Below are 54,986 nucleotides of genomic sequence, written 5' to 3' on the forward strand. Positions count from 1 at the left end.
CATCGCCACCTTCCCGTGGATTCGCAATCTGGTCGGCTTCTATGAGGCGGGCGATCTGGTGGGCTTCGAGAACTTCCAGAACGTGAAGCGCGTGCTCGAGCGTTTCCTCGCGCGGCCGGCGGTACAGCGCGGGTTGACCATCCCCAAGCGCGACTAAGGCTGCCAGTCCAGCGCGCGGAGGACCTGCTCCGTGCGCTGCTCCAGCGTCCCGTACAGCAGCTGGTATTCGATCCCGCGCCGTTGCAGTTCCGTAACGTACCAAGCCTGCTGCCAGCGGCGGAAATCCTCCTCGCGGCGCGTGCCATCCTGTACGAAGGGGAAGTCGTCGGCGCAGAGGAAAACTCGTGCGTAGGGGCGCTCGGCCAGCCGCTGCAAGGCTTCTTCGACGCAACCGAACATCGACTGGCAGTAGAGCAGCGTGGTCAGCGGCGAGGTATCGCAGAACAGGTAGCGCGCTGCTTTCGCGCACGCCTCCGCTTCCCGCGCCACCTGCGTTTGGGCGATGTGCAGCAGGTCGTCGTAGACCAGTGCCCCGCCCTTTTCTTCCCACAGTTCACGGCCGTACTCAGCCACGAATCCAGTCCCCGTCACCTGCGCCAACCGTTGGCAGAGACTCGACTTGCCGGTGGACTCGCCACCGAGGAACACCACGCGCTCGACGAAGTCCGCGTAGACCGTCGGCGCGAGGAAGCCGCGCAGCGTATGCACATCGCCTCGTAGCGCCGTGCCCGAGACCGGCACCGTGACGCGCAGGCGGTCCACGCTGACATGCCGCACCGGATGGCCGAAGCAGGTGGTCAGGTGGGCCGCGAAGCCATCGCCGTAGTCCTCGCTGGTGAACACCGCCTGCACGGTCTCACCGATCACCTCGCGGCAGAAGTCGGCGACGAACTGCCGGTGCAGGACTTCCGCCGCGTCGTTCGCCGGCAAGTCGGGCAACGCCTTGCCCGCCGCTCGCCAGGCCGCCACCTGCCGGGGCGTGACAACCCAGCAGGGCAACTGCGGGAATCGATCCTGCAGCCACTTTTCCCGTAGCACCGCCGGGCAGCCGGGCATTTCCGGCAGGGAATAGCACAGCAGGTAGAGTCGCTGGCAGTGCTGCTGCGCCTGGCGGATCAGGTGCTCATGCCCCCGGTGCAAGGGCGAGAACTTGCCGACGATCAACCCAGCCTCGACCATCAGGCCGGCGCTCCCGCCGCAACCACGCTGCGACCTTGCTCGCGCAGTTCGGCGCGCCAGCGGTACAGGCCATACCAGGCGTTGAACCAGAACAGCAGGTAGAGCGCCGCGGTCAGGTACAGGCCTCGGGAGGCGTACAGAGGCACCGCGAGGCTGTTCACCAGCAGCCAGATGAACCAGTTCTCCAGGCGCCGGCGCATGAGCAGGAGCTGCGCCAGCACGCTGAAGGCCAGCACCAGCGAGTCGACCCACGGCGCGTAGGCATCGGTGAAATGGTGCAGCAGCCACGCGTATGCGGAGGCCACCACGAACGCCAGCAGCGCCATCGCCAGCAGGTCGCGCGGGGCGGTACGGCTGATCGGCAGTGCCGAGCCGGCAGCGCCACGCAGCCAGGCCCAACAGCCCATCAGGCTGGTAACGATGAAGAAGCCTTGCAGCACTACATCGGCGTACAACTGCACGGTGTAGAACATCCAGCCGAACAGCAGGCAACCGACCACACCCAGCGTCCAGGTGTGGACGCTGTTGCGCGCCGCCAGCAGCACCGCCAGCAGGTTGATCAGGTTGGCGGCTATCTCGAGATTCGACGGCATGGCTTCATCCTTGTGCCAGGGCGGCGGGCATCAGGCCTCGACCTGGCTCCATTGCTTGGACAGGCGCTTGTCCGACACCGGCAGCTTCGTCCCCAGTTGCTGGGCGAACAGCGAGACGCGGTACTCCTCCAGCATCCAGCGGTACATCACCAGTTCCGGGTCGCGCTTGCCTTCCTGGGCGTGCTTGGCCAGGCGCGCCGAGTACTGTTCCCAGTAGCCGGCCATCTCGCCGCTCCACACGCGATCGCGCTGGACCTGCCCGGCGACCTTGTCCAGGCGCTGCTCGACCGCCTTCAGGTAGCGCGGGTATTCCTTCAGCCATTCCAGCGGCGTGTCGCGCACGAAACCGGGGTAGACCAGCTTGGCCAGTTGCCCCTTCACGTCGTTGAGCGGCACCGTCATGGCCAGGTCGACCTTGCCCTTGAAGCGCTTCTGCAGGCCGTGCCAGAGCTTGAGGATTTCCAGAGTCAGGCGAGCGATGCGTTCGGCGTGCTCGGTCCAGGCGCCGCGCTTCCTCTCGGCCAGCGACGCAAGCCCGGCGCCATCGCGCGGCAGGCTGCTTTCACCGTCGAGAATGGCGCTGTCCAGGCTGGCCAGCAGGATGTCCTCCACCAGCGATTCGACACGGCCCAGCTCACGGTAGAGCAGGCCCATGTCGGTCTGCCCCGGCAGCTTGCTGCGCAGGAACTTGGCCGGCTCGGCCAGCTGTTGCAGCAACAGGCGTTGCAGGGCGCGGCGGTGCTGGTAATCGGCCTCGGCCTGGGTCGGGAAGCGGTTTTCCTTGACCACGCCGGCCTCTTCCACCAGCGCCGGGTAGACCGTCATCGACAGCCCGGCGACCTTCTGCTGGACCTTCTCCGCCACCTCGCCAAAGCCCTTGGCCTCCACCGGTTTTTGCGGCTTGTCCGCCTGCGGGATCGCCAGCGCGGCCTGGCTGGCCTCGGCGAAGCGCGCGGTGAGTTCGGCCAGGTCACGGCCTTCGCCAAGGAACTTGCCCCGGGCGTCGACCACCTCGATGTTCATCCGCAGGTGGTTTTCCACCTGGGTCTCGGCTTCCGTCCAGGCCTCCTCCGGCACACGGCTGCCGGTCATGCGCTGCAACTCGCGGCCGAGGGACTCGGACAACGAACCCTCGGCGAAGACCATCTTGCCCAGCGCGGCGCGGACGAAGTCCGGCACCGGCACGAAGTTCTTGCGGATAGCCTTGGGCAGGCTGCGCACCAGCTCGATGCACTTGGCCTCCAGCAGGCCCGGTACCAGCCATTCCAGGCGTTCGGCGGGCAGCTGCGGCAGTAGCGGCGCCGGTACGCGCAGCGTCACGCCGTCACGCACGTGACCTGGCTCGAAATGGTAGGTCAGCGGCAATTGCAGCTCACCCAGTTGCAGGCGATCCGGATAGAGGCCGGCGGTGACCTCGCTGGCATCGCGGGCGAGGACATCTTCCTCGCGCATGATCAGCAGGTCCGGTTTCGCCTTATGCTCGCGCTCGTACCACTTCTCGAAGCTGGCGGACTGGTAGATGTCCGCCGGCAGGCGTTCGTCGTAGTAGGCGAACAGGGTTTCCTCGTCGGCAAGGATGTCGCGCCGGCGTGCCTTGGCTTCCAGCTCATCGAGCTTTTCCAGCAACTGGCGATTGGCCGACAGGCACTTGGCGCGGCTGTTGATCTCGCCGCGCACCAGCGCCTCGCGGATGAACATCTCGCGGGACACCGGCGCATCGATCGGGCCGTAATGCACGGCGCGGCGGCCGATGATGATCAGGCCGTACAGCGTGACCTGCTCGTAGGCCACCACCTGGCCGCGGCGTTTTTCCCAGTGCGGTTCCAGGTAGTTCTTCTTCACCAGGTGCCCGGCCAAGGGTTCCAGCCAGTCCGGCTCGATCTTCGCGACCATGCGGGCGAACAGCTTGGTGGTCTCCACCAGTTCGGCGGCCATGATCCACTGTGGCTTCTTGCGGCCGATCACGCTGGAGGGGTGAATCCAGAAACGCCGCTGGCGCGCGCCGAGGTAATCGCCCTCCTCCGCCTTCTGGCCGATCTGGCTGAGCAGGCCGGAGAGGATCGCCTTGTGCACGGCGGCGTAGTCGATGTCGCGGGCTTTCGGCTCATCGGTCTTGGCGACCGGTTGGCGGCCACGGTTGTCGTGCGGCCTGGCCTGTTCGCGGGCCGGGTCGCTCTTGCGCTGGGCGCCGTCCGACTTCGAGCCGAAGGGCAACTGCAATTCCTTGCAGATCAGCGTCAGCTGGCGGTGCGCATCACGCCACTCGCGCAGGCGCAGGTAATTCAGGAAGTTCTTCCGGCACCAGTTGCGCAGCGGGTTGGAGCCCAGCGCCTGGCGCTGTTCCTCGAAGCCGCGCCAGAGGTTGATCAGCGCGGCGAAGTCCGAGTCCGGGTCCTTCCACTGCGCATGGGCCTGGTCGGCAGCCTGCTGGCGATCCATCGGCCGCTCGCGCGGGTCCTGCACCGACAGCGCGCTGGCCACGGTGAGCACTTCCGGCAGGCTGCCCAGTTGCGCCGCCTCCAGCAGCATGCGGCCCAGGCGCGGATCGATGGGCAGGCGCGCGAGCTGGCGACCCAGCGGTGTCAGCTGGCCCTCGCGGTTCACTGCCGAGAGTTCCTGCAGCAGGGTGAAGCCGTCGTTGATCGCCTTGCCATCCGGCGGCTCGATGAAGGGGAAGGCCTCGATGTCACCCAGGCGCAGATGGAGCATCTGCAGGATCACCGCCGCGAGGTTGGTGCGCAGGATTTCCGGATCGGTGAAGGCCGGGCGGCCGTTGAAATCTTCCTCGCTGTACAGGCGCACGCAGATGCCCGGCTCGACCCGGCCGCAACGGCCCTTGCGCTGGTTGGCGCTGGCTTGCGAGACGGCTTCGATGGGCAGCCGCTGGACCTTGGCGCGGTAGCTGTAGCGGCTGATGCGTGCTGTACCGCTGTCGATCACGTAGCGGATGCCCGGCACCGTCAGCGAGGTCTCGGCGACGTTGGTAGCGAGCACGATCTTGCGCCCCGGCATGGGCGCGAAGATCTTCTGCTGCTCGGCCGGCGTCAGGCGCGCATACAGCGGCAACACTTCGGTGTGGCGCAGGTTGGCCTTGCGCAGCATGTCGGCGGCATCACGGATTTCGCGCTCGCCGGGGAGGAATACCAGCACGTCGCCGGGGCGCTTGCCGATCTCGCGTTCGTGCGCGGCGATCTCGTCCAGCGCACGGAGGATGCCCTGGTCCACGGAGAGGTCGTCGAACAGCGCCTCGCCGTCCTCGTCCACTTCCGCCGCCAGCGGGCGGTACCAGGTGTCCACCGGGTAGGTGCGGCCGGAAACTTCAACGATGGGCGCATCGCCGAAGTGCTTGGAGAAACGCTCCAGGTCGATGGTCGCCGAGGTGATGATCAGTTTGAGGTCGGGCCGGCGCGGCAGCAGCGTCTTGAGGAAGCCGAGCAGGAAGTCGATGTTCAGGCTGCGTTCGTGGGCTTCGTCGACGATGATCGTGTCGTAGCGTTCCAGGTAACGGTCGTGCTGGGTTTCGGCCAGCAGGATGCCGTCGGTCATCAGCTTGATCAGCGTGCTTTCGTCGCTCTGGTCCTCGAACCGCACCTGGTAGCCGACCAGTGAACCCAGCGGCGTACCGATCTCTTCGGCGACTCGGGTGGCCACACTGCGCGCAGCCAGCCGGCGCGGCTGGGTATGGCCGATCAGGCCGTGGGTGCCGCGCCCCAGCTCCAGGCAGATCTTCGGCAGCTGGGTGGTCTTGCCCGAACCGGTCTCGCCGGCGATCACCACCACCTGGCTCTTTTCCAGCGCGGCCTTGATCTCGTCGCGCTTGGCAGCGATCGGCAGGCTGTCGTCGTAGCGGATCTTCGGGATGCTCGCGCGGCGCGCCTCGACCTTGGCGCAGGAGGCCTGGAAGCGCTCTGCCCACTGGGCGAGCTTGGCTTCGTCGGGGTGTTTGCGCAGTTCGTGGAGCTGCCGGCGCAGGCGATGGCGGTCGCGGATCATCGCGTGGTCCATGCGCTGCAGGAGCTGTTCGGGGGTCGGCGTACTGTCTGTGGTCATCGGCTTCGCGGGCATCAGGCGGGAGCGGCGCGAGCAGGTGCGGAGCCGGTCCCTGGAATGGGCTGTCATGGCGACAATCCGGGAATTGTCGCAAAAGACCGGCATGGGCCGCCATGCCGATTGCCTGGCGACCAGGATTGGCGGGGCATTGCGCCCCGCCGGATCAGATGCGGAACTGGCCGACCAGCTGGCGCAGGCGCTCGCCCAGGCCATTCAGTTCGGTCGCGGTGCGCGCGCCCTTGGCCGCGTCGTCGGCCACGCTGTCCACGCCACCGGCGATCTGGTGCACGCTGCGGTTGATCTCTTCGGCCACGGCGGTCTGCTCCTCGGCGGCGCTGGCGATCTGCGCGTTCATCGAGTTGATGGTGCCGATCAGCTGGGCGATGGCGTCCAGCGACTGACCGGCCTGGTTGGCCTGGCCGCGGGTACGCTCGGCCATGTCGCTGGCGCGCTGCATGGCGCTCACCGAACCTTCCGTGGTGCCGCGCAGGCGGTCGATCATCTGCTGGATTTCCCCGGTGCTCTGCTGCGTGCGGCTGGCCAGGGCACGGACTTCGTCGGCGACCACGGCAAAGCCACGTCCGGCCTCACCGGCACGGGCCGCTTCAATGGCGGCGTTGAGCGCCAGCAGGTTGGTCTGTTCGGCGATGGAACGGATCACTTCCAGCACGCCGACGATGCCTTGCACGTCCTGCCGCAACGTGTCGAGGGAGTCGCTGCTGCTGCGTACCTCACCCACCAGATCATTGATCTGCGAGACGCACAGGTCCACCTCGCGCTTGGCCGCCTGGCCTTCGCGGTCGGTCTGTTGCGCGGCATCGGCGGCCTGTTGCGCGCTGCGCGCGACTTCCTGGGCAGCGGCGGTCATCTCGTTGATGGCGGTGGCGACCTGGTCGGTCTCGTGGCGCTGCCCATCCATTGCACGCTCGGAGCGCTGCGCCTGCTGGGCGACGTCGCCCACCAGCCCGGACAACTGGTTCGTGGTGCCGGCCACCTGCTGTACCAACACGTGGATCTTCTCGACGAAGCGATTGAAGGAGCCGGCCAGGTCGCCCAGTTCGTCGTGGCGGCCGAGGTTCAGGCGGTGGGTCAGGTTGCCGTCGCCGGCGGCCATGTCGTCGAGGTTGTCGCGCACCTGCACGATGGGCTGGACGATGGTGCGGCTGAACAGCCCGGCAAGCAGGCCGATCACGACCAGCAGCGCCAGCGCCGCGCCGCCCATGAGCAGCAGCAGATTGTCGATCTTGGCGTCGAAGGCCGCTCCGGCTTCCTTCACTTCTCGCTCGACGTCGTCGAGGTTCAGCGAGGTGCCGAACACCAGGTTCCACTTGGGCAGGAAGTGGGCATAGCCGATCTTCGGCACGATGGCGTTGCCACCGGGCAGGGTGAAGCTGTAGCGCACGTAGTGCTGGCCGCTCTGGCCCGCCGCCACCAGCTCGCGGATGGCATAGATGCCATTGGGATCGCGATAGGTGCTGAAGTCCTCGCCCAGGCGCTCGTCGCTGGTGCCCTGGAAGACACGCACGGAACGGGTGTCGTAGCCCCAGAAGTAGCCGCCCTTGCCGTACTCGAGGCGTTTGAGGATCGCGATACCCTGCTCGCGCGCCTGGGCATCGCCCTGGGTGGCGGCCTGGTAGACCGGGCCGACGGCAGCCAGTGCCACGTCGACGAAGTTCTTCAGCTGGGCTTCGCGGTCCTGGGTGAGGTTCTCGCGGATCTGCGCCTCCTGCTGCGTGGACAGCTGGCTCAGCGCGACGGTGGCGATAGCGCACAACAGGACGGTCAGGATCAGGATCGGGACGATGGCCAGGAGCAGGACCTTGGCGCGCAGACGAAGGACAGTGTTCAAGGCGGATACCTCAGGCAGGGAGGGGGCGCCGCATCCTTGCGCGCATTAAAAAACCCGCCTTGCGGCGGGTTTCTTATCTATCGGCTCAGGCTCTGATTTTCTTGAGCTCTTCGTCGCGCAATTCGCGGCGCAGGATCTTGCCGACGTTGGTGGTCGGCAGGCTGTCGCGGAACTCCACGGATTTGGGACGCTTGTAGCCAGTGAGGTTGTCGTGCATGTGCTGCATGACTTGCTCCTTGGTCAGCGTTACGCCCGGCTTGGACACCACGAAGACCTTGATCGCCTCGCCGGACTTCTCGTCCGGGATGCCGATGGCAGCGCACTGCAGCACGCCCGGCAGGGTGGCGAGCACGTCTTCCAGCTCGTTGGGGTACACGTTGAAGCCCGACACCAGGATCATGTCCTTCTTGCGGTCGACGATACGCATGTAGCCGTCTTCCTGGATGATCGCGATGTCGCCGGTACGCAGCCAGCCATCCTTGTCGAGGATCTCGTCGGTGGCTTCCTGACGCTGCCAGTAGCCCTTCATCACCTGCGGGCCTTTGACGCACAGCTCGCCACGCTCGCCCAGCGGCAGGTCCTGGCCGTCATCGCTGATGACCTTGCACTGGGTCGACGGAACCGGAATGCCGATGGTGCCGATCTGGATGTTCTGGAACGGGTTCACCGACACCACCGGGCTGGTCTCGGTCATGCCGTAGCCTTCGCAGATGGCGCAGCCGGTGACGTCCTTCCAGCGCTCGGCAGCGGCCTGTTGCAGGGCCATGCCGCCGGAGAGGGTCAGCTTCAGCGCGGAGAAGTCCAGCTTGCGGAAGCCTTCGTTGTTGCAAAGGCCGACGAACAGGGTGTTCAGGCCGACGAAGCCAGTGAACTTCCACTGCGACAGTTCCTTGACCATGCTGGCCAGGTCGCGCGGGTTGGTCACCAGGATGTTGTGGTTGCCGGTGAGCATCATCGCCATGCAATGGAAGGTGAAGGCGTAGATGTGGTACAGCGGCAGCGGAGTGATGAGGATTTCGCAACCTTCGTTGAGGTTGGCGCCCATCAGTGCCTTGCACTGCAGCATGTTGGCGACCAGGTTGCGGTGGGTCAGCATCGCGCCCTTCGCCACGCCGGTGGTGCCACCGGTGTACTGCAGCACGGCGACGTCGTCGTTGTGCGGCGAGACTTCCTTCACCGCCTTGCCACGGCCTTTGGCCAGGACATCGGTGAGCTTCTGCGCAGTGGGGATGTTGTAGGCCGGCACCATCTTCTTGATGTTGCGGACCACGAAGTTGACGATGAAGCGCTTGAGCGGCGGCAGCATGTCACCCACTTCGGTGACGATGACGTTGCGGATGCCGGTCTTGGGCAGCACTTCCTCGGCCAGGTGCGCCATGTTCGCCAGGCACACCAGCGCCTTGGCGCCGGAGTCGTTGAACTGGTGCTCCATTTCCCGCGCGGTGTACAGCGGGTTGGTGTTGACCACGACCAGGCCAGCGCGCATGGCGCCGAAGACCACGACCGGGTACTGGAGCACGTTGGGCAGTTGCACGGCGATGCGGTCGCCGGGCTTGAGATCGGTGTTCTGTTGCAGGTAGGCGGCGAAGTCCCCGGAGAGCTTGTACATCTCGCCGTAGGTCAGGGTCTTGCCCAGGTTGCTGAAGGCAGGCTTGTCTGCAAAACGTTGGCAGGATTCTTTGAGTACCGCGAGGATGTTCGGGTACTGGTCAGCGTTGATCTCGGCAGCGATCCCCACTGGGTATTTGTCCTTCCAGAAATTGTCGGTCATGGAAGCCCACTCCTAAGCAACAGCTCATCTTTTACCGCGTTCGCGGTTCTTTGTTGTGTTTATGTCGCTTTCCCCAGGCTCGGGGAGCGAAAAGCGGGCCGAGATTATCAGCTTTGAGAAACAGCGACCAGCACCAAACACAGCCTTGTCAGTAAGAAAAATGACCAGAGACAGGCTTTCCGGTCACCAACCCTCCACTCGTCGGAAAAGCCCGTCCCAGAAGGCTCGCAGCCTTGTTGGATTGTCCGACAAAGTGGATTTCAGAGAAATGAAACCGGCAAAAAGAACGGGAAATGATCGTCAGGCCAGTCCCCGTGACGGGGTAGATCGTCAGAGTTCGATCCGGCGATTTCCGTCCCTCTCCTCGCGGCGCCTTCAATGATCTACCTCAACACTCTCCGGGGCGGGATCTCGCAAAGTGCTCCTGCACTCTCCTGGAGAACCCTCATGTTTCCCGAATACCGCGAAAAGATTACCCGTCTGAAGGCCGAAGACCCGCATTTCGCCAAGCTCTTCCATAGCCACAACGATCTCGACCAGGAGATCAAGAACATGGAAGCCGGCATCACCCCTGCCTCGCACGACACCATCGAGGCGCTGAAGAAGCAGAAGCTGCAGCTCAAGGACGATCTCTACGAAATCCTGCGCAAGAAGGAAGGCTGCTGTGGCGGCTGTGGTGGTTGACCGGCCCTGCCCGACAACCCGCCACCCATAAAAAAGGGGGCTGATCCAGGATCAGCCCCCTTTTTCATTCACGCTGGCCTCAGGCGGTTTCGCGCAGCTCCCGGCGCAGGATCTTGCCCACCGGGGTCATCGGCAGGGCGTCCTTGAGCACGATGTGCTTGGGCACCTTGTAGCCGGTGAAGTTTTCCTTGCAGTAGGCCTTGAGCTCCTCGACGGTCACGCCGCCCTCGCGGGCCACCACGAACAGCTTCACCGCCTCGCCGGACTTCTCGTCCGGCACACCGACGGCCGCGCAGTTGGCGACTTTCGGGTGGGCCATGACCACGTCCTCGATCTCGTTGGGGTAGACGTTGAAGCCGGAGACGATGATCAGGTCCTTCTTGCGGTCGACGATGCGGGTGAAGCCGTCCGGGTCGATCACCGCGATATCGCCGGTGCGCAGCCAACCTTCGGCGTCCAGCACCTCGGCGGTGGCGTCCGGACGCTGCCAGTAGCCTTTCATGACCTGCGGGCCCTTCACGCACAGCTCGCCACGCTCACCCAGACCAACGTCGTTGCCGTCGTCGTCGATGACTTTCAGCGCGGTGCCCGGCACCGGCAGGCCGACAGTGCCCAGACGCGCCGCATCACCGTAGGGGTTGGTGCTGACCACCGGGGACGTTTCGGTCAGGCCATAGCCTTCCACCACGGTGCAGCCGGTCATGGCCTTCCAGCGCTCGGCAGTGGCGGTGACCAGCGCGGTACCGCCGGAGTTGGTGACCTTCAGGTTGGAGAAGTCCAGTTCCTTGAATTCCGGACGGTCCATCAGTGCGACGAACAGGGTGTTGAGGCCCAGCAGCGCGGAGAAGCGCCACTTCTTCAGTTCCTTGATGAAGCCGGGAATGTCGCGCGGGTTGCTGATCAGCACGTTGTGGTTGCCGTTGACCATCATGCACATGCAGTTCGCGGTAAAGGCATAGATGTGGTACAGCGGCAGCGGCGCGATCATCACCTCGTTGCCCACCTGCATCAGCGGCTTGCCGTCCGGGCCATGCTGCTGCAGACAGGCGTGCACCTGCTGCATGTTGGCGACCAGGTTGCCATGGGTCAGCATGGCGCCCTTGGCGACGCCGGTGGTGCCGCCGGTGTACTGCAGCACCGCGATGTCTTCCAGGCCGACCTTGACCGGCTGCAGACCATGGCCACGGCCCTGGCTCAGGGCGGCCTTGAAGGAGACGGCCTGGGGCAGGTTGTACTCCGGCACCATCTTCTTCACGTGCTTGACCACGGTGTTGACCAGCAGACCCTTGAGCGCGGGCTGCAGGTCACCCATCTGCGCCTCGATCAGGTATTCGATGCCGGTATCGGGCAGCACTTCCTGCACCAGCTTGCCGAACAGGTTCACGTAGACCAGCGCGCGTGCACCGGAATCCTTGAACTGGTGGCGCATCTCACGGGCGGTGTAGAGCGGGTTGGTGTTGACCACGATGAGGCCGGCGCGCAGGGCGCCGAACACGGCGATGGGGTATTGCAGGATGTTCGGCATCTGCACGGCAATGCGGTCGCCGGGCTTCAAGTCGGTGTTTTTCTGCAGGTAGGCGCCGAAGGCGGCGGACAAACGGTCCAGCTCGGCGTAGGTCAGGGTCACGCCCATGTTGCTGAAGGCAGGACGGTCGGCGAACTTCTTGCAGGAGCGCTCGAAGACTTCCACTACCGACTTGTAGGCGGTCAGGTCAATGTCGCTGGGCACGCCGGCCGGGCGTTTGTCGTTCCAGAAATCAGGTTGCATTTATTCTTGTCCTCATACCTGAGCGAAACCGAACCGTCATTGCGGTCATTCGACGGAAGCTAGCAGTTCCTTTGGTCATCGCAAAGACTCCAGGTAGCGTCATAGACTGCGTGAATCTTGCGCCACCATCCCGGCATCGCGCGGGATAGAGCCGGCGGCCGCCTAGGACGGGTCATACAGCGCGCCAGACGTACGCAGCGAGCAATCCATACAGAAGATGTCCCGGCGTGGCAGAATCGCCCCGTCTGGCCCGCTCCATGGCCCCATTCCAATAAGAATCGACGAACAAGAAGCAGGATGGACCCCATGCCCTACGCCGCCTACTGGCTCCCCGCCAGCGACGAGACACCGCTCTACACCCGCCACTGGGCGCCGGAAGGCCCGTCCCGCGGTGCCCTGATGCTGTCCCACGGCATGGCCGAACACGCTGGCCGCTATGAGCGCCTGGGCCTGGCGCTGAACGCCGCGGGCTACCACCTCTACGCCATCGACCAGCGCGGCCACGGGCGCACCGCCGAGAACGGCGAACTGGGCCACTACGCCGACCGCGGCGGCTGGGGCAAGGTGATCGGCGACCTGCATACGCTGAACCAGCATGTGCGCGAGGAGCACCCCGACCTGCCGATCATCCTGCTCGGCCACAGCATGGGCAGCTACATCGGCAGCGCCTACCTGATGCAGCACAGCGCCAGCGTAAAGGCGGCGGTGCTGTCAGGCTCCAACTACCAGCCCGTGGCGTTGTACAACAGCGCCCGCCTCATCGCCCGCTTCGAGCGTTGGCGCCAGGGCCCACTGGGGCGCAGCGCGCTGATCGACTTCCTGTCCTTCGGCTCGTTCAACAAGGCCTTCAAACCCAACCGCACTGCCTTCGACTGGCTCAGCCGCGACCCGGTCGAGGTCGACAAGTATGTCGCCGATCCGCTTTGCGGCTTCCGCTGCAGCAACCAGCTGTGGATCGACCTGCTCGGCGGCCTGGCCGACATCACCCCGGCAGGGCACCTGTCGAGCATCCGCGCCGACCTGCCGGTGATGGTCATCGGCGGCGAGCGCGACCCGGTCAGCCAGGGCAAGCGTCTACGCGATCTCGCCCAGGCGATGACCCGGGCCGGGGTTCGTGACGTCCAACTGAAGATTTATCCCGACGCTCGCCATGAGTTGTTCAACGAGAGCAACCGCGACGAGGCCACCCGCAACCTGATCGACTGGCTGGCGGCACACTGCCCCGTCCCGCAGGTCGAGAAAACCGAGGAGCCCCTATGACTTCCGTGCAAAACGTCCCCTACGAAGAACTCGAAGTCGGCCAGAAGGCCAACTTCCAGCGCAGCGTCACCGAGCGCGACATCCAGCTGTTCGCCGAAGTCTCCGGCGACCGCAACCCGGTGCACCTGGACGCCGATTACGCCGCCACCACCCAGTTCAAGGAGCGCATCGCCCACGGCATGCTCACCGGCGCGCTGATCAGCGCGGCGATCGCCACCACCCTGCCCGGCCCTGGCACCATCTACCTCGGCCAGAACCTGAGCTTCACTCGCCCGGTGAAGCTCGGTGACCAACTGACCGTGGAACTGGAAGTGCTGGAGAAGCTGCCGAAGAACCGCGTACGTATCGGCACCGTGGTGCTCAATCAGGACGGCAAGGCCGTGGTCAAAGGCGAGGCCGAAGTCATGGCACCGACTGAGAAACTCGACATCGAACTGCCCGCCCTGCCGCCGATCACCATCGGCTGACACACGTTCCGGGGCCGTACCAGCGGCCCCGGAAACTTGTATACAGTTTCCCGCTCGACTACCCTGCCCCCGTTACTTCATATCCATCCGGGATAACCGAAGGCTTCGTGCCCGAAACCCCTCACCGGGAATCGGAGCCGCCATGGACCTTCGACTGCTGTTGCTATCCCTCTGCACCTTCGCCGCGGGCCTCGCCGAGGCCATCCTCACCGGCATCCTGCCGTCCCTTGCCAACGACCTGCACGTTTCCCTGAGCCTCGCCGGGCAACTCACCAGCCTGTTCTCCCTGAGTTTCGCCATCGCCGCGCCTCTGCTCGGCTGGCTTACCCGTGGCGCCGACTGTCGCCGGCTGCTGGTCATCACGCTGCTGGTATTCGCCGCGTTCAACGCGGGTGCCGCGCTGAGCCCCGGCTACGTTTCCCTGCTGCTGATGCGCATTGGCATGGCCGCCTGCTGCGGGCTGCTGATCATGCAGGCCAGCCTGCTGGCAGTGGAGCTGGCGCCGGCGGCCCAGCGCGGGCGCGCCATCGGTCTGATCTTCATGGGCATCAGCGGCTCGCTGGTGTTCGGCGTACCCGCCGGCGTGCTGGTCAACGACTGGTTCGGCTGGCGCTGGATCTTCGCCGCCATTGCCCTCTACTCGCTGCCGCTGGCCGCCCTGCTGCGGATCGCCCTGCCTCGCCGCACGCTGGACAGTCCCGCCAGCAGCGCGGCTTACAGGCGCCAGCTGCGCAGCCCGGTACTGAACCTCGCGCAACTGGTATCGATCCTCCTGCTGGGCGGGCACTTCACGCTGTTCGCCTACATCACGCCGTGGTTCCAGCAGGTCGCCGGGATCACCGATAGCCGGGGCATCGCCCTGACGCTGCTGCTGATCGGCTTGGCGGCCATCGGTGGCGGATACCTGGGCGGCTGGCTGAGCGATCACCTCGGCCACCGCCGCGCGCTGCTGGTGGTGCCGGTGCTGTTCGCAGTGGCGATGCTGGCAATCCCGCTGAGCCTCGGCCACCCCTGGCTGCTGCTCGGCGCCCTGATGATCTGGAGCACCATCAGCTGGATGATCTCGCCAGCGGTGCAGAGCTATCTGCTGGCCAGCGACCCGGCCAGCGGTAGCGCCGGGGTGGCGCTGAACACTTCGGCGATGCACCTGGGCGTGGCCCTCGGCGCGGCGCTGGGCGGCGCGGTGATCAGCCTGGCGGGCATCGCCTGGACGCCCTGGGTCGGTATCAGCCTGGTAGCGGCGTCGGTGCTGTGCGCGGCACTGTCCTGCTGGTTCGGACGCGAACCGCAGGCGGCGGGAATCAGCGCTCCTTCACGGTAACGCTGGCGGTCATGCCGGCGCTCAGGTGCACGCCCTCGGGCACCTTGTCGAGATGGATGCGTACCGGGATGCGCTGGGCCAGGCGCACCCAGTTGAAGGTCGGTTCGACGTTGGCCAGCAACTGACTGTCAGGGATCGCGTTGCGGTCGGTGATGCCACTGCTGATGCTCTCCACGGTGCCGTCGATGGCAATGTCACCACTCATCAGCACCACCTGGGCCGGCTGACCGACACGGATGCCAGGCAGCTTGGTTTCCTCGAAATAGGCGGTGACGTAGAAGGACTTCTGGTCCACCAGCGCCATCATCGCCTGGCCCGCCTGCACGTAGTTGCCCTGGGCCAGCCGCAGATTGGTGATCTGCCCGTCGCGCGGCGCGCGCATCTCGCTGCGGGTCAGGTTCAGTTGCGCCAGGCGCACCTGGGCCTGGGCTTCGTCGTACTCGCTCTTGGCGATGGATGCGTTGATCTGCGCGGTCTCCTTGTCCTCAGCGCTGATCGCCGCGATGCCCAGCTTGCTACGCCGCGAAGCCTCGCTCACGCGCAACAGGTACTGCTGGTGCCGGGTCTCGGCCAACGCCTTGGCCTGCTCCAGATTCGCCGCGTAGCGCTCGTGATCGATGCGCATGATCAGGTCGCCGGCCTTGACCTGCTGGTTGTCCTGTACGGCAAGGTCGGTGACCCAGCCGGACACGTCCGGGGCAATCACCACCACATCGGCACGCACACGCGCATCGCGGGTCCAGGGCGACAGCATGTAGTAGCGCCACAGCCAGGTGCCGGCCAGGATGGCGGCGATGACCAGGGCGATGGTGATGACTACGCGAAGGGTTCCGCGCATACAGCTTCTCCTCTCAAGGTGTTCCGCTCAGCGCCCAGGTGATCCCGCACAGGATCAGCACGAACAGAGCACAGTCGAACAGGGCTTCGTGCCAGATCTGGCGGCCGAGCGGCGTGGCCTGCAACAGCAGGCGCAACAGCGCGGTCAGCCCCAGGGCCAGCAGCGCATAGATGAACAGCGGGCTGATGTAGACGCCGCCCCAGCCGAACTCATGCAGCCCCATGGGAGTCCTCCAGACGGCACCACTGCCGCCAGGTGTGGCGCAACTGCGCCAACGCGGCACGGGCCAGACGGTTGGGTTCGTTATCGCCCTGCAAGTCGTGGGCGAGAGCCTCCTCCAGCGGCGGGCAGAGGCTTTCCAGGCGTTGCTCGCGGCCCTGCGCCGGCCCCTTCTCCAGTACTCCGGCCAGAGAGCCGAGGAACTGGTCGCGACGCTTGCGCAGTTGTCCCTGCGCTCCGCTGAGGCAGGAGCGCAGATGGATCAGTTCATTGCCCAGGTCCAGCGCCAGCAGGCCGTCCTGCCAGCGCTTCTGCTCTTCCCTGGGCAGCAGGGTGTAATGCCGTGCCAGGCGAATCAGGCGGTCGGCCATACGTCCGCCGAACCAGCTCTCGGCTTCCGCCAGGGGCCGCCGGGTCAGGCGCCCGAGGTCCTCGCAGGTGGCCTGGATCAGGCGGAGGTTGAGCCAGTCCGCCGGCAAGGTGAGCAGGCGGAACACCAGCACGGCGAAGCCCACGCCGATGACGATGCCCTGGGCCGAATTGAGCAGGTTGGCGAGGTCGTACTTCATCACGTTGCTCGGCGCCACCAGGGTAATGAAGTGGATCGAGAAGGATGTCGCCGTCCCCGCCAGCGCAGGCGTGGCCATGCCCAACAGGGCGAAGAACAGCGGCACGCCCAGCGCCAGGCAGAGCAGCGGGAAGCCGTTCCACTGCGGCAGCAGCCATTGGCTCACGACAGCTGCCGCCGGGATCGCGTAGAGGATGCCACGCAGGAAACCCAGGCCAATGGTGACGGCGTTATCGCGGTTGGCGAACAGACTGCAGATCACCGCTGCCAGCAGCATGCCGCCGGTAGCCGCCGGCCAGGCGGTGGCCATCCAGAACGCCGACATGCCCAGCAGCGCCAACGCGCTGCGCAGGCCGTAGAACAGCGCCATGAGCCAATCGCGGTGCCAGGACAGGGTGCCGGTGGCGACATCATCCACGCGCCCGTCCGCCACGGCACGCATGGTCTTTTCCGAATTCAGCGCCTTGAGCAGCAGCAGGGCGCAGCGGGTCAGGCAATAGCGCAGGTCGTTGGAGTAGCTTTCATCCAGGCCCGCCGCCTGCAAACGCTCCTGCAGCGAGCACATGGCGTCCACCTGCGGGTCCTCCAGGGTGGCGCGCAGCTCCTCGAACCAGGGTTGCAGGCGCGCGCGGTCCTCGGCATCCAGCACGCTGCGCTGGCGGGCCACACCGCGCGCAGTGCGCAGCAGGCTGAGCAGGTCGCGGGAGAGAATCCGCAGCGCGCGCGAGCGCATCCGCCCCCGATAGCCCTCGAACCAGGCGTGATCACGTTGCACATCGACTTCGACGATCTTGCCCAGCGCCTGCAGCAGGCCCTTGATCTGCCGCGCATCGGCATCGATCTCACTGCGCGCAGCCTGCATGCCGGTGAGCCAGGTGGCGTGCGCCTGCTTGCCCAGGTTGGCCTCGACCCGGCGCGGCCAGAGAATCGCGCTGACGGCGGAAGCACAGAGGATGCCCAGGCAGATTTCCGTACTGCGCGCGACAGCCTGGTCGAAGACGTCCAGTGGGTGCGTGATCGCCGGCAGCCCGATGATCGCCACGGTGTATCCCGACAGCACGAACGCATAGGACACGTGGTTGCGCAGGCTGGTCGATGCCGCGGTGCAAAGGCCCAGCCAGAGCGAGATGGCCAGCAGGAACAGCCAGGGCGTCTGAGCGAACAGCGCTATGAACACCACCGACATGGCCGTACCGAACAAGGTACCGATCAGGCGGAAAAGGCCCTTGGCCACCACCATGCCCGACAGCGGCTGGGACACGATGAACACCGTCATCAGCGCCCACTGCGGCTGCTCCAGGTCGAAACGGAAGGCGCACCAGAGCGCCAGGCCGCCGGCCAGGAGGGTCTTGATCGCGAATTTCAGCGCCAGCGTATCCGGCGCAAGGAATGCCTGTAGCGTAGGTCGCACGCGGTCTCTCGAAAGGGTCCGGGTCTATCGCTTAAAGATAGTCGGCAAAGCGGATGACGGAATCGTTACCCATCATATTATTAGCAAGCTAACAATGTGTCATCCCGACTTTCGTAGAGGCAAAAAAAACGGGCGACCTAAGTCGCCCGAAGTGCCTTGCGTGCTCTGTATATCTGTAAGGATCAGCTCTTCTTGTGGCTGTCCTTCCAGATGAAAATTCCGACCCCACCGAAGAAAACAACCATCAATCCGACGGTAAGGATGCCTGCGAGAACCACTTCGTCGATGAACATGATGCTGGCCTCCTGTTGCCTACATCGTCTGGGGATGTGTGCAGATTACCGGCGGCCAGGCAGGACCAATTGACCTGGATCAATGGTCGACAAGGCGCTTTCCGGGGAGGGCCGGAGCACTGACGCAGGTCAAGTTCCGGAGGGGATCGGGTGCGGCGGGAAGCCGCGCAGAGCGGGGCCTGGCGGCCCTTGGAGAGGGAAAATCAGCGTTTCTTGGGCTTGCTCTTGCCCTTCTTGCGCGGCTTGCCCAGCGGCAGCGCCTGCTCGAAGGCCTTGCGCACGTCCTGCAGGCGCTTTTCGTGCACGTCGTGGATGCGCTTGTCGCGCTCGGCGGTGAAGTCGATCAGCTTGTCTTCGTTGCTCATGGCAGGGCATGCACCAGGCGGAAAGTCAGATTCAGGCGCGGAGCAACCGGACGGCGCGTCTTGGCAACCTGATGCTGCCAATAATGCTGTGTCGCGCCGGACATGACCAGCAGCGATCCGCCGGACAGATCGATGGAGTGTTCGATTGTGTTTCGCCCCTTGCGCCGCAGATCGAAGCGCCGCGTACCGCCCAGGTTCAGCGAGGCCACCACCGGGTTGCGCCCGAGCTCGGGCTCGTCGTCGCTGTGCCAGCCCATGGAGTCCTGGCCGTCGCGGTAGTAGTTGAGCAGCACGCCGTTGAAGCGCTGGCCGGCTGCTTGCTCCACCGCCGAGCGGATTTCGGCCAGCAGCGGCGTCCAGGGCAGCGGCGCATGGGTCAGGCCGGAGTAGGTATAGAAAGCTTCGGGATCGCCATACCAGTTGACCAGGCGCGGCACGGGGTAGTCGCGGCCATGCAGATGCACCTGCGGTCGTTCCCAAGGCGTCTCGGCGAGCAGTTGTTCCAGCCAGTGGGCCGCGCGCTGCGGCGGGCACCAGTCGGGGATCAGGCGCAGCTCGGCATCGGGGAGAAGGATCGGGGCGTCGTCGAACAGCATGGAAAGCTCGGGTACTCAGCGATGGGGCCAGTCTACTCCCCTGCCAGGTCAGACCTCGACATCGATCCACAGCCCCTTGCGCGGGGCAGCCTGCACGTCCTCGCCCAGTTCCTCGACTTCCTCCAGTTCCTCCAGCGCCTCACCCTCGGGCGTGCCGTCGGCCAGTTGGCGACGTTTGCGCCGGCGCTGGTACTCCTCGCGCAACGCCTCTTCGTCCGGACGGCGCTCCAGCTCCACGCCGGCATTGCCTGCGCTGGGTGCAGGCGGAGTCACCGGGGTGACATCCGGTCGCGGCTTGGGCACGTCCTGCTGTGCAGTGACGGGTGCCAGACTATGGGGAATGGGCGGCAGCATCGATTATTCCTGGGCGCAGGCCCTGTGGAGAAGTGCGCTGACAAGTCCTCTGGTCAGGCTATCGGCCGGAGCACCACAGACTTGAGTGCGCCTCGCTACACTTTCCACGATTCGCGATGAGTGCACGCCTCAAACAGGTCTTGCCGATGATTCGGGCGACCGGAGGCGCCGACGGCCATCGCTGAAAGCTGCGCGTTCCGGTACCATAGCCGGCTTTTTTTGGGAGGTGTCCATGGCGCAGTATCAACCCGGTCAACGCTGGATCAGTGACAGTGAAGCGGAACTTGGGCTGGGGACCATCCTCGCTCTGGACGGCCGCATGCTCACGGTGCTCTATCCGGCTACCGGTGATACCCGCCAGTACGCCGAGCGCAATGCGCCGCTGACCCGCGTGCGCTTCGCCCCGGGCGATCAGATCACCCACTTCGAAGGCTGGAAGATGACCGTCCGCGAAGTGGACGAGATCGACGGCCTGCTGATCTACCACGGCCTCACCGCGCAGAACGAACAGCACACCGTTCCGGAAACCCAGCTGTCGAACTTCATCCAGTTTCGCCTGGCCAGCGACCGCCTGTTTGCCGGGCAGATCGACCCGATGTCCTGGTTCGGCCTGCGCTACCACACCCTGGAACACCGCACCCGCCTGCTGCAGTCCTCGCTCTGGGGCCTGGGCGGCGCCCGCGCACAACCCATCGCGCACCAGCTGCACATCGCCCGCGAAGTCGCCGACCGCATGGCGCCGCGCGTCCTGCTGGCCGACGAAGTGGGCCTGGGCAAGACCATCGAAGCGGGCCTGGTGATCCACCGCCAGCTGCTCTCCGGCCGCGCCAGCCGCGTGCTGATCCTGGTGCCGGAGAACCTGCAGCACCAGTGGCTGGTGGAAATGCGCCGACGCTTCAACCTGGAAGTCGCCCTGTTCGACCGCGAGCGCTTCGTCGAGAGCGATGCCAGCAACCCCTTCGAAGACACCCAGCTGGCCCTGGTGGCGCTGGAGTGGCTGCGCGAGGACGAAAAAGCCCAGGACGCGCTGTTCGCCGCCGAGTGGGACATGCTGGTGGTCGACGAAGCCCACCACCTCGTGTGGCACCCGGAACAGGCCAGCCCCGAATACCAGTTGGTGGAGCAACTGTCCCAGGTCATCCCCGGCGTCCTGCTGCTCACTGCAACCCCGGAACAGCTCGGCCTGGACAGCCACTTCGCCCGTCTGCGTCTGCTCGACCCGGACCGTTTCCACGACCTGGAAGCCTTCCGCACCGAAAGCACCCAGTACCGCCCGGTTGCCGAGGCGGTGCAGGAACTGGTCGACCAGGGCAGCCTCTCCCCCGCCGCGCGCCAGGCCATCCATGGCTTCCTCGGCAGCGAGGGCGACGAACTGCTGGCCAGCGTCGAAGCCGGCAATGAAGAAGCCCGTGCCCGCCTGGTACGGGAGCTGCTCGACCGCCACGGCACCGGCCGCGTGCTGTTCCGCAACACCCGTGCCGCCGTGCAGGGCTTCCCGGAACGCCAGCTGCACCCCTACGTGCTGACCAATCCGATCGAGTACATGGAGCTGCCGCTGGGCGAGCACCCGGACCTCTACCCGGAAGTCAGCTTCCAGGCGCAGTCCGACGACGGCGACGAGAACAACCGCTGGTGGCGCTTCGACCCACGCGTCGAGTGGCTGATCGACACTCTGAAGATGCTCAAGCAGTACAAGGTGCTGGTCATCTGCGCCCACGCCGAGACCGCGATGGACCTGGGCGATGCCCTGCGCCTGAAGTCCGGTATCCCGGCCACCGTGTTCCACGAAGGCATGAGCATTCTTGAGCGCGACCGCGCCGCCGCCTACTTCGCCGATGAAGAGTTCGGCGCCCAGGTGCTGATCTGCTCGGAAATCGGCAGCGAAGGCCGCAACTTCCAGTTCGCCCACCACCTGGTGCTGTTCGACCTGCCGGCCCACCCGGACCAGCTGGAACAGCGCATCGGCCGTCTCGACCGGATCGGCCAGAAGCACACTATCCAGATCCACGTGCCGCACCTGGAAAACAGCCCGCAGGAGCGCCTGTTCCAGTGGTATCACCAGGCCCTGAACGCCTTCCTCAACACCTGCCCTACCGGCAACGCCCTGCAGCACCGCTTCGGCCCGCGTCTGGTGGAGCTGCTGGACGGCGGCGACGACGACGTCTTCGAGGCCCTGCTGGCCGAAGGCACCGCCGCCCGTGAAGCGCTGGAAGCCGAGATGCACAACGGCCGCGATCGACTGCTGGAGCTGAACTCCGGCGGCGCTGGCGAAGGCGAGGCGCTGGTGGCCGAGATCGAGGAACAGGACGACCAGTTCGCCCTGCCGATCTACATGGAGCGTCTGTTCGATACCTACGGCATCGACAGCGAGGACCACTCCGAGAACGCCCTGATCCTGCGCCCGAGCGAAAAGATGCTCGACGCCAGCTTCCCGCTGGGCGACGACGAAGGCGTGACCGTCACCTACGACCGCGCCCAGGCCCTGGCCCGCGAAGACATGCAGTTCCTCACCTGGGAACACCCCATGGTGCAGGGCGGCATGGACCTGGTGCTGTCCGGCTCGCTGGGCAACACCTCGGTGGCGCTGATCAAGAACAAGGCGCTCAAGCCCGGCACGGTGCTGCTGGAACTGCTGTTCGTCAGCGAGGCCGTGGCGCCGCGCAAGCTGCAGCTCGGCCGCTTCCTGCCGCCGGTGGCGCTGCGCTGCCTGATGGACGCCAACGGCAACGACCTGTCTTCGCGCGTGTCCTTCGACACCCTGAACGACCAGTTGGAAAGCGTACCGCGCGCCAGCGCCAACAAGTTCGTGCAGGCACAACGTGACGTGCTGGCCAAGCAGTTCGCCCAGGCCGAGACCAAGATCACCCCGCGCCATGCCGAACGCGTCGAAGCCGCCCGCCAGCAGCTGACCGCAACCCTCGACGAGGAACTGGCGCGCCTGACCGCGCTCAAGGCCGTCAACCCCAGCGTCCGCGACAGCGAGCTGGACGCCCTGCGCAAGCAGCGTGACGACAGCCTGGCGCTGCTGGACAAGGCCTCCCTGCGCCTGGAAGCGATCCGCGTGCTGGTCGCCGGCTGATCCCGCCAGCGCATCATGCAGAAGCCGCCACCGGGTAACCGGTGGCGGCTTTTTTCATGCCTGGTCGGTGCGCCCGCCACCCTCGAAACACCCCGTTACGCCGCTCTAGTCCCGGCACGATCGGCCACACCGACTACCATTGACGCTGCGCAAGGGAATCTCGCCCATGGGGGGATAGAGTTTCCTTACCAAGCCACTCATTGAGGGAACACATCATGTACGAGCGCATTCTGGTAGCGGTGGACGGCAGCCCGGTTTCCGACCGTGCCCTGGTCGAAGCGGCTAAGCTGGCCCAGCTGAGCGGCGGCGAGCTGCGTGTCATCACCATCGTCGACAGCCCGCTGCGCCATCTGCCCGACTACGCGGTGTACTACAACCCGGAGCCGCTGCGCGAAGCCGCGCTGAAGGCCGCCGATGACATCCTCGGCAAGGCGAAGGAGAAGATCGCCGAGTTCCCGGTGAAAACCAGCTTCGAGCGGGTCTGCCAGGAACGCGCCAGCGAAGAGATCGCCGAGCGCATCGAGATCGAGGCCGAGGCCTCCAAGGCCGACATCATCGTCATGGGCACCCACGGCCGCCGTGGCGTGCGCCGCCTGATGCTGGGCAGCGTGGCCGAAGGCCTGCTGCGCGTCAGCAACCGTCCGGTGCTGCTGGTTCGCGAGAAGTAACAGCCCCCGGATAGACAAAAGGCCCTGCGGTGCAAACCGCAGGGCCTTTTTCATGGCCGCCGTTCAGGTCGGCTCTCCACTCATTGCGCAGCGGTCATGTCGCGCTTGCAGGAGTGGAAGATGTCCAGGTCCGACTGGTACAGGCTGGTGTGCACGCCATACAGACCGAGCACCGAGTGGAACAGGTTGTCATGGCTCAGCTCGGCACCATCGGCTTTCCTCTCCAGGCAACCGCGGTCCACGCCCATGCCACCCAGCGCGCCACTGCCGAACCACATCACCATGGGCACGTGGGTCTGCGCCTTCGGGGCGATGGCATAGGGCGCGGCGTGCAGGTAGACGCCATTCTCGCCCAGCGACTCGCCGTGGTCCGAGACATAGACCATCGAGGTGTCGAAGCGCTCCTGGTTCTGCTTGAGCAGCTCAACCACCTTGGACAGGAAGAAGTCGGTGTACAGGATGGTGTTGTCATAGACGTTCACCAACTCCTCGCTGCTGCAACTGCCCAGCTGGTTGGTGTGGCACACCGGGGTGAAGCGCTCCAGCGACTTGGGATAGCGCTCGTAGTACTCCGGACCGTGGCTGCCATCGGCGTGCAGGACGATGATGGCGTTGTCTTTCAGGCCGTCGATATAGGCCTGCAAATTCTGCAGCAGGGCTTCGTCCAGGCAGTTCTTGCCGTCGCAGAACGGGCCGGGCTGATCCTTCGGAATATCGCGGTTGGGCACGCGCAGGCAGGTGCCCTTGCAGTCGCTGTTGTTGTCCAGCCAGAGCACCGAAACGCCGACGCGCTGGAGGATGTCCAGCAGACCCTGGTTGGTCTTGCCCTTCTTGTCGCTGTAGTCCTCGCGAGGAAACTTGGAGAACATGCAGGGCACCGACACCGCCGTCGAAGTACCGCAGGAGCTGACGTTGGTGAAGTTGAGGATGTCGAGCTTCTTCAGTTCCGGGTTGGTATCGCGGGCGTAGCCGTTGAGGGAGAAGTGGTCCGCGCGGGCGGTTTCACCGACCACGAAGATCATCAGCGACTTGCGGCCATCGGCGCTCACCTTGCGCGGCATCACCGCGTCCTCGCCGATGGGCTGCACCACCAGGTTTTCCTTGATGCCCAGGCGCTGCTTGGCGAACTTGCTCACCGCGTAGATGTAGTTGGTCGGGTTGATGAAGTGGGTCAGCTTCTCTTCCTGGCGGAACACCGGGGCGTAGGTGGAATAGAACGCCCCCACGCAGACGGCAACCACCACCAGGCAGCCAAAGATCACCAGGACCTTGCTCAGCAGGCCACGGAAGAACGGGCTATAGCGTACCGGCGTCAGCCAGATGATCGCGGCCGGCAGCACGCCGAGCACCAGCAGGTAGCCCAACATACGTGCGCTGAACAGCGCGGTGGCTTCACCGGGGTTGGTCTCGACGACGTTCTGCACCATCACGGTATCGATCACGACACCGTAGGAGTTCATGAAGTACGCCGCTGCCGCGGATACCAGCGCCACCAGGGTCAGCGCCGGCTTGAGCAGCGGGCGGAAGGACACCAGGGTCAGCAACAGGGTGAAGGCAGCCCAGAGGAAGAGGCCGAAGGAAGCGAAGAACGCCACGCCCCAGAGGCCTTCCATGGGTACCAGGCTGTTCAGCGCCCTCCAGGTGGCGAAGTTGTAGAACAGCACCAGTGCCAGCGAGAACAGCAGGACCAGCCGCGCGGAACTGACCTGGGGGAAGAGGCGGCGCTTGCCCTCGGACATCGAGCGCACTCCTTACATCGATAGTCGGATAGGAAATGGGATGGCCGACCCTGCCGGCCGGCGGCGCAACTCTAGCGGGCAGTTAGTCAAAAAAGTGTCAAGTTGGCTACAAGCTTTCGGCCAGTGGTCGGATCCGGGATCGACTGGGCACCTGGCACTACCGTACGTCGCGCACCTTCCGGCATTGCGCCGAAAATTCAACGCGCTCCTTGCAGCGTCATCCTGGCTTCCTAGACTTGAAGCAAAGTGATATCAATCTGCCTTCTCCTCCCCCGACATCCGGAGCATCCCGCCCATGGACTGGCACCAGGACGCCTTACCCGATGCTGTGCTGCTGGAGTGTTCCCACACCCCCGGATTGGTCCTGCTGGCCATCCTCATCGCCTGCGTCGCCAGCTTCGTCGCGCTGAGCATTGCTGCGCGGATGGTCCGCGCGCCGCAACATGCGCACCGCTGGCAGTGGGTCGGTGGCATCTGCCTGGGCAGCGGCATCTGGTCGATGCACTTCGTTTCGATGCTGGCCTTCCACGCCTCCGTGCCGCTGCATTTCGCCGGCGGCCTGACGTTGCTTTCGCTGCTCATCGCCATCGCGATCTGCGTGGTCGCCATGCGCCTGCTCGCCCACGCCGGGCTGAGCCCGCTGCAATACCTGCTGGCCGCCTGCTGCATCGGCGCCAGCATCGCCGGCATGCACTACACGGGCATGGCCGCTATCGAATCACCGCCGATGCAGCACTACGACCCGCTGCTGGTCACTCTCTCGGTGCTGATGGCCGTCCTGGTGGCCTTCGTCGCACTGGTCCTGGCGCCCGTACTCAATCGCCAGCCGGCGGGCCGCCAATGGATCTACCAGATTCTCGCCAGCCTGCTGCTGGGCGGCGCCATCTCCAGCATGCACTTCACCGGCATGGCCGCACTGACCCTGACGCTGCCCAGCTGGGTAGCACCGGTGGCGGACCTGGGGCGCAACAACGCCATTCAGCTCGGACTGATGGTCGGCCTGCTGGCCCTCGCCGTGGTACTGGCCGGGCTCTGGGCGGCCTGGATCGAGGACAGCCTGGAAAGCAAGGTAAGCGAGCTGAGCCGGGTCAACGCCCTGCTCAACCAGCTGGACAGTGCCAACGCCTCGCTGCAGAAACTGGCGCGCTTCGACGGCCTCACCGGCCTGCACAACCGCAACGCCCTCAACGACGAGTTCGCGGCCCGCCTGCAACGCAACCGGCAGAAGGGCCAGGGCATGGCGGTGATCCTGCTGGACCTGGACCACTTCAAGCGGGTCAACGACTCCCTCGGCCATGCCGCCGGCGACGAATTGCTGTGCATCGTCTCCGAGCGAATCCGCAGTGCGCTGCGCAACACCGACCTGCTGGCGCGCTTTGGCGGCGACGAGTTCTGCATCCTCGCCGACCTGGGCGAGGACCACGAGGCGCGCATCCTCGCCCAGCGCCTGATGCAGCGCATGAAAGAACCGATCAGCATCGCCGGGCGCAGCCTGGTGATGACCATGAGCGTCGGCATCAGCCTGTATCCCAACGACAGCGAACAGCCCGAGGAGTTGCTCAAGCACGCCGACCTGGCCCTTTACCAGTCCAAGGGTAACGGCCGCAACGCCACGCACTTCTTCAGTCCGCACCTGAAGACCAAGGCAACCCAGGAACTGCAGCTGGAAGAGGAACTGCGCAAGGCGCTGTGGGACGATGAGCTGGTGCTCTACTACCAGCCAATCCTGCGCATCGATCACGGCGAAGTGGAGCAGCTCGAAGCCCTGGTACGCTGGAAGCACCCGACCCACGGCCTGCTGGCACCGGATCGATTCATCGGGCTGGCCACGGCCAACGGCCTGATCGGCGCACTGGACGCCTGGGTGATGCGCCGCGCCTGCGAGGACCTGCGCCGCCTGCACGACCTGGGCTACAAGGACTTGCGGGTGGCGGTGAACTGCTGCGCCAGCAACCTGGGCCGCGAGGGGCTGGTCGATGAAGTGCAGCAGACCCTCGCAGACACCGGTCTCGCCGCACGCTACCTGGAGATGGAGGTCACCGAGAACGCCGTGATGTCCAACATCAGCCAGGCCATCCCGCTGCTCAATCGCCTGCGCGACCTGGGCGTGAGCCTGTCCATCGACGACTTCGGCACCGGCTATTCGTCGCTGTCCTACCTGCGCCAGCTACCACTGGATGCCCTCAAGGTGGACCGCTCCTTCATCCGCGACGTGCCGCAGTCACGCCGCGACAGCGAGATCGCCCAGGCCATCATCGCCATGGCGCAGAAGCTGCACCTTAAAGTGATCGCCGAGGGCGTGGAGCACGCGCAGCAACTGGCGTTCCTGCGCGACAACCATTGCGAGCTGGCCCAGGGCTACCTGTTCAGCCGACCCCTGCCCCTGAGCGCGCTGGTGGAGTTCCTCGAGGCTTACCGCGAAGACAGCGACTCGGCGCTGCTTCGCAGCCAGGCCTGATGGATCAGAAGTCGAACTTGCCGGCGCGCCAGCGCGGCAGCCAACGCAGGGAGTCGGCGGTGGTACCCGTGGGGCGATACTCGGCGCCCAGCCAGCCTTCGTAGCCCACGTCGTCGAGCACCTGCAGCGGCACCTCGAACTCCATCTCGCCCGAACCCGGCTCGCCGCGTCCGGGATAGTCGGCGAACTGCACGTGGCCGATCTGGCCCATCAGCGCGTAGATGCAATCGACCAGTTCCAGGCCCATGCGCGCCATGTGGTAGAGGTCCAGTTGCGCGCGCAGATTCTCCCGCGCCACCCGCTCGAGCATGTCCTGCAAGTGCTCGGGTGTGTTGAGCAGGAAGTCCTTCATGTCGTGGCAGTTGATGGCTTCCATCAGCACATCGGTGCCGCTACCGGCAAAGGCATCGCAGGTGGCGCGCAGGCGCTCGGCAAGGGTCTGCAGCGCCACCTCGCGCTCCAGTCCCTCGACCAGTCGGCCAGCCAGCACGTTGATGTGCTGCGGCTGGACGATGCGCGCATAGTCCAGCGCCTTGGCCAGTGCCGCCTCGAATTCGGCAGCACGCTCCGGAACAGCGGCGATGCCCGGACCGCCCTGCATCAGGTCACCGGCCGGCAGGTTGATCAGCACTAGCGGCAGGCCGGCTTCGTCCAGCGCGGCCTTCAGGTCCTGCGCGGGGACGTCGTAGGGGAACTGGATTTCCACGCCCTCGAAGCCGGCCTTGGCGGCGGCGTCGATGCGCTGCAACAGTGGGACTTCGGTGAACAGCAGGGACAGGTTGGCGCAGAGTTTCATGCAGGGAGTTCCTTCGAAAGACGGTATTGCTCGACCAGCGTAGCCGGGTCGCGTTCGAGATTGCCCTGGCTGCCATGCAGGCGCATCAGTTGCGCGGCGAGGCCGCTCATGGGCGTGGCCGAGCCCTCCTCGCGGGAAAGCTTCACGGCGGTGTCCAGATCCTTGAGCAGCGTGCGTACGTGCCACTTCACCGGCTCGAAGCGGCTCTCGGCCATCTGCGGGGCCAGGATCTGCAGGGGTTTGGAGTCAGCGAAACCACCAGCCAGGGCCGGGGCTATCAGACTGGCGTCAACGCCGGATTGCTCCGCCAGCGCCACCACCTCGGCGATCACCAGCGCGTTGCAGGCAACGATCATCTGGTTGCACACCTTGGTCACCTGCCCCGCACCAACATCGCCCATGCGCGTCAGGCGCTGGCCGAGGTGGGCGAGGATCGGCCGCACACGCTCGATGTCCTCGACGCGACCGCCGGCCATGATCGCCAGGGTGCCGGCTTCGGCGCCCGGCGTGCCGCCGGAGACCGGCGCATCGATCCAGCGCATGCCGGTACGCACTTCCAGTTCGGCGGCCATCTCGCGGGTCGCGGCCGGCTCCAGACTGGAGAAATCCACCAGCACCTGGCCGGCGCGGGCGCTTTCGACGATGCCGCCAGCGCCGAACACCACTTCGCGCACGGCGGCGGTATCGGCCAGGCACAGCATAACTACCTCGGCGTCGGCGCAAAGCTGCGCCGGCGTTTCCACAGCCGTGGCGCCCTCGGCGGCCAGCAGGTCACGCTTGCCGGCGGAGCGGTTCCACACGGCCAGCGGATAACCGGCGGCGAGCAGGCGGCGCGTCATGGGTACCCCCATCAATCCGAGACCGGCAAAAGCGAGGGATGGCAAAGGGGACGACATGGGGTGATCTCCAGTTCGACAGCAGGACGGGCACGGGGAGCGGCATTCTAGCAGGCGCAACGTTGGCCCGGCCGGCGTTGCTTTCGATAGCGGGACGGCAGCCAAACAGGCGCGCCGCCACTATACTCCCGGAGTTTTTTCCGCCATTGACCCGGAGAACTCTCCCCATGCTCAAACGCACCCTGGCGCTCGCCGCCGGTTTTGCCCTGTCCCTGTCCGCTGTTTTCGCCCACGCAGACACCCCGAAAGAACTGAAAGTCTCTGCCATTCCCGACGAAGCCCCCACCGAACTGCTGCGCAAGTTCAAGCCACTGGGCGCCTATCTGGAAGAGCAACTGGGCATGCCGGTGAAGTTCATCCCGGTATCCGACTATGCCGGCGTGGTCGAGGCACTGGCTTCGGATCGCCTCGACATGGCCTGGCTGGGCGGCTTCACCTTCGTCCAGGCGCGCCTGAAGACCGGCAACGCCATCCCGCTGGTGCAGCGCGAGCAGGACCAGCAGTTCACCAGCAAATTCATCACCGCCGACCCGAACGTGAAATCGATCCAGGACCTCAAGGGCAAGACCTTCGCCTTTGGCTCGGTATCGTCCACCTCCGGCAGCCTGATGCCGCGCTACTTCATGCAGAAGGACGGGGTGGTGCCCGAGCAGTTCTTCTCCCGCGTGGCCTACTCCGGCGCCCACGACGCCACCGTCGCCTGGGTTCAGGCCGGCAAGGTCGACGCTGGCGTGCTGAATGCCTCTGTCTGGCAGAAGCTGGTGGACAGCGGCAAGGTCGACACCAACAAGGTGAAGGTCTTCGCGACTACGCCGACCTACTACGACTACAACTGGACCGTGCGCGGCAACCTCGATCCGGCCCTGGCCGAGAAGATCAAGAAGGCCTTCCTCGCCCTCGACCCGAGCAAGCCGCGCGACAAGGAAATCCTTGATCTCCAGGCGGCGAGCCGCTTCATCGAGACCCAGCCTGACAACTACAAGGGCATCGAGGAATCGGCGCGCGCCGCCGGCCTGCTGAAGTGACCCTGAAACTGACCGGCGTGGAGCACATCCACGCCAATGGCCAGCGCTCGCTCGCCGGTATCGACCTCAGCGTCGCTGCCGGCGAACGGGTGGCGATCATCGGCCCTTCAGGCGCCGGCAAGACCACCCTGCTACGCATCCTCGCCACCGCACTGAAACCCGCTTCCGGCAGTTTCGACCTGCTCGGCACCCAGCCCTGGGCGCTGAGCAGCTCCGCGCGCCAGCGTCTGCGCTCGCGCATTGCCCTGGTGCACCAAGCCCCACCGCTGCCACCGCGGCAACGGGTGGTCACCGCCGTACTCGCCGGCCGTCTCGGCCAGTGGCCGCTGTGGAAAAGCCTGGCCAGCCTGCTCTACCCCGTCGACAGTGCCGGCGCCCGCAGCGAACTGCAGCGCCTGGACCTGGGCGACAAGCTGTTCGAGCGCTGCGACCAGCTTTCCGGCGGCCAGCTGCAACGCGTCGGCATCGCCCGTGCGCTGTACCAGCAGGCCGAACTGCTGCTGGCGGACGAACCCGTCTCGGCCATGGATCCGGTACTCGCCGGCCACACCCTCGGCGTGCTCACCCGAGAAACGCAGAACCGTGGCGTGACGCTGCTCGCCAGCCTGCACGCGGTGGACCTTGCGCTGGAGCACTTCCCGCGCATCGTCGGCGTGCGCGACGGCCGTATCGCCTTCGACAAGGCGGCGGAGAACGTCACTCCCGAGGACTTGCGAGCCCTCTACGCCAACGAGCAGCTCGGCCAGCAGGAGAATTCCTCGCCGGTGGGCAAACCGGTGGTGGTGCAGATTCCGCGATGCTGAACCCAGCACTCTCCAAACGACCGCCCCGCGACCCAGCGGCACTGCCACGCCTGCTGCTCACCTTGCTCGCCCTGCTCTTGCTTTGGCCGGGCCTGCGCCTGTCCGAGCTGGATATCGCCGGCCTGTTCAACGGCGACAATGCACGGACCATGGGCAACTTCCTCGGCGGCTTCTGGCCGCCGGCCCATGACGAGGAATTCCTCGCCCTGCTCGGCCGCGCGACCCTGGAAACCCTGGCCATCGCCACCGCCGGCATGGCCCTGGCCTGGCTGATCGCGTTCCCCTCCGCCCTGCTGGCAACCCGCGCGCTGTCGCTCTCTGCCCTGCCCCGGGGTGGCCTGCCGGCCTGGTGGGCCCGCGCGCTGCGCTGGCCGGTGCGCGGCCTGCTGATCGTCCTGCGCAGCGTGCCGGAAATCGTCTGGGCGTTGCTGTTCGTCCGTGCGGTGGGCCTGGGCCCTACTGCCGGCGTGCTGGCTATCGCCATCACCTACGGCGGCATGCTCGGCAAGGTCTACGCGGAAATCTTCGAATCGGTGGACCCGCGCCCGACCCGCGCCCTTCTGCTGGGCGGCGGTTCGCGGCTGCAGGCCTTCGCCTACGGCGTGCTGCCCTCGGCGGCAGCGGAACTGATCTCCTACACCGTCTACCGCTGGGAGTGTGCCATCCGCGCTTCGGTGGTGATGGGCTTCGTCGGCGCCGGCGGCCTCGGCCAGCAGATCGACCTGTCACTGCGCATGTTCGCCGGCGGTGAAGTGGCGAGCATCCTGCTGACCTTCCTGGCGCTGGTGCTGGGCGCCGACCTGCTCAGCCGTTTCCTGCGCGGGAGACTCGAATGACCGGCCTGCTGCGCAGCCTGGGCTGGCTGCTGCTGATCCTGCTCGCCGTCGGCGCATCCTTCGCCTACCTGGAGATGGACACCGGCGGGCTGTTCGACGCCCGGGGCCTCGGCCAGATGCTCGACTACGGCCGCGACTTTCTCTCGCCGGACCTGAGTGCAACACACCTCACGGCAGTCGGGCGCGGCGCCCTCGAAACCCTGGCCATGTCCGCCATCGGCACGCTGCTCGCGGCGCTGCTGGGGATGCTGCTGGCGTTGCCGGCGGCCGGGCGCTTCGGACGCATCGCACAAAGCCTGTCGCGCTTGCTGCTCAATGCCCTGCGTGCGGTCCCGGAGCTGGTATGGGGCGCGCTGATGGTACTGGCCGCCGGGCTCGGCCCGAACGCCGGCACGCTCGCACTGGCGTTGCACACCGGCGGCGTGCTCGGCCGACTGTTCGCCGAAGCGCTGGAGAACACCCCTACTGCCCCAGCAGAGGCCGTGCGCCTGGCCGGTGGCGGGCGCGTCGCCGCCTTCGCCTACGGCACCCTTCCGGCAGTCTGGCCGCAGCTGGTGGCGTACATGCTCTATCGCTGGGAGAACAACATCCGCATGGCCAGTGTGCTCGGCTTCGTTGGCGCGGGCGGCCTGGGGCAGATGCTGTATTTCAGCCTCAGCCTGTTCCAGCAGGCCCAGGCGGCCACGGTGATCATCGCCATGCTGCTCCTGGTGCTTTGCGTCGATAGCCTGAGCGCCAGGGCACGGCAGCGCTGGGTGAGCCAGTAACCTTGTAGGAGCGAGGGGGACGCCCAGTTCTTGCTCGCGAACTGCTCCAGCGCAGGAGCAGCTGGTGAATCCGTTCGCGAGCAAGCTCGCTCCTACAGGAAACGCCCCTGGCGCTGCGGCTGAAACAGTCCACAACAAAAAGCCCGGCACATGGCCGGGCTTTTCATTGAATACGTCGCTTACGAATCGCCGTGGATCACCTTGTCCAGGTCGATGGGGTCGCCAGGCTGGGTGCCGAGCTTCTGACGGATGTCCTCGAACATCGCGTCGTACTCTTTATGGTTGCGCACCATCGAGCCGAACCGCGGGTGCAGGCCATGCTTCTGCGCAATGCGGGTGGCATCGCTGGCAAAGTTGAAGGCCTGCTCCTTGGGCATGTCCCACTCTTCGGTGAAGGCATTGCCGTCGATCTCGCCTTTCATGACGAAGTGGACAATGGTGCCCTTTTCCACATCCTTGCGAACTTCATAGTTGATGTGAGCGTCGATCTCCTGCTGCCCCAGCCCCGGTAGAGACTGGAGATGCAGATGGCCCGGTTCGAACATGGCGAATCTCCTTCAGTGGAATCCAGACAGTCTAGCCGGCCTTTTCGAATTGGAAATCGCCCTGGGTCAGTGCACGGACTCTTTTCGAACTCTTTCTTGAACCAGCACCCAGGGTGCGATCACCACCGCCCAGAGCTCCGGGTCACGGTCGTGGAAATCCTGCGCCAACTTCTCGTCGACCTTGCTCAGATCACCACTGGCCAGCCAGGCGGCGACCTTCGTCCGATCGTCCTCGGCCACGCCCATCGCGACCTCCACCAGATCGGCGCAAGCCGCGACCTTGAGCAGGTTGCCGCGGGCGAAGAAGGGCGCAAGCTCCTGCCAGGAAATCTTCGCGGTTTCGCCAAGCAACTTGGCATAGAGGGTGCTAGCTTGTTCAGTCATGAATCTCACCTGGTAAACGAACGGCGCCATGATAGCGCCGGGACCGCGCCAGGCAAGGTTCGGACGGCGTTTTCGCTGGTGACGGAAACCCACAAGGAGAAGTCATACAGCGCCGTTTTTCTGTACGTTTGTTTCAATCTTGCGACATGCCCACGATCGGCTGCCCGCCACCCGCTTTTCAAGCGGTCCGGCGGCACTCTACACTGTACCGGTACAGTTGCCGGTGGGTCTGTCCGGGGCAATCCCGGTCCGGTGAGCCGCTGGCAACCAGGACTACAAAAACGAAAACACAAGAAGAGTGGAGCATTATGAAAAAGGGTACTCAGCGTCTTTCCCAGCTGTTCACCGCCATGGCCCTGGCCGGCGTTGCCAGCTTCTCCATGGCCGCCGACACCATCAAGATTGCTCTGGCCGGCCCGGTGACCGGCGCAGTCGCCCAGTATGGGGAGATGCAGTTCATTGGCGCGAAGATGGCCATTGAGCAGATCAACAAGGCCGGCGGCGTCGACGGCAAGCAACTCGAAGGCGTGGTCTACGACGACGCTTGCGATCCGAAACAAGCCGTGGCCGTTGCCAACAAGATCGTCAACGATGGCGTCAAGTTCGTCGTTGGCCACCTGTGCTCCAGCTCCACTCAACCGGCTTCGGATATCTACGAAGACGAGGGCGTGATGATGATCACCGCCGCTTCCACCAGCCCGGACATCACCTCCCGTGGCTACAAGCTGATCTTCCGCACCATCGGTCTGGACAGCCTGCAGGGCCCGACCGCCGGCAAGTTCATCGCCGAGCACATCAAGCCCAAGACCGTGGCCGTGATCCACGACAAGCAGCAGTACGGCGAAGGCATCGCCACTGCCGTGAAGAAAACCCTGGAAGACGCTGGCATCAAGGTCGCCCTGTTCGAAGGCATCAACGCCGGCGACAAGGACTTCTCCGCGATGATCGCCAAGCTCAAGCAGGCCAAGGTCGACTTCGTCTACTACGGCGGCTACCACCCGGAGCTGGGCCTGATCCTGCGCCAGGCTTCCGAGAAAGGCCTGAAAGTCGGCTTCATGGGCCCGGAAGGCGTGGGTAACAAAGAGATCTCCGCCATCGCCGGCCCGGCTTCCGAAGGCCTGTACGTGACCCTGCCGAAGTCCTTCGACCAGGATCCGAAGAACCAGGCTCTGGTTGACGCCTTCAAGGCCAAGAACGAAGACCCGAGCGGTCCGTTCGTGTTCCCGGCCTACGCCGCCGTCCAGGTCATCGCCGAAGGCATCAAGAAAGCCGGCAGCGAGGACACCGACAAGGTAGCCGCCGCGCTGCGCTCCAACACCTTCGCGACCCCGACCGGTGACCTGGCCTTCGACGAGAAGGGCGACCTGAAGAACTTCAACTTCGTGGTCTACCAGTGGCACAAGGACGGCACCAAGACCGAAGCCAAGTAAGCCACCCGCCGCCACACAAAGCCCACTGCCCACAGCAGTGGGCTTTGTTTATCCGAGTATTCCGGGGGTCCGTCGCGCCACAAGCGCCGCTTCACGCGACGCCCGAGGAGTTAGGTAATGCCTGAGCTCTATCACTACCTGCAACAGCTGATCAACGGCCTCACCGTCGGCAGCACCTATGCCCTGATCGCCATCGGCTACACCATGGTCTACGGCATCATCGGCATGATCAACTTCGCCCATGGCGAGGTGTACATGATTGGCTCGTACGTGGCCTTCATCGTGATCACGGGGCTGGCCATGATGGGGATCGTTAGTCTCCCTGTCGTTATCATCTGCACCTTCGCCGCGGCGGTCATCGTCACCAGCGCCTACGGCTACAGCATCGAACGGATCGCCTATCGGCCCCTGCGTGGAAGCAATCGGCTGATTCCGCTGATCTCCGCGATCGGCATGTCGATCTTCCTGCAGAACGAGGTCCTGCTGGCCCAGGATTCCAAGGACAAGGCAATCCCCAACCTGCTGCCGGGCAACTTCATCATCGGCGCGGACGAGATGACCGGCGTGACTATCTCGTACATGCAGGTGCTGATCTTCATCGTCACCCTGCTGACCATGTACGGCCTGTCCATGTTCATTTCCCGCTCCCGCCTGGGCCGCGCCTGCCGCGCCTGTGCGGAGGATCTGAAGATGGCCAACCTGCTGGGCATCAACACCAACAACATCATCGCCCTGACCTTCGTCATCGGCGCCACCCTGGCCGCCGTGGCCGCGGTGCTGCTGGGCCTGCAATACGGCGTGATCAACCCGCACATCGGCTTCCTCGCCGGCATCAAGGCGTTCACCGCCGCGGTGCTGGGCGGCATCGGCAGCATTCCGGGCGCCATGCTCGGCGGGCTGGTGCTGGGTGTTGCCGAAGCCTTCGGCGCCGACGTGTTCGGTGACCAGTACAAGGACGTGGTGGCCTTCACCCTGCTGGTACTCGTCCTGCTCTTCCGCCCCACTGGCCTGCTCGGTCGCCCGGAGGTGGAAAAGGTATGAGCCAGAAACTCAAGACCGCATTCTTCAGCGCCCTGCTGGTGATGGCCGTCGCCTATCCGGTGCTGGGCGTGAAGCTCAGCGTGATCGGCATCGGCCTGCAACTGGAGAACGTCAGCCCCGCGCGCCTGTGGACCATCGCCGCCTGCGCCGTGCTGATGTTCGTCTGGCAACTGGTGCGTGACCGCTTCGCCTTCGGCGGCAGCGTCAAGCAAGCCTTGTCGCATCCGCACACCAAGTTGGCCGAACGCCTGACCCATGCCTCCGTGCAGCGCAAGATCATCATGGGCCTGATCGTCGTCGCCCTCGCCTGGCCGTTCTTCGGCTCGCGCGGCGCGGTGGACATCGCCACCCTGATCCTGATCTACGTGCTGCTGGGCCTGGGCCTGAACATCGTGGTGGGCCTGGCTGGCCTGCTCGACCTCGGCTACGTGGGCTTCTACGCCGTGGGCGCCTACAGCTACGCGCTGCTGTCGCACTACTACGGCCTGGGCTTCTGGGTGTGCCTGCCGATCGCCGGCCTGATGGCCGCGTTCTTCGGCTTCATCCTCGGCTTCCCGGTGTTGAGGTTGCGCGGGGACTACCTCGCCATCGTGACCTTGGGCTTCGGCGAGATCATCCGCATCCTGCTGCGCAACATGACCGAGCTCACCGGCGGCCCCAACGGCATCAGCAACATCGACAAGCCGACCTTGTTCGGCCTGACCTTCGAGCGCCGCGCCCCCGAGGGCATGCAGACCTTCCACGAGTTCTTCGGCATCGCCTACAACTCGAACTACAAGGTCGTCTTCCTCTATCTGGTTGCGCTACTGCTGGTCCTGCTGGTGCTGTTCGTGATCAACCGTCTGCTGCGCATGCCCCTGGGCCGCGCCTGGGAAGCCCTGCGCGAAGACGAGATCGCCTGCCGCGCGCTGGGTCTTAACCCGACGCTGATCAAGCTCTCCGCCTTCACCCTCGGTGCCTGCTTCGCCGGGTTCGCCGGCAGCTTCTTCGCCGCGCGCCAGGGCCTGGTCACGCCGGAGTCGTTCACCTTCATCGAATCGGCCATCATCCTCGCCATCGTGGTGCTGGGTGGCATGGGTTCCCAGCTCGGCGTCATCCTGGCGGCCGTGGTGATGATCCTGCTGCCCGAACTGATGCGTGAGTTCAGCGAGTACCGCATGCTGATGTTCGGCGCCCTCATGGTGCTGATGATGATCTGGCGTCCGCAGGGGCTCCTGCCCATGCAGCGCCCGCACCTGGAGTTGCGAAAATGAGCCGACCGATTCTTGAAGTAGCCGGCCTCACCATGCGCTTCGGCGGGTTGCTGGCCGTCAACAACGTGGCGCTGAAGGTCCAGGAAAAACAGGTGATCTCGATGATCGGCCCGAACGGCGCCGGCAAGACCACCGTGTTCAACTGCCTGACCGGCTTCTACGCGCCCACCGGCGGCGAGATCCTCCTGCGCGGCGAGCCCATCCAGGGCCTGCCGGGCCACAAGATCGCCCACAAGGGCGTAGTGCGGACCTTCCAGAACGTGCGCCTGTTCAAGGAGATGACCGCGGTGGAGAACCTGCTGGTGGCCCAACACCGGCACATCAACACCAACTTCCTCGCCGGTCTGCTCAAGACCCCGTCCTTCCGTCGCGCGGAAGCCGAGGCCCTGGACTACGCCTCGCACTGGCTGGAAATCGTCAACCTCAAGGACATCGCCAACCGCCCGGCAGGCACCCTCGCCTACGGCCAGCAGCGCCGCCTGGAGATCGCCCGCTGCATGATGACCCGTCCGCAGCTGCTGATGCTGGACGAGCCGGCGGCCGGCCTGAACCCACGGGAAACCGAGGACCTCAAGGCGCTGATCGCCATGCTGCGCTCCGAGCACGGCGTCACCGTCCTGCTCATCGAGCACGACATGAAGCTGGTGATGAGCATTTCCGACCACATCTACGTGATCAACCAGGGTACCCCCCTCGCGGATGGCACCCCGGAGGAAATCCGCGGCAACCCGGATGTGATCAAAGCCTATCTGGGGGAGTCCTGAGTCATGTTGAAGTTCGACAAGGTTTCCACCTTCTACGGCAAGATCCAGGCGTTGCACGACGTCAGCATGGAAGTGCAGCAGGGCGAGATCGTCACCCTGATCGGCGCCAACGGCGCCGGCAAGTCGACCCTGCTGATGACCCTGTGCGGCTCGCCGCGCGCCTCCTCCGGCAGCATCACCTACATGGGTGAAGAGCTGGTCGGCAAGGAATCCTCCGTGATCATGCGCAAGAGCATCGCCGTCGTGCCCGAAGGCCGCCGCGTGTTCGCCCGCCTGACCGTGGAGGAGAACCTCGCCATGGGCGGCTTCTTCACCAGCAAGGGTGACTACCAGGAGCAGATGGACAAGGTCCTGGCGCTCTTCCCGCGCCTGAAGGAACGCTTCAACCAGCGCGGCGGCACCATGTCCGGCGGCGAACAGCAGATGCTCGCCATCGGCCGGGCGCTGATGAGCAAGCCCAAGCTGCTGCTGCTCGACGAGCCGTCGCTGGGGCTGGCGCCGATCATCATCCAGCAGATCTTCGACATCGTCGAACAACTGCGGCAGGAAGGCGTGACCGTCTTCCTCGTCGAGCAGAACGCCAACCAGGCGCTCAAGCTCGCCGACCGCGGCTATGTACTGGAGAACGGTCGCATCGTCATGCAGGACACCGGCGCCAACCTGCTGGTGAACCCCAAGGTGCGCGACGCATACCTTGGCGGCTGATCCTTTCGCTGCGATGAGAAACGGCCCTTCGGGGCCGTTTTTCTTGGGCACGGACAAGCATGCCGTTTGTAGGAGCGAGCTTGCTCACGAACCACCTCCAACGGCGGCGCTGAAGGGAAATCCATTCGCGAGCAAGCTCGCTCCTACAATCAGCCAGCCCTCCTCCGCCGTTTCTTCCGCCTCTCCCGATTCAGCCGATAGACAGCGCTACAACGCTCACCAAGCATCGGCGGACATCCAAAGGGAGAGCCACCATGAACGCCGATCACTTCGCCGAATCCCTCACCGTGCTACGCAAGCTCGCCCAAGGCATCGATCCACGCCACGACGCGCCACTGGCGGTCGATGACCCCTGCCAGACACCGGAAGTCATCCGCGCCCTCTTCCATGCCATCCGCGCCCTCGAAACGCCCGTTCCCAGGCCTCGTACGCTGCCTCAACAGGCGGGCAAACCCTGGCAGCCGGAAGAGGAGCAGGCACTGTTGCAACGCTTCGTGGCCGGCGAGTCCATCACCGCCATTGCCCGCGAACACGGCCGCTCCACCGGCGGCATCCGCTCGCGCCTGAAGTACCTGGGCAAGTTGTAGAGCCCGGAAACGAAAACGCCGCCCAGTGGGCGGCGCTTTCCTTGCAAGGTCGATCAGGTGCCGTAGCTCAGCACCTGAGCACGCTGGCGCAACTGGGAAACGACATCGTCCTCCATGCGGCCTTCGGAGATCAGCAGGTCGCGGCGGATGGTCTGCACCGCCTCCTCACTCTGCCCATGGTCAGCCAGGTGCTGGCCTTCGATAACGCGCCGCAGCACCACGTCTCCATCGTCGTTGGTGAGAGTCAGAATACGGCCACCGTCGGGGCGTGCCGGGCCCAGGGAGGGAGCGTAGGGAGCGAAGGTCTCGGTCAGCAGGGCGCTCAGCCGGTCCATGCGTATCTCCTTGTTGCGAAATGAAAAACACAGGGAAAAGACCGCACGATCGGCGATAAAGTTCGCCGGTTTCAGTACCGTTGGTCATGACGCGATGTTTCACACCCCTGAATCTCGGGCATGAAAAAGCCCGCCAAGAGGCGGGCTTGTTCGGACAGCTGAGCGCGCCTCAGAGCGGTTTGCCGCGGTTGCCGTGGGCGCTGACGAAGGCCTGGACCTTGGCCAGTTCGTTGGGCAGCACCGTGCAACGCTCTTCACGCTGGAACAGGTCGGTCAGGTGCGCCGGCAGTGCCGGAACGGCCTCGATACCCGCCTTCTCCACGGCTTCCGGGAACTTGACCGGATGCGCAGTACCCAGGGTGACCATGGGCACGGACAGGCTGCGGCGGCACTCGCGAGCGGCGCGCACGCCGATGGCGGTGTGTGGGTCCAGCAGCTCGCCCGACTCGGCGAAGACCTGAGCGATGGTCTCGCAGGTTTCCTCGTCGCTCACCGCCAGGGAATCGAACAGGCGGCGGGCTTCGGTCCAGCGGTCATCCTCGACAGCCAGCTTGCCGGTGGCCTTGAAGTTGTCCATCAGCTCGGCGACGGCCTTGCCGTTGCGGCCATGCAGGTCGAACAGCAGGCGCTCGAAGTTGGACGAAACCATGATGTCCATGGACGGCGACAGCGATGCGTGCAGGGTGTCCTTGTCGTAGCGATTGCCGGACATGAAGCGGTGCAGGATGTCGTTGCGGTTGGTTGCGACGATCAGTTGGCTGACCGGCAGACCCATGTTGCGCGCCAGGTAGCCGGCGAAGATGTCGCCGAAGTTGCCGGTGGGCACCGAGAAGGCCACGGAACGGGCCGGTGCGCCGAGCTGCAGGGCGGCGTGGAAGTAGTAGACGATCTGGGCCATGATCCGCGCCCAGTTGATCGAGTTCACCGCCACCAGGCGAGTACCCTTCAGGAAGCCCTGGTCAGCGAAGCTGGCCTTGACCATCTCCTGGCAGTCGTCGAAGTTGCCTTCGATGGCGATGTTGTGGATGTTCTCGCCGAGGATGGTGGTCATCTGACGGCGCTGCACCTCGGACACACGGTTGTGCGGGTGCATGATGAAGATGTCGACGTTCTCGCAGGCCTTGCAGCCTTCGATGGCGGCCGAACCGGTGTCGCCGGAGGTGGCGCCCATGATCACCACGCGCTCGCCGCGCTTGGTCAGCACGTGGTCGAGCAGGCGGCCGAGCAGTTGCAGGGCGAAGTCCTTGAAGGCCAGGGTCGGGCCGTGGAACAGCTCCAGCACCCACTCATTGCCGTTGAGCTGACGCAGCGGCGCCACGGCGTTGTGGGCGAAGACACCGTAGGTCTCCTCGAGGATCTTCTTGAAGTCGGCGTCGGAGATGCTGCCGGCAACGAACGGGCGCATCACGCGGAAGGCCAGCTCGTGGTACGGCAGGCCGGCCCAGGAGGCGATCTCCTCGAGGGTGAAGCGCGGCAGGTTTTCCGGCACGTAGAGGCCGCCGTCACTGGCCAGGCCAGCCAGCAACACGTCTTCGAAGTTCAGCGCGGGCGCCTGGCCGCGGGTACTGATGTAACGCATGGTGTGAAACCTTCGGGTTGGCGGCGGCGCGCAGGCGCCGCCGCGTTCGATTCAGTTCAGTTGTTCGACGCGGATGCGTACGACATTGCCGACGACGTCATCCAGCGCTTCCAGCGCGGCGATGGCTTCGATGATGCGGGACTCGAGCACGCGGTGGGTAACCAGGATCATCGGCACCAGACCGTCATGCTCTTCGACTTCCATCTGCATGATCGATTCGATGTTGATGCCGCGCTCGGAGAGGATGGTCGCCACCTGGGCCAGTACGCCCGGGTGGTCCTTGGCCTGGATGCGCAGGTAGTAGGCGCTTTCGCAGGCGTCGATCGGCAGGATCGGGTGGTCGGAGAGCGAGTCCGGCTGGAAGGCCAGGTGCGGCACGCGGTTCTCCGGGTCGGCAGTCATGGCGCGAACCACGTCCACCAGGTCGGCGACCACCGAGGAAGCGGTGGGCTCCATGCCAGCGCCAGCGCCGTAGAACAGCGTGGAACCGGCGGCATCGCCGTTGACCATGACCGCGTTCATCACGCCGTTCACATTGGCGATCAGGCGGTCGGCCGGGATCAGGGTTGGGTGGACGCGCAGCTCGATACCCTTGTCGGTACGGCGGGCGACACCCAGGTGCTTGATGCGGTAGCCCAGCGCCTCGGCGTAGTTCACGTCCGCAGTGGTCAGCTGGGTGATGCCTTCGGTGTAGGCCTTGTCGAACTGCAGCGGGATGCCGAAGGCGATGGACGCCAGGATGGTCAGTTTGTGCGCGGCGTCGATGCCCTCGACATCGAAGGTCGGATCGGCCTCGGCATAACCCAGCGCCTGGGCCTCCTTGAGCACGTCGGCAAAGGCACGGCCCTTCTCACGCATTTCAGTGAGGATGAAGTTGCCGGTGCCGTTGATGATGCCGGCCAGCCAGTTGATGCGGTTGGCAGCCAGGCCCTCGCGGATCGCCTTGATCACCGGGATGCCACCGGCCACGGCGGCTTCGAAGGCGACGATGACGCCCTTCTCGCGGGCCTTGGCGAAGATCTCGTTGCCGTGTACGGCGATCAGCGCCTTGTTGGCGGTGACCACGTGCTTGCCGTTTTCGATGGCCTTGAGCACCAGTTCGTGGGCCAGGGTGTAGCCGCCGATCAGTTCGATGACCACGTCGATTTCCGGGTTGTTCGCCACGTCGAAGATGTCGGCAGTAATGGGGGTACTGCCGGTTTCACACTTCGGATTGGGGCGACGGGCGGCAATCTGCGCAACCTCGATACCACGCCCGGCACGGCGGGCAATCTCCTCGGCGTTGCGTTTGAGTACATTGAAGGTACCGCCACCGACGGTCCCCAACCCACAGATTCCCACTTTCACCGGATTCACGCTGAAACTCCCCATGATTACAGCATCGGGGCGCCTGAGACGCCGATGCCCGCAACGAAGCGGGCATGGGGGCAGGCACCATGTCAGAACAGGCGGACTGCCTGTTCCCTAGTCAAAAGGAACCGAACATTACGAAGCGGTTCCGCATTAGTCAATCAGAGCGCAAGCCGCGGCTTACTTGGCTTCCAGCGCCAGCTTGGCGATCTGGCCGGCTGGCTGGTAGCCCGGCAGCATGGTGCCGTCGGCGAGGATCACTGCCGGGGTGCCTTGCACACCGACCATCTGGCCCAGGGCGAACTGCGCATCCACCGGGTTCTCGCACTTGGCGGCCTTCACTTCCTTCTCATGGAACATGTCGGTCATCGCCGCCTGGCGGTCCTTGGAGCACCACACGGCCTGCAGCTGCTGGTCGCCCGGCGAGTTCGGGCCCTGGCGCGGGAAGGCCAGGTAGCGCACTTCGATGCCGCGCTTCTGCAGCTCCGGCACTTCAGCGTGCATTTTCTGGCAATAGGGGCAAGTCGTGTCGGTGAAGACGGTGATGTGCGCCTTGGTCTCGCCCTTGGCCGGGAACACCACCATATCCTTGGCGGGAATGGCATTGATGGTCTTGGCCACACCGGCGCTCTCGGCCTTCTCGGTCAGGTTGGTCGGCTTGCCGTCTTTTACCTGATAGATGTTGCCCTGCACGACGAACTGGCCGTCAGCGCTGGCGTAGAGGATGCGACCGCCCTTGAGCTGCACCTGGTAGATGCCTTCCAGGGGACCCTTTGAGATGTTCTCGATGGGCAGGTCAGGCTGCAGGGACTGCAGGGTGGTGCGGATCGCCTGGTCCGGCTCGGCGGCCAGGGCGAAGGTGCTGGCGAGGCCAAGGGCCATACCAGCCAGAAGTCGAGACAAACGCATGGAAAACTCCTGATGTCAGTCGGCGAAGACTACCACACCGGGCCGGCAAGACGGAGCCAAAGGCTGTAGCCGGAAGCTTCCAGGTATTTTCCTGCGTCTGTGGCTTTGCTGTAGGAGCGAGCTTGCTCGCGAAGCGCTTGATGCCTCGTCGCCCAAGCCGGTTCGCGAGCAAGCTCGCTCCTACAAGATCACGCTGAACACTGGCGTGAAGCCGCACAATTCGAAGGATGTCTAGCGGCGCAGCGAAGCTCACCCACGCGGGTGGTGCTGGGCATGCAGGTCCTGCAGGCGGGCACGGGCGATATGCGTGTAGATCTGCGTGGTAGAGAGATCGCTGTGCCCAAGCAGCATCTGCACCACGCGCAGGTCAGCGCCGTGGTTGAGCAGATGGGTGGCGAAGGCGTGGCGCAAAGTGTGCGGCGACAGGCTCTTGCCGATGCCGGCGACCTTCGCATGAAGCTTGATGCGGTGCCAGAAGGTCTGGCGGGTCATCTGCTCGCCACGCAGACTCGGGAACAGTACGTCACTGGGGCGGCCAGCCAGCAAGTCGCCCCGCGCCTCGCGCACGTAGCGCTCGATCCAGCGGATCGCCTCCTCGCCCAGCGGCACCAGGCGCTCCTTGCTGCCCTTGCCGAGCACGCGCACCACGCCCTGACGCAGGTTCACCTGCTCCAGGGTCAGGCCGACCAGCTCGCTCACGCGCAACCCGCAGGCATAGAGCACCTCCAGCATGGTGCGGTCACGCAGGCCAAGCGGATCATCCGTTTCTGGCGCCGCCAACAGCGCTTCCACATCCGACTCGGAAAGCGACTTGGGCAGCGGCTTGCCCAATTGCGGCAACTCCACCAGCAAGGTCGGGTCTTCGGCAATCAGGCCTTCGCGCAGACAGTAGCGGTAGAAGCCCCGCAGTCCGGAAAGGAATCGCGCCGTGGAGCGGGCCTTGTAGCCTTCGCCCAGGCGCCAGGCGAGGTGGTCAAGAATCACATCGCGACCTGCCGCCTCCAGCGCCACGCCGCGTGGGTCCAGCCAGCCGTTGAACAGGGCGAGATCGCTGCCGTAGGCACTGCGCGTATTGTCGGACAGGCCCTTTTCCAGCCAGAGGGCATCGAGAAAGCGATCGATCAGGAAATGCGGAACCGGAGTCATCTGTAGCCATGGCAAAGGACAATGTGTCGCCAGTAGTCTTTCATAGACACCATCCCCTCACCACTCCTGCACAACCTCCGGACGGTCCATGGACGAACACAGTACCTACTACGCCTTCGCCGGCATCGGCATCGCCGCACTCCTCAGCCAATGGCTGGCCTGGCGCCTGCGTCTGCCGGCGATTCTCTTCCTGCTGTTGAGCGGCATCCTGGTCGGCCCGGTCCTGCACGTACTGTCACCCGAAGCCCTGTTCGGCCCACTGCTGTTCCCCGTGGTCTCCCTGGCGGTGGCACTGGTGCTGTTCGAGGGCAGCCTGACGCTGCACCTGGACGAGTGGAAGGAAATCGGCACCGTGGTACGCCGCATGGTGACCATTGGCGCCCTGGTCACCTGGGGTGTGATCGCCCTGGCGACCCACTACCTGCTGGACTTCACCTGGGAAATGGCGCTGCTGTTCGGCACCCTGACCCTGGTCACCGGCCCCACGGTGATCGTGCCGATGCTGCGCGTGGTACGCCCCAACGCCACCATCGCCAACATCCTGCGCTGGGAAGGCATCGTCATCGACCCCATCGGCGCCATCCTCGCCGTGGTGGTCTACACCTTCATCGCCGCCAGCGACGCAGGCTCGGGCTGGACGGACAGCCTGCTGACCTTCATCAGCGTAATCGGCTGCGGCACCCTCTTCGGCCTGGTCGGCGGCCAGGCGCTGGGGGTCGCGCTGCGCCGCCACTGGCTGCCGGACTACCTGCACAACCTGGCCTCCCTGTCGGTTGTCCTCGGCGTATTCGTGCTATCCAACACCGTGATGTCCGAGTCAGGCCTGCTCGCCGTCACGGTGATGGGCCTGCGCATGGCCAATATGCAGGGCGTCGATGTGCGGCACATCCTGCACTTCAAGGAGAACCTCAGCGTCCTGCTGATTTCCGGCCTGTTCGTGCTGCTTGCCGCGCGCCTGGACTTACCGGCCCTGCTCGGCCTGGGGCCGATCGCCCTGCTGGTATTGGCACTGATCCAGTTCGTCGCGCGGCCACTGAACGTCGCGATTGCCACCGCCGGCTCCTCGCTCAACTGGCGCGAACGGGCGCTGCTGAGCTGGATCGCGCCACGGGGCATCGTTGCCGCGGCGGTCTCGGCGATCTTCGCCATCCGCCTGCAGGAAGCCGGCCATGCCCAGGCCGGCGTACTCGTGCCACTGACCTTCCTGGTAATCATCGGCACCGTGATCCTGCAGAGCGCCACGGCGCGGCCGCTGGCGCGCCTGCTGAAGGTGGCCGAGCCGGTACCTACCGGCTTCCTGATCATCGGCGCCAACCCGGTAGCCCGCGCCATCGGCACCGGCCTGCAGAACGCCGGAGTGGAGGTATTGCTCACCGATTCGAGCTGGGAGAACACCCGCGCCGCGCGCATGGACAATCTGCCCACCTACTTCGGCAACCCGGCCTCACAGCACGCCGAGGCGCACCTGGATCTGATCGGCCTGGGACGCCTGCTGGCCCTGTCGCCCAACGCCGAACTGAACGCACTGATGTGCATGAGCTTCCGCCACGAGTTCAATCCCCGCCAGCGCTTCATCCTGCCCAGCAGCCAGGACAGCCGCCGCAGCGAGAAGCATCGGGTCAGCGACCGTCATCGCGGCCGCCCGCTGGGCCAGTCGCCGATCACCTATCCGCAGATGGCCGGGCTGATCGCACGCGGCGCTGAGATCCGCTCGACACTGCTCAGCGAGAACTTCGGTTGGGAGGACTACCAGGCCCTGCACGAAGGCCGAGCGCTACTGCTGTTCGCCAAGGACCCGAACGGCCGCCTGCGTGTCGCGACCCCCGAACGCCCACTGGCGCCTGACACGGGCTGGACGGTGATTTCGCTCATCGAGGAAGCCCCGGCAAACGCGGCGAGTACGAACGAAACGGCGCGGGCCGCAACAACCTGACGACCGGCCATGTCTGCCTATCTTAAGACTGGTGACAGAATGTGTCTGAAAGACAATGATTGCATCACGCCATCATTGCGCCCCACGAAGCCCACGCCATGCCTAGTCAACAGAACTCCCGCCTCGGCCAGATCCTTGTCAGCAAGGGCCTGATCACTTCCCACCAGCTGGACAAGGCCATCCAGCTCCAGCTCACCAACGGACTGCGTCTGGGCGAAACCCTGATCCAGCAGGGCTGGATCAGCGAGCGCCAACTCGGCCGCGCGCTGAAGAAGCAGAACAACCTGCGCCTCGCGGCAACACTGGTCGCCGCCCTGCTCAGCCCGTTCCAACTGGCCAGCGCCGACGTGCAGCGCCAGGCGCCGACGAGCATCACCCGCCACGAAGCGCCAAAGGGTTTGAAGCCGCTGAGCGACCGCGAGATGAGCGACGTCAGCGCCCAGGGTTTCGATGACACCCTGCAGAGCCTGCTGGTCAGCGCCGAGAGCGGCGATGGCGTTGGCGCCATCAAGCAACTGTCGCGACTGGTGATGCCGGTGGTCGACAGCCTCGATGCCGAGACCTCGTTGCATGACGTGCAGTACGACACCGCGCACGCCTCCTCGTCCCTGAACCCGGATGGCTCGATCAACGTGCGCCTGCCCAGCTCCATCGGCGAGGTACGCTTCGACAACATTCGCGTCGCCGGAGCGCCCAAGACACAGAGCATGGGCAGCCTCAGCCTGCAGAACATCGACCTGTCCCAGGCGTCGCTGAAGATCAGCCTGCGCCATTGAGGCGTTCTCCTACAGAAAGCAGACAGGCGTGAAGCAAGAAGGCGCCCACGGGCGCCTTCTTGCGTTTCAGGCCTCGAAGCCGGGCAGGACCGGCACAGGGCGCTTCTCGTCATCGATGGCGACGAAGCTGAACAGCCCGTGGATGGCCTTCTCTCGGCCGTCGGCAGACATGCTCTCGACGAACACTTCCACCTCGACCTTGAGGCTGGTGTTGCCGACCTTCACCACCCGGCCGATCAGCTCGACGATGGAACCCGCGGGAATCGGGTGCTTGAAGTCGATGCGGTCGGTGGACACGGTCACCAGCGGCAGACGGCAGAATCGCGTCGCGGCGATGAACGAAACTTCGTCCATCCAGGCCAGCGCGGTACCGCCGAACAGGGTGTTGTGATGATTGGTGGTCGGCGGAAAGATCGCCTTGGTCACGCGGGTTTCGGAAAGCTCCGTGCGGCGGAGGATTTCCTGCTCTCTGGGGCTCATGCCCCTGCTACCTGATGCAATGAGGGTGGCTGCCGGTGCTGCGGGTGTTGTACTTCTAATGCGCTGCCGGGGCAGATAAAGGCGCCGGACCAACGGTCAAAAACGCCAGGCAAGAAAAAAGCAGCCCGTGGGCTGCTTTTTTCGGGAACAACCGGCGGATTAGGCCAGTTTTTCCTTGATACGAGCTGCCTTGCCGGACAGTTCGCGGAGGTAGTACAGCTTGGCCTTGCGCACGTCGCCGCGACGCTTGACGCTGATGCTGTCAACCAGCGGGCTGTAGGTCTGGAAGGTACGCTCTACGCCTACGCCGTTGGAGATCTTGCGAACGGTGAAAGCACTGTTCAGGCCGCGGTTACGCTTGCCGATGACAACGCCTTCGAAGGCCTGCAGACGCTGACGGTCGCCTTCCTTCACTTTAACCTGGACGATTACGGTGTCGCCGGGGGCGAACGCCGGAATCTCTTTGCTCATCTGTTCAGCTTCGATCTGCTGAATGATCTTGTTGGTCATTTCGTGCTCCTAAGACAAGCGCTCGGCGCTCGCCATCGATACGTTAACTATCGTTCCGCTGGCGGATGTATTCCTCCAGCAGCTTTTTCTCTTCTCCAGAAAGCGAGCGGCAATCCAGAAGATCGGCACGTCGTTCCCAGGTCCTGCCTAAGGACTGCTGCAAACGCCAGCGCCGGATGTGTTCGTGGTTGCCGCTGAGCAGCACCTCAGGAACACGTTTGTCTGCGTACACCTCAGGTCGGGTGTAGTGCGGACAGTCGAGCAGGCCATCCGTGAAGGAGTCCTCCTCGGCGGAGTCCACGTGGCCCAGTGCACCGGGCAACAACCGCGTGACCGCGTCAATCAGCACCATGGCCGGAAGCTCACCCCCGGACAGGACATAATCGCCAACTGACCATTCCTCATCGACATGCTCTTCAATGAAGCGCTCGTCGATGCCTTCGTAACGCCCGGCGATCAGGATCAAACGTTCCTCATTCGCCAGTTCTTTCACGGCCGCCTGCGTCAGCTTGCGACCTTGCGGTGAGAGGTAGATCACCTTCACCGGTCCGCCTGCAGCTTGCCGGGCATCGCCCAGTGCGCCTTCGAGCGGCTTGATTTTCATCACCATGCCGGGACCACCGCCGAAAGGCCGGTCGTCCACCGTCTGGTGACGGTCCTCGGTGTTGCTTCGCGGGTTGAAGCACTGAAGCTGGATCAGCTCCTGCTTGACCGCGCGACTCGTGATGCCATAGTCACTGATGGCGCGAAACATCTCCGGAAAGATGCTAATGACTCCAATCCACATGGGTTAGAAGTCCGCGTCCCAGTCCACCCGCATCTCGCCGGCTTCCAGGTCTACCGATTGCACGCACTGATCCGTATACGGGAGCAGGCGTTCACGGTCGTCCAGGCTGCCTGCGCAGGGCTTGACTACCATCACATCGTTGGCGCCGGTCTCCAGCATGTGGTCGAGAATCCCGAACAGTTGCCCGTTCTGGTCGATCACCTTGAGACCTTCCAACTGGCTCCAGTAGAACTCGCCATCGTCAAGCACCGGCAGCTCGCTGCGCGGGACCAGGATTTCGAATTCAGCGAAGGTGCGGGCGATCTCGCGATCATCCAGTCCCTTCAGCTTCGCGACCAGGACGTTGCCCTGCACGCGACCTTGAACCAGCTCAGCCTGTCGAACCTCGTTGCCACGCTTGAGCGTCCAGCGACGGTAGTCCAGCAGGTTGTCCAACGGATCGGTAAAGGAATACACCTTCACCTCACCACGAATACCGTGCACCGATACGATCTTGCCGAGAACAACCATCTCCTCGGCGGGAGCAGGATTCGTGTTCATCGATCTCAGGCAGCCTTGGCGGCTTCCTTGATCAGCTGAGCAACACGCTCAGACGGTTGAGCGCCTTGGCTCAGCCAGTAGTTCAGACGCTCCTGGTTGATCGAGACCTTGACCTCGGCACCAGTTGCAACAGGGTTGAAGAAGCCGACGCGCTCGACGAAACGGCCGTCACGAGCGTTGCGGCTGTTGGTCACGGTCAGGTGATAGAACGGGCGCTTCTTGGAGCCGCCACGAGCCAGACGAATGGTTACCATGCGTACGTTGTTCCTATGGTTTGCTTGCAAAAAAGAAATGCAGCCCTCGGGCACAGAGCCCGAAAGGCCGCATATTCTATGAGCTAAAGCCCCGCGCCGCAAGCCGCAGCGCGTCCGGCCCGCCGGGCGGCGAGCCGTCTGGGGTCACATCTTGGGCATGCCGCCGGGGAACATGCTGCCCATGCCGCGCATCATCTTCGCCATGCCACCCTTGGCGGTGACCTTCTTCATCACCTTCTGCATCTGCTTGTGCTGCTTGATGAGACGGCCGACGTCCTGCACCTGCGTACCGGAACCCAGGGCGATGCGGCGCTTGCGCGAACCGCTGATCACTTCCGGATCGCGGCGCTCGGCCGGGGTCATGGAGTTGATGATCGCCTCCATCTGCTTGAACTGCTTCTCCGCCGCGTTCTGCGCGCTACCCATCTGCGACAGGTTGACGCCGCCGAGCATCGGCAGCTTGTCCATCAGGCTGCCCAGGCCGCCCATGTTCTTCATCTGTTGCAGCTGATCGCGGAAGTCTTCCAGGTCGAAGCCCTTGCCCTTCTTGATCTTCTTCGCGAGTTTCTCGGCCTTCTCGCGGTCCATGCTCTGCTCGGCCTGCTCGATCAGGCTGAGCACGTCGCCCATGCCGAGGATGCGCGAGGCCACGCGGTCGGGGTGGAACGGGTCGAGCGCTTCGCTCTTCTCGCCCATGCCGAGGAACTTGATCGGCTTGCCGGTGATGGCGCGCACCGAGAGTGCGGCACCGCCACGGGCGTCGCCATCGACCTTGGTCAGCACCACGCCGGTGAGCGGCAGTGCGTCATTGAAGGCCTTGGCGGTATTGGCGGCGTCCTGGCCGGTCATGGCGTCGACCACGAACAGGGTTTCCACCGGCTTGATCGCCGCGTGGACCTGCTTGATCTCGTCCATCATGTCGGCGTCGATGTGCAGACGACCGGCGGTATCGACGATCACCACATCGATGAACTTCAGCTTGGCCTCGCGGATCGCGGCTTCTGCGATGGCGACCGGCTTCTGGCTGGTATCGGACGGGAAGAAGGTCACGTCCAGGTCGTTGGCCAGGGTTTCCAGCTGCTTGATCGCTGCCGGGCGGTAGACGTCGGCGGACACCAGCAGCACGGACTTCTTCTTGCGCTCTTTAAGGAAGCGCGCCAGCTTGCCGGCGGTAGTGGTCTTGCCCGCGCCCTGCAGGCCGGCCATCAGGATGACCGCCGGCGGAGCGGCGTTGAGGTCGAGGTCCTCGTTGGCCGCGCCCATCAGCTCGACCAGTTCGGCCTGGACGATCTTCACGAAGGCCTGGCCCGGGGTCAGGCTCTTGGAAACTTCAGTGCCGACCGCGCGATCCTTGATCTTGGCGACGAAGTCCTTGACCACCGGCAGGGCCACGTCGGCCTCCAGCAGGGCCATCCGCACTTCGCGGAGCGTGTCCTTGATGTTGTCCTCGGTCAGCTTGGCCTTGCCGGTGACGTGGCGCAGCGTTTGCGAGAGGCGATCTGTAAGGTTTTCGAACATGCGCGTTCCTAATCAGCCCGGTCGGGCCTGGGTTTGGCTTGTCAGCAAGCCGCCGATTATAACGAAGTGCGGCCAACGCCAACACCGCCGATGATCCCGATGTGACGGAGCGCTTCGCAGGCCAGAAGCGAACTGTTCTCAGCCGCTTTCTAGGCGCAGCCGATCTGTGCCAAACTCACCACCTTTCGGGTCCCCCGTCGAAGGACTGTTCCAAGGACTTATGCAACCTCTGCTGCCCAGCCTGATCGCCGCCGTCCTTTATATCGGCACCACCGCCTACCAGGGCGCAAGCCTGGCCCGCCGCACCCCGCCGCAGAAACCGCTGCTCCTCCTGCTGGGCCTCGTCGCCCTGCTCTGCCAGGCGTACAGCCTGAGCCAGGAGCTGCTGACTCCCGCGGGCCTGGCGCTGGACTTCTTCAATGCCGCCAGCCTGATCTCCGCCGCCGTCACCGCCCTGACCCTGCTGGCGTGCCTGCGCATCCCGGTGCAGAACCTGCTGATTTTCCTTTATCCGCTCGGCGCGCTGACCACCCTGCTCGCCGTGCTGATGCCCCACGGCACCATCGAGCCGATCAACGAGCAGCCCGGCATCCTCGCCCACATCCTGCTGTCGATCCTGGCCTATGGTCTGCTGACCATCGCCGTGGTCCAGGCGCTGCTCCTGCTGGTGCAGGATCACCAGCTCAAGCACAAGCATCCGTCGGGCCTGATCCGCAACTTCCCGCCCCTGCAGACCATGGAAAGCCTGCTGTTCGGCTTCCTCTGGGGCGGCTGGTCGCTGCTTTCGCTGTCGCTGCTCTCCGGCTGGCTGTTCGTCGACAACCTGTTCGCGCAGCACCTGGCGCACAAGACCATCCTCTCCTGCTTCGCCTGGGTGGTGTTCGGCGTGCTGCTGTGGGGCCGCCACCAGCTCGGCTGGCGTGGCCACAAGGCGATCCGCTGGACCCTTGCGGGTTTCTGCCTGCTGATGCTGGCCTACTTCGGCAGCAAGCTGGTCAAGGAATTCATCCTGCACATCTGACGCTAACGGCGGCGCACGAGCGCCGCTGAAGGATATGCGCGCATGGAAGAGATCCACCCCGGCTATCTGATCGGCCTGCTCGTCTTCCTGATTCTCTGCTCGGCGTTCTTCTCCAGCGTCGAGACCGGCATGCTCAGCCTCGACCGCTACCGCCTGCGCCACCTGTCCAAGAAGGGCAACCGCGGCGCACGGCGTACCAGTTGGCTGCTGCTGCGCACCGACCGCTTGCTCGGCACCATCCTGATCGGCAACAACTTCGTCAACATCATCGCCTCGTCCCTGGCGACCCTGCTGGCCCTGCGCCTGTGGGGCGAAGCCGGCGTGGCCATCGCGACCATCGCGCTGACGCTGATCCTGCTGATCTTCGGCGAAATCACCCCCAAGACCTATGCTGCCCTGCGCCCCGAGCGCGTGGCCTTCCCCGCCAGCCTGCCGCTGATCTGGATGCAGAAGCTGTTCAGCCCGCTGCTCTGGCTGATGACCGGCATCAGCAACCTCCTGCTGCGCATGGGCGGCCTCGACCCAACCCAGCGCGGCAACAAGCCGTTGAGTAACGACGAGCTGCGCAGCGTGGTCACCGACTCCAGCGAGAAGCTCACCCACAACCGCCAGGACATGCTGCTGAGCATCCTCGACCTGGAAAAGATCACGGTGAACGACCTGATGGTGCCGCGCAACGAAGTCCAGGGCATCGACCTGGACGACGAACTGGAAACCATCATCGGCCAGCTGCGCAATACCACCCATACCCGCCTGCCGGTGTTCCGCAACGACATCAACCAGGTCGAGGGCGTGGTGCACATGCGCCAGATCGCCCGTCTGCTGACCCACAACCAGCTGACCAAGGAAAGCCTCAAGGCCGCGTGCCTGGAGCCCTACTTCGTGCCTGAGAGCACGCCGCTGTCGACCCAGCTGATCAACTTCCAGAAGCAGAAGCGCCGCATCGGCATCGTCGTCGACGAATACGGCGAAGTGATCGGCATCATCACCCTGGAAGACATCCTCGAAGAGATCGTCGGCGAGTTCAGCAACCAGAACACCCTGCGCAACCCGGACATCCACCCCCAGGCCGACGGCACTTACGTCATCGAGGGCTCGGCCAACCTGCGCGACGTCAACCGCGCCCTGGGCTGGCAACTGCCCAGCGATGGTCCCAAGACCCTCAACGGCCTGGTCACCGAAGCGCTGGAGCAGATACCCGATTGCGCGGTGTGCCTGAAGATCGGCCGCTACCGCCTGGAAATCCTCCAGTCCGGCGAAAACCGGGTGAAAAGCGTGCGCGCCTGGCTGCCCGGCGCGCCGCCCAGGGAAGCACCCTACACCGACGAACTTGCCTGAGCTGCCCCACCCGCCCCTATAATCCGGACGGCTTACCCAGCCTCCCGCCTGTGCCCGTCGTTACCCTCGACGCCGCGCCGGCCAGTCAATCGCACGCCCCGCCGAGCCTCGACCCTGCGTCGTTGCCTTGCGAAGCAGCCGGCCTCGCCCTGACCCACCGCGAGTCGCGCCCACCCTGCCCCGATCCCGGGCCGCGCTCGCACTCGCGCCATGGCGATGCCTCAAGCAACGCCGGACACGACCGCCAGAGTCGTCGCCGCGCCTGACTGCCAGGGATATCCCCCGTATGACCAGCGCTACCCTCGAAGCCACACAACCGGCCGAACAGACCAACTCCACCACCCGCGTCGCGGTGGCCAGCTTCATCGGCACCGCCATCGAGTTCTACGACTTCTACGTCTACGCTACTGCCGCCGCGCTGGTGATCGGTCCGGTGTTCTTCCCGCAGACCTCCGGCACCGCCCAGGCGCTCAGCGCCTTCATCACCTTTGGCATCGCCTTCCTTGCCCGCCCGCTGGGCTCGGCGCTGTTCGGCCACTTCGGCGACCGCATCGGGCGCAAATCGACCCTGGTGGCCTCGCTGCTGCTGATGGGTATCTCCACCACCCTGATCGGCCTGCTGCCGGGCTATGACAGCATTGGCGCCTGGGCACCGATCCTGCTCTGCGTGCTGCGCTTCGGCCAGGGCCTTGGACTGGGTGGCGAATGGGGCGGCGCCGCGCTGCTGGCCACAGAGAACGCGCCCAAGGGCCGCCGCGCCTGGTTCGGCATGTTCCCGCAGATGGGCCCATCGATCGGCTTCCTCGCTGCCAACGGCCTGTTCCTCTGCCTGGCCATGTTCCTCAGCGAAGAGCAGTTCCGCGCCTGGGGCTGGCGTATCCCGTTCGTGCTCAGTGCCGTACTGGTCATCGTCGGCCTGTACGTGCGCCTGAAACTGGTGGAAACCCCGGTGTTCGCCAAGGCCATGGAACGCCATGAACGCTCCAGCCTGCCGATTGCCGAGCTGTTCGCCAAGCACTGGCGGCCAACCCTGCTGGGCGCCCTGGCGATGGTGGTGTGCTACGCCCTCTTCTATATCTCCACGGTGTTCTCGCTGAGTTACGGCGTCAGCACCCTGGGCTACAGCCGCGAGGACTTCCTCGGCCTGC

52 protein-coding genes and 1 pseudogene (2 of these 53 running past the window's edge) are annotated in these 54,986 nt (G+C 64.9%); 23 read left to right on the top strand and 30 right to left on the bottom strand.

The window, feature by feature from the left end:
* Positions 1-157, top strand: the final stretch of a protein-coding gene (locus ACKI1H_RS28505) for a glutathione binding-like protein (protein WP_440467060.1). 548 nt of this gene lie to the left of the window's left edge; 157 of the gene's 705 nt are visible here — the last part of the coding sequence; its start codon lies off the left edge, out of view; its stop codon occupies positions 155-157.
* Here ACKI1H_RS28505 and ACKI1H_RS28510 read toward each other — a convergent pair.
* The 6 genes and pseudogenes from ACKI1H_RS28510 to fadD1 all read right to left on the bottom strand — a co-directional run bounded on the left by ACKI1H_RS28510 (position 154) and on the right by fadD1 (position 9,442).
* Complete coding sequence (locus tag ACKI1H_RS28510) at positions 154-1,179, bottom strand: AAA family ATPase (RefSeq protein ID WP_440467061.1); 1,026 nt, start codon at positions 1,177-1,179, stop codon at positions 154-156. The genes ACKI1H_RS28505 and ACKI1H_RS28510 overlap by 4 nt on opposite strands.
* Positions 1,179-1,772: a nicotinamide riboside transporter PnuC gene (gene pnuC, locus ACKI1H_RS28515; RefSeq protein ID WP_440467062.1), complete on the bottom strand. Its 594-nt coding sequence runs from the start codon at positions 1,770-1,772 to the stop codon at positions 1,179-1,181. Before pnuC ends, ACKI1H_RS28510 begins: the two co-directional genes overlap by 1 nt.
* A gap of 30 nt (positions 1,773-1,802) precedes the next feature.
* Positions 1,803-5,822: an ATP-dependent RNA helicase HrpA gene (gene hrpA, locus ACKI1H_RS28520; protein WP_440467063.1), complete on the bottom strand. Its 4,020-nt coding sequence runs from the start codon at positions 5,820-5,822 to the stop codon at positions 1,803-1,805.
* Between the two features lie 163 nt (positions 5,823-5,985).
* Positions 5,986-6,741: a methyl-accepting chemotaxis protein gene (locus ACKI1H_RS28525; RefSeq protein WP_410477994.1), complete on the bottom strand. Its 756-nt coding sequence runs from the start codon at positions 6,739-6,741 to the stop codon at positions 5,986-5,988.
* Positions 6,742-6,843: 102 nt separating this feature from the next.
* Positions 6,844-7,671: pseudogene (locus ACKI1H_RS28530) on the bottom strand (cache domain-containing protein); the annotation flags it as partial.
* 85 nt (positions 7,672-7,756) lie between these two features.
* Positions 7,757-9,442, bottom strand: a complete 1,686-nt coding sequence (fadD1, locus tag ACKI1H_RS28535; protein ID WP_138525086.1) for a long-chain-fatty-acid--CoA ligase FadD1 — start codon at positions 9,440-9,442, stop codon at positions 7,757-7,759.
* A gap of 447 nt (positions 9,443-9,889) precedes the next feature.
* On the opposite strand from fadD1, the gene ACKI1H_RS28540 reads away from it, so the two are divergent.
* Entirely contained in the window at positions 9,890-10,126 is a 237-nt protein-coding gene (locus ACKI1H_RS28540) for a YdcH family protein (RefSeq protein WP_017522197.1), read from the top strand.
* Positions 10,127-10,205: 79 nt separating this feature from the next.
* Here ACKI1H_RS28540 and fadD2 read toward each other — a convergent pair whose 3' ends face one another.
* Entirely contained in the window at positions 10,206-11,894 is a 1,689-nt protein-coding gene (gene fadD2, locus ACKI1H_RS28545; RefSeq protein ID WP_138525085.1) for a long-chain-fatty-acid--CoA ligase FadD2, read from the bottom strand.
* Between the two features lie 306 nt (positions 11,895-12,200).
* Between fadD2 and ACKI1H_RS28550 the strand changes: the two genes are divergently transcribed.
* From ACKI1H_RS28550 to ACKI1H_RS28560, 3 genes are all read left to right on the top strand, one after another.
* On the top strand, positions 12,201-13,154 hold the full coding sequence (locus tag ACKI1H_RS28550) for a lysophospholipase (protein WP_440467064.1): 954 nt from the start codon (positions 12,201-12,203) through the stop codon (positions 13,152-13,154).
* Complete coding sequence (locus tag ACKI1H_RS28555) at positions 13,151-13,621, top strand: MaoC family dehydratase (RefSeq protein WP_138525083.1); 471 nt, start codon at positions 13,151-13,153, stop codon at positions 13,619-13,621. Before ACKI1H_RS28550 ends, ACKI1H_RS28555 begins: the two co-directional genes overlap by 4 nt.
* Positions 13,622-13,763: 142 nt before the next feature.
* Complete coding sequence (locus ACKI1H_RS28560) at positions 13,764-14,942, top strand: MFS transporter (protein WP_440467065.1); 1,179 nt, start codon at positions 13,764-13,766, stop codon at positions 14,940-14,942.
* Here the strand turns inward: ACKI1H_RS28560 and ACKI1H_RS28565 are convergent.
* The 7 genes from ACKI1H_RS28565 to ACKI1H_RS28595 all read right to left on the bottom strand — a co-directional run bounded on the left by ACKI1H_RS28565 (position 14,923) and on the right by ACKI1H_RS28595 (position 19,586).
* A complete protein-coding gene (locus ACKI1H_RS28565) occupies positions 14,923-15,780 on the bottom strand; it encodes an efflux RND transporter periplasmic adaptor subunit (RefSeq protein ID WP_138525081.1) in 858 nt (285 codons plus the stop codon). The genes ACKI1H_RS28560 and ACKI1H_RS28565 overlap by 20 nt on opposite strands.
* Before the next feature lie 13 nt (positions 15,781-15,793).
* Positions 15,794-16,003 carry a DUF1656 domain-containing protein gene (locus ACKI1H_RS28570; RefSeq protein WP_138525080.1) on the bottom strand — a complete coding sequence of 70 codons (210 nt, stop codon included), beginning with the start codon at positions 16,001-16,003 and terminating at the stop codon, positions 15,794-15,796.
* Complete coding sequence (locus tag ACKI1H_RS28575) at positions 15,990-17,978, bottom strand: FUSC family protein (RefSeq protein WP_440467066.1); 1,989 nt, start codon at positions 17,976-17,978, stop codon at positions 15,990-15,992. The genes ACKI1H_RS28570 and ACKI1H_RS28575 overlap by 14 nt, the downstream gene beginning before the upstream one ends.
* Before the next feature lie 182 nt (positions 17,979-18,160).
* Positions 18,161-18,271 (bottom strand): cytochrome c oxidase subunit CcoM, encoded by a 111-nt coding sequence (gene ccoM, locus ACKI1H_RS28580; protein WP_024764625.1) that lies wholly within the window; start codon positions 18,269-18,271, stop codon positions 18,161-18,163.
* Between the two features lie 203 nt (positions 18,272-18,474).
* Positions 18,475-18,636 carry a hypothetical protein gene (locus ACKI1H_RS28585; RefSeq protein ID WP_171049519.1) on the bottom strand — a complete coding sequence of 54 codons (162 nt, stop codon included), beginning with the start codon at positions 18,634-18,636 and terminating at the stop codon, positions 18,475-18,477.
* Complete coding sequence (locus tag ACKI1H_RS28590) at positions 18,633-19,232, bottom strand: alpha-ketoglutarate-dependent dioxygenase AlkB family protein (RefSeq protein WP_440467067.1); 600 nt, start codon at positions 19,230-19,232, stop codon at positions 18,633-18,635. The genes ACKI1H_RS28585 and ACKI1H_RS28590 overlap by 4 nt, the downstream gene beginning before the upstream one ends.
* Before the next feature lie 48 nt (positions 19,233-19,280).
* Entirely contained in the window at positions 19,281-19,586 is a 306-nt protein-coding gene (locus tag ACKI1H_RS28595) for an aspartate-semialdehyde dehydrogenase (protein ID WP_138525077.1), read from the bottom strand.
* A 226-nt stretch (positions 19,587-19,812) separates the two neighbouring features.
* Between ACKI1H_RS28595 and rapA the strand changes: the two genes are divergently transcribed.
* Together rapA and ACKI1H_RS28605 are read left to right on the top strand one after the other, a co-directional pair.
* On the top strand, positions 19,813-22,665 hold the full coding sequence (gene rapA / locus ACKI1H_RS28600) for an RNA polymerase-associated protein RapA (protein WP_440467068.1): 2,853 nt from the start codon (positions 19,813-19,815) through the stop codon (positions 22,663-22,665).
* Positions 22,666-22,880: 215 nt separating this feature from the next.
* Complete coding sequence (locus ACKI1H_RS28605; RefSeq protein ID WP_138525075.1) at positions 22,881-23,333, top strand: universal stress protein; 453 nt, start codon at positions 22,881-22,883, stop codon at positions 23,331-23,333.
* Positions 23,334-23,413: 80 nt separating this feature from the next.
* Here ACKI1H_RS28605 and ACKI1H_RS28610 read toward each other — a convergent pair whose 3' ends face one another.
* Positions 23,414-25,072, bottom strand: coding sequence for a phosphoethanolamine transferase (locus ACKI1H_RS28610; RefSeq protein WP_440467069.1), 1,659 nt, complete (start codon positions 25,070-25,072; stop codon positions 23,414-23,416).
* A 295-nt stretch (positions 25,073-25,367) separates the two neighbouring features.
* Here ACKI1H_RS28610 and ACKI1H_RS28615 point away from each other — a divergent pair, with 295 nt between their 5' ends.
* Positions 25,368-27,530: a putative bifunctional diguanylate cyclase/phosphodiesterase gene (locus ACKI1H_RS28615; RefSeq protein ID WP_138525073.1), complete on the top strand. Its 2,163-nt coding sequence runs from the start codon at positions 25,368-25,370 to the stop codon at positions 27,528-27,530.
* A gap of 4 nt (positions 27,531-27,534) precedes the next feature.
* On the opposite strand, the gene ACKI1H_RS28620 is transcribed toward ACKI1H_RS28615, so the two are convergent.
* Both ACKI1H_RS28620 and ACKI1H_RS28625 read right to left on the bottom strand, forming a co-directional pair.
* Complete coding sequence (locus tag ACKI1H_RS28620) at positions 27,535-28,326, bottom strand: hydroxypyruvate isomerase family protein (protein WP_440467070.1); 792 nt, start codon at positions 28,324-28,326, stop codon at positions 27,535-27,537.
* Positions 28,323-29,222, bottom strand: a complete 900-nt coding sequence (locus tag ACKI1H_RS28625; RefSeq protein WP_138525071.1) for an NAD(P)-dependent oxidoreductase — start codon at positions 29,220-29,222, stop codon at positions 28,323-28,325. The genes ACKI1H_RS28620 and ACKI1H_RS28625 overlap by 4 nt, the downstream gene beginning before the upstream one ends.
* A gap of 167 nt (positions 29,223-29,389) precedes the next feature.
* On the opposite strand from ACKI1H_RS28625, the gene ACKI1H_RS28630 reads away from it, so the two are divergent.
* Genes ACKI1H_RS28630 through phnE form a run of 4 tightly spaced genes read left to right on the top strand, consistent with a single transcriptional unit; the run spans position 29,390 to position 32,653 of the window.
* Positions 29,390-30,247: a putative selenate ABC transporter substrate-binding protein gene (locus ACKI1H_RS28630; RefSeq protein WP_054907404.1), complete on the top strand. Its 858-nt coding sequence runs from the start codon at positions 29,390-29,392 to the stop codon at positions 30,245-30,247.
* Positions 30,244-31,050 carry a phosphonate ABC transporter ATP-binding protein gene (locus ACKI1H_RS28635; protein ID WP_440467071.1) on the top strand — a complete coding sequence of 269 codons (807 nt, stop codon included), beginning with the start codon at positions 30,244-30,246 and terminating at the stop codon, positions 31,048-31,050. The genes ACKI1H_RS28630 and ACKI1H_RS28635 overlap by 4 nt, the downstream gene beginning before the upstream one ends.
* A complete protein-coding gene (locus ACKI1H_RS28640) occupies positions 31,044-31,886 on the top strand; it encodes a PhnE/PtxC family ABC transporter permease (protein WP_440467072.1) in 843 nt (280 codons plus the stop codon). Before ACKI1H_RS28635 ends, ACKI1H_RS28640 begins: the two co-directional genes overlap by 7 nt.
* Positions 31,883-32,653 (top strand): phosphonate ABC transporter, permease protein PhnE, encoded by a 771-nt coding sequence (phnE, locus tag ACKI1H_RS28645; protein ID WP_440467073.1) that lies wholly within the window; start codon positions 31,883-31,885, stop codon positions 32,651-32,653. Before ACKI1H_RS28640 ends, phnE begins: the two co-directional genes overlap by 4 nt.
* Positions 32,654-32,832: 179 nt before the next feature.
* Here the strand turns inward: phnE and ACKI1H_RS28650 are convergent, their stop codons facing one another.
* Together ACKI1H_RS28650 and ACKI1H_RS28655 are read right to left on the bottom strand one after the other, a co-directional pair.
* A complete protein-coding gene (locus tag ACKI1H_RS28650; RefSeq protein ID WP_024766898.1) occupies positions 32,833-33,198 on the bottom strand; it encodes a DUF5064 family protein in 366 nt (121 codons plus the stop codon).
* A gap of 66 nt (positions 33,199-33,264) precedes the next feature.
* On the bottom strand, positions 33,265-33,582 hold the full coding sequence (locus tag ACKI1H_RS28655) for a DUF2288 domain-containing protein (RefSeq protein ID WP_081515892.1): 318 nt from the start codon (positions 33,580-33,582) through the stop codon (positions 33,265-33,267).
* A gap of 308 nt (positions 33,583-33,890) precedes the next feature.
* Between ACKI1H_RS28655 and ACKI1H_RS28660 the strand changes: the two genes are divergently transcribed.
* The 6 genes from ACKI1H_RS28660 (at position 33,891) to ACKI1H_RS28685 (ending at position 39,362) form a co-directional block, all read left to right on the top strand.
* Positions 33,891-35,012 (top strand): branched-chain amino acid ABC transporter substrate-binding protein, encoded by a 1,122-nt coding sequence (locus tag ACKI1H_RS28660; protein ID WP_045210450.1) that lies wholly within the window; start codon positions 33,891-33,893, stop codon positions 35,010-35,012.
* Positions 35,013-35,129: 117 nt separating this feature from the next.
* Entirely contained in the window at positions 35,130-36,053 is a 924-nt protein-coding gene (livH, locus tag ACKI1H_RS28665; protein WP_138525067.1) for a high-affinity branched-chain amino acid ABC transporter permease LivH, read from the top strand.
* Positions 36,050-37,306: a high-affinity branched-chain amino acid ABC transporter permease LivM gene (locus ACKI1H_RS28670; protein ID WP_138525066.1), complete on the top strand. Its 1,257-nt coding sequence runs from the start codon at positions 36,050-36,052 to the stop codon at positions 37,304-37,306. The genes livH and ACKI1H_RS28670 overlap by 4 nt, the downstream gene beginning before the upstream one ends.
* The gene (gene livG, locus ACKI1H_RS28675; protein WP_045210453.1) at positions 37,303-38,070 is read left to right on the top strand and encodes a high-affinity branched-chain amino acid ABC transporter ATP-binding protein LivG; all 768 of its coding nucleotides are present in this window, start codon (positions 37,303-37,305) and stop codon (positions 38,068-38,070) included. Before ACKI1H_RS28670 ends, livG begins: the two co-directional genes overlap by 4 nt.
* A 3-nt stretch (positions 38,071-38,073) precedes the next feature.
* Positions 38,074-38,775 carry an ABC transporter ATP-binding protein gene (locus ACKI1H_RS28680; RefSeq protein WP_024766892.1) on the top strand — a complete coding sequence of 234 codons (702 nt, stop codon included), beginning with the start codon at positions 38,074-38,076 and terminating at the stop codon, positions 38,773-38,775.
* A gap of 254 nt (positions 38,776-39,029) precedes the next feature.
* Positions 39,030-39,362, top strand: a complete 333-nt coding sequence (locus ACKI1H_RS28685; RefSeq protein ID WP_440467074.1) for a hypothetical protein — start codon at positions 39,030-39,032, stop codon at positions 39,360-39,362.
* A 53-nt stretch (positions 39,363-39,415) separates the two neighbouring features.
* On the opposite strand, the gene ACKI1H_RS28690 is transcribed toward ACKI1H_RS28685, so the two are convergent.
* The 5 genes from ACKI1H_RS28690 to xerD all read right to left on the bottom strand — a co-directional run bounded on the left by ACKI1H_RS28690 (position 39,416) and on the right by xerD (position 44,681).
* Positions 39,416-39,697 carry a DUF3509 domain-containing protein gene (locus tag ACKI1H_RS28690; protein WP_017522226.1) on the bottom strand — a complete coding sequence of 94 codons (282 nt, stop codon included), beginning with the start codon at positions 39,695-39,697 and terminating at the stop codon, positions 39,416-39,418.
* 169 nt (positions 39,698-39,866) lie between these two features.
* Positions 39,867-41,276, bottom strand: a complete 1,410-nt coding sequence (gene thrC, locus ACKI1H_RS28695) for a threonine synthase (RefSeq protein ID WP_440467075.1) — start codon at positions 41,274-41,276, stop codon at positions 39,867-39,869.
* A 51-nt stretch (positions 41,277-41,327) separates the two neighbouring features.
* Positions 41,328-42,632 (bottom strand): homoserine dehydrogenase, encoded by a 1,305-nt coding sequence (locus ACKI1H_RS28700; RefSeq protein ID WP_296285349.1) that lies wholly within the window; start codon positions 42,630-42,632, stop codon positions 41,328-41,330.
* A gap of 174 nt (positions 42,633-42,806) precedes the next feature.
* The gene (locus ACKI1H_RS28705; protein ID WP_138525061.1) at positions 42,807-43,535 is read right to left on the bottom strand and encodes a thioredoxin fold domain-containing protein; all 729 of its coding nucleotides are present in this window, start codon (positions 43,533-43,535) and stop codon (positions 42,807-42,809) included.
* 249 nt (positions 43,536-43,784) lie between these two features.
* Positions 43,785-44,681: a site-specific tyrosine recombinase XerD gene (xerD, locus tag ACKI1H_RS28710; RefSeq protein WP_440467076.1), complete on the bottom strand. Its 897-nt coding sequence runs from the start codon at positions 44,679-44,681 to the stop codon at positions 43,785-43,787.
* 88 nt (positions 44,682-44,769) lie between these two features.
* Here xerD and ACKI1H_RS28715 point away from each other — a divergent pair, with 88 nt between their 5' ends.
* Together ACKI1H_RS28715 and ACKI1H_RS28720 are read left to right on the top strand one after the other, a co-directional pair.
* Positions 44,770-46,614: a cation:proton antiporter gene (locus tag ACKI1H_RS28715; protein WP_440467077.1), complete on the top strand. Its 1,845-nt coding sequence runs from the start codon at positions 44,770-44,772 to the stop codon at positions 46,612-46,614.
* A 98-nt stretch (positions 46,615-46,712) separates the two neighbouring features.
* Positions 46,713-47,390, top strand: a complete 678-nt coding sequence (locus ACKI1H_RS28720) for a hypothetical protein (protein ID WP_045210461.1) — start codon at positions 46,713-46,715, stop codon at positions 47,388-47,390.
* A gap of 66 nt (positions 47,391-47,456) precedes the next feature.
* On the opposite strand, the gene ACKI1H_RS28725 is transcribed toward ACKI1H_RS28720, so the two are convergent.
* From ACKI1H_RS28725 to ffh, 6 genes are all read right to left on the bottom strand, one after another.
* Positions 47,457-47,870: an acyl-CoA thioesterase gene (locus ACKI1H_RS28725; RefSeq protein WP_026079396.1), complete on the bottom strand. Its 414-nt coding sequence runs from the start codon at positions 47,868-47,870 to the stop codon at positions 47,457-47,459.
* 159 nt (positions 47,871-48,029) lie between these two features.
* Positions 48,030-48,380, bottom strand: a complete 351-nt coding sequence (gene rplS, locus ACKI1H_RS28730; RefSeq protein WP_017522234.1) for a 50S ribosomal protein L19 — start codon at positions 48,378-48,380, stop codon at positions 48,030-48,032.
* Between the two features lie 43 nt (positions 48,381-48,423).
* Positions 48,424-49,167, bottom strand: a complete 744-nt coding sequence (trmD, locus tag ACKI1H_RS28735; protein ID WP_024766884.1) for a tRNA (guanosine(37)-N1)-methyltransferase TrmD — start codon at positions 49,165-49,167, stop codon at positions 48,424-48,426.
* A gap of 3 nt (positions 49,168-49,170) precedes the next feature.
* On the bottom strand, positions 49,171-49,707 hold the full coding sequence (rimM, locus tag ACKI1H_RS28740) for a ribosome maturation factor RimM (protein ID WP_045210464.1): 537 nt from the start codon (positions 49,705-49,707) through the stop codon (positions 49,171-49,173).
* 5 nt (positions 49,708-49,712) lie between these two features.
* The gene (rpsP, locus tag ACKI1H_RS28745; RefSeq protein WP_015478455.1) at positions 49,713-49,961 is read right to left on the bottom strand and encodes a 30S ribosomal protein S16; all 249 of its coding nucleotides are present in this window, start codon (positions 49,959-49,961) and stop codon (positions 49,713-49,715) included.
* Positions 49,962-50,105: 144 nt separating this feature from the next.
* Positions 50,106-51,479 carry a signal recognition particle protein gene (gene ffh / locus ACKI1H_RS28750; RefSeq protein ID WP_440467078.1) on the bottom strand — a complete coding sequence of 458 codons (1,374 nt, stop codon included), beginning with the start codon at positions 51,477-51,479 and terminating at the stop codon, positions 50,106-50,108.
* A gap of 220 nt (positions 51,480-51,699) precedes the next feature.
* On the opposite strand from ffh, the gene ACKI1H_RS28755 reads away from it, so the two are divergent.
* From ACKI1H_RS28755 to ACKI1H_RS28765, 3 genes are all read left to right on the top strand, one after another.
* A complete protein-coding gene (locus ACKI1H_RS28755) occupies positions 51,700-52,500 on the top strand; it encodes a cytochrome C assembly family protein (protein ID WP_440467079.1) in 801 nt (266 codons plus the stop codon).
* Between the two features lie 42 nt (positions 52,501-52,542).
* Positions 52,543-53,838: an HlyC/CorC family transporter gene (locus tag ACKI1H_RS28760; protein ID WP_440467080.1), complete on the top strand. Its 1,296-nt coding sequence runs from the start codon at positions 52,543-52,545 to the stop codon at positions 53,836-53,838.
* A 286-nt stretch (positions 53,839-54,124) separates the two neighbouring features.
* Positions 54,125-54,986 carry the 5' portion of an MFS transporter gene (locus ACKI1H_RS28765; RefSeq protein ID WP_440467081.1) on the top strand. Its footprint extends 452 nt past the window's final position, so the window shows 862 of its 1,314 coding nt (coding positions 1-862); it begins with the start codon at positions 54,125-54,127; its stop codon lies beyond the right edge, outside the window.

It is taken from the genome of Pseudomonas sp. YH-1, from assembly GCF_051990045.1.
GTDB lineage: Bacteria > Pseudomonadota > Gammaproteobacteria > Pseudomonadales > Pseudomonadaceae > Pseudomonas > Pseudomonas nicosulfuronedens.

Excerpts from the sequence above, each read along its gene's own strand:
- ACKI1H_RS28510 (WP_440467061.1), bottom strand. The coding sequence starts at position 1,179 with ATGGTCGAGGCTGGGTTGATCGTCGGCAAGTTCTCGCCCTTGCACCGG.
- pnuC (WP_440467062.1), bottom strand. The coding sequence starts at position 1,772 with ATGCCGTCGAATCTCGAGATAGCCGCCAACCTGATCAACCTGCTGGCG.
- hrpA (WP_440467063.1), bottom strand. The coding sequence starts at position 5,822 with ATGACCACAGACAGTACGCCGACCCCCGAACAGCTCCTGCAGCGCATG.
- ACKI1H_RS28525 (WP_410477994.1), bottom strand. The coding sequence starts at position 6,741 with ATGGATGGGCAGCGCCACGAGACCGACCAGGTCGCCACCGCCATCAAC.
- fadD1 (WP_138525086.1), bottom strand. The coding sequence starts at position 9,442 with ATGACCGACAATTTCTGGAAGGACAAATACCCAGTGGGGATCGCTGCC.
- ACKI1H_RS28540 (WP_017522197.1), top strand. The coding sequence starts at position 9,890 with ATGTTTCCCGAATACCGCGAAAAGATTACCCGTCTGAAGGCCGAAGAC.
- fadD2 (WP_138525085.1), bottom strand. The coding sequence starts at position 11,894 with ATGCAACCTGATTTCTGGAACGACAAACGCCCGGCCGGCGTGCCCAGC.
- ACKI1H_RS28550 (WP_440467064.1), top strand. The coding sequence starts at position 12,201 with ATGCCCTACGCCGCCTACTGGCTCCCCGCCAGCGACGAGACACCGCTC.
- ACKI1H_RS28555 (WP_138525083.1), top strand. The coding sequence starts at position 13,151 with ATGACTTCCGTGCAAAACGTCCCCTACGAAGAACTCGAAGTCGGCCAG.
- ACKI1H_RS28560 (WP_440467065.1), top strand. The coding sequence starts at position 13,764 with ATGGACCTTCGACTGCTGTTGCTATCCCTCTGCACCTTCGCCGCGGGC.
- ACKI1H_RS28565 (WP_138525081.1), bottom strand. The coding sequence starts at position 15,780 with ATGCGCGGAACCCTTCGCGTAGTCATCACCATCGCCCTGGTCATCGCC.
- ACKI1H_RS28570 (WP_138525080.1), bottom strand. The coding sequence starts at position 16,003 with ATGGGGCTGCATGAGTTCGGCTGGGGCGGCGTCTACATCAGCCCGCTG.
- ccoM (WP_024764625.1), bottom strand. The coding sequence starts at position 18,271 with ATGTTCATCGACGAAGTGGTTCTCGCAGGCATCCTTACCGTCGGATTG.
- ACKI1H_RS28585 (WP_171049519.1), bottom strand. The coding sequence starts at position 18,636 with ATGAGCAACGAAGACAAGCTGATCGACTTCACCGCCGAGCGCGACAAG.
- ACKI1H_RS28590 (WP_440467067.1), bottom strand. The coding sequence starts at position 19,232 with ATGCTGTTCGACGACGCCCCGATCCTTCTCCCCGATGCCGAGCTGCGC.
- ACKI1H_RS28595 (WP_138525077.1), bottom strand. The coding sequence starts at position 19,586 with ATGCTGCCGCCCATTCCCCATAGTCTGGCACCCGTCACTGCACAGCAG.
- ACKI1H_RS28605 (WP_138525075.1), top strand. The coding sequence starts at position 22,881 with ATGTACGAGCGCATTCTGGTAGCGGTGGACGGCAGCCCGGTTTCCGAC.
- ACKI1H_RS28610 (WP_440467069.1), bottom strand. The coding sequence starts at position 25,072 with ATGTCCGAGGGCAAGCGCCGCCTCTTCCCCCAGGTCAGTTCCGCGCGG.
- ACKI1H_RS28615 (WP_138525073.1), top strand. The coding sequence starts at position 25,368 with ATGGACTGGCACCAGGACGCCTTACCCGATGCTGTGCTGCTGGAGTGT.
- ACKI1H_RS28620 (WP_440467070.1), bottom strand. The coding sequence starts at position 28,326 with ATGAAACTCTGCGCCAACCTGTCCCTGCTGTTCACCGAAGTCCCACTG.
- ACKI1H_RS28625 (WP_138525071.1), bottom strand. The coding sequence starts at position 29,222 with ATGTCGTCCCCTTTGCCATCCCTCGCTTTTGCCGGTCTCGGATTGATG.
- ACKI1H_RS28630 (WP_054907404.1), top strand. The coding sequence starts at position 29,390 with ATGCTCAAACGCACCCTGGCGCTCGCCGCCGGTTTTGCCCTGTCCCTG.
- ACKI1H_RS28640 (WP_440467072.1), top strand. The coding sequence starts at position 31,044 with ATGCTGAACCCAGCACTCTCCAAACGACCGCCCCGCGACCCAGCGGCA.
- phnE (WP_440467073.1), top strand. The coding sequence starts at position 31,883 with ATGACCGGCCTGCTGCGCAGCCTGGGCTGGCTGCTGCTGATCCTGCTC.
- ACKI1H_RS28650 (WP_024766898.1), bottom strand. The coding sequence starts at position 33,198 with ATGTTCGAACCGGGCCATCTGCATCTCCAGTCTCTACCGGGGCTGGGG.
- ACKI1H_RS28655 (WP_081515892.1), bottom strand. The coding sequence starts at position 33,582 with ATGACTGAACAAGCTAGCACCCTCTATGCCAAGTTGCTTGGCGAAACC.
- ACKI1H_RS28660 (WP_045210450.1), top strand. The coding sequence starts at position 33,891 with ATGAAAAAGGGTACTCAGCGTCTTTCCCAGCTGTTCACCGCCATGGCC.
- livH (WP_138525067.1), top strand. The coding sequence starts at position 35,130 with ATGCCTGAGCTCTATCACTACCTGCAACAGCTGATCAACGGCCTCACC.
- ACKI1H_RS28670 (WP_138525066.1), top strand. The coding sequence starts at position 36,050 with ATGAGCCAGAAACTCAAGACCGCATTCTTCAGCGCCCTGCTGGTGATG.
- livG (WP_045210453.1), top strand. The coding sequence starts at position 37,303 with ATGAGCCGACCGATTCTTGAAGTAGCCGGCCTCACCATGCGCTTCGGC.
- ACKI1H_RS28680 (WP_024766892.1), top strand. The coding sequence starts at position 38,074 with ATGTTGAAGTTCGACAAGGTTTCCACCTTCTACGGCAAGATCCAGGCG.
- ACKI1H_RS28685 (WP_440467074.1), top strand. The coding sequence starts at position 39,030 with ATGAACGCCGATCACTTCGCCGAATCCCTCACCGTGCTACGCAAGCTC.
- ACKI1H_RS28690 (WP_017522226.1), bottom strand. The coding sequence starts at position 39,697 with ATGGACCGGCTGAGCGCCCTGCTGACCGAGACCTTCGCTCCCTACGCT.
- thrC (WP_440467075.1), bottom strand. The coding sequence starts at position 41,276 with ATGCGTTACATCAGTACCCGCGGCCAGGCGCCCGCGCTGAACTTCGAA.
- ACKI1H_RS28705 (WP_138525061.1), bottom strand. The coding sequence starts at position 43,535 with ATGCGTTTGTCTCGACTTCTGGCTGGTATGGCCCTTGGCCTCGCCAGC.
- xerD (WP_440467076.1), bottom strand. The coding sequence starts at position 44,681 with ATGACTCCGGTTCCGCATTTCCTGATCGATCGCTTTCTCGATGCCCTC.
- ACKI1H_RS28715 (WP_440467077.1), top strand. The coding sequence starts at position 44,770 with ATGGACGAACACAGTACCTACTACGCCTTCGCCGGCATCGGCATCGCC.
- ACKI1H_RS28720 (WP_045210461.1), top strand. The coding sequence starts at position 46,713 with ATGCCTAGTCAACAGAACTCCCGCCTCGGCCAGATCCTTGTCAGCAAG.
- ACKI1H_RS28725 (WP_026079396.1), bottom strand. The coding sequence starts at position 47,870 with ATGAGCCCCAGAGAGCAGGAAATCCTCCGCCGCACGGAGCTTTCCGAA.
- rplS (WP_017522234.1), bottom strand. The coding sequence starts at position 48,380 with ATGACCAACAAGATCATTCAGCAGATCGAAGCTGAACAGATGAGCAAA.
- trmD (WP_024766884.1), bottom strand. The coding sequence starts at position 49,167 with ATGTGGATTGGAGTCATTAGCATCTTTCCGGAGATGTTTCGCGCCATC.
- rimM (WP_045210464.1), bottom strand. The coding sequence starts at position 49,707 with ATGAACACGAATCCTGCTCCCGCCGAGGAGATGGTTGTTCTCGGCAAG.
- rpsP (WP_015478455.1), bottom strand. The coding sequence starts at position 49,961 with ATGGTAACCATTCGTCTGGCTCGTGGCGGCTCCAAGAAGCGCCCGTTC.
- ffh (WP_440467078.1), bottom strand. The coding sequence starts at position 51,479 with ATGTTCGAAAACCTTACAGATCGCCTCTCGCAAACGCTGCGCCACGTC.
- ACKI1H_RS28755 (WP_440467079.1), top strand. The coding sequence starts at position 51,700 with ATGCAACCTCTGCTGCCCAGCCTGATCGCCGCCGTCCTTTATATCGGC.
- ACKI1H_RS28760 (WP_440467080.1), top strand. The coding sequence starts at position 52,543 with ATGGAAGAGATCCACCCCGGCTATCTGATCGGCCTGCTCGTCTTCCTG.